This window comes from Cecembia calidifontis (genome assembly GCF_004216715.1).
GTDB classification, from domain to species: Bacteria; Bacteroidota; Bacteroidia; order Cytophagales; family Cyclobacteriaceae; genus Cecembia_A; species Cecembia_A calidifontis.
This window is the reverse complement of record NZ_SGXG01000001.1, coordinates 4,880,858-4,938,528: the sequence shown is the minus strand read 5'-3', so window position 1 is coordinate 4,938,528 and position 57,671 is coordinate 4,880,858. Positions and strand designations below refer to the sequence as shown.

The 57,671-nt window shown below is 41.6% G+C and carries 53 protein-coding genes and 1 pseudogene (2 of these 54 running past the window's edge); 30 read left to right on the top strand and 24 right to left on the bottom strand.

Annotation, left to right across the window (positions count from 1 at the left end; translation table 11 throughout):
• The 14 genes from BC751_RS21350 to BC751_RS21285 all read left to right on the top strand — a co-directional run.
• A protein-coding gene (locus BC751_RS21350) for a PhoH family protein (protein WP_130277375.1) crosses the window boundary here: on the top strand, nt 1-298 show its 3' portion. It extends 704 nt beyond the left edge of the window; 298 of the gene's 1,002 nt are visible here — the last part of the coding sequence; its start codon lies beyond the left edge, outside the window; it ends in the stop codon at nt 296-298.
• Nucleotides 255-692, top strand: coding sequence for a GNAT family N-acetyltransferase (locus tag BC751_RS21345; protein WP_130277374.1), 438 nt, complete (start codon nt 255-257; stop codon nt 690-692). The genes BC751_RS21350 and BC751_RS21345 overlap by 44 nt, the downstream gene beginning before the upstream one ends.
• Nucleotides 693-726: 34 nt before the next feature.
• Nucleotides 727-1,263: a DUF3575 domain-containing protein gene (locus BC751_RS21340; protein ID WP_130277373.1), complete on the top strand. Its 537-nt coding sequence runs from the start codon at nt 727-729 to the stop codon at nt 1,261-1,263.
• A gap of 90 nt (nt 1,264-1,353) precedes the next feature.
• A complete protein-coding gene (locus tag BC751_RS21335; RefSeq protein WP_130277372.1) occupies nt 1,354-3,315 on the top strand; it encodes a ComEC/Rec2 family competence protein in 1,962 nt (653 codons plus the stop codon).
• A gap of 72 nt (nt 3,316-3,387) precedes the next feature.
• Nucleotides 3,388-4,167 (top strand): enoyl-CoA hydratase/isomerase family protein, encoded by a 780-nt coding sequence (locus BC751_RS21330; protein WP_130277371.1) that lies wholly within the window; start codon nt 3,388-3,390, stop codon nt 4,165-4,167.
• Between the two features lie 2 nt (nt 4,168-4,169).
• Nucleotides 4,170-6,080 carry a RecQ family ATP-dependent DNA helicase gene (locus BC751_RS21325; RefSeq protein ID WP_130277370.1) on the top strand — a complete coding sequence of 637 codons (1,911 nt, stop codon included), beginning with the start codon at nt 4,170-4,172 and terminating at the stop codon, nt 6,078-6,080.
• Entirely contained in the window at nt 6,080-6,673 is a 594-nt protein-coding gene (locus BC751_RS21320; RefSeq protein WP_130277369.1) for a hypothetical protein, read from the top strand. Before BC751_RS21325 ends, BC751_RS21320 begins: the two co-directional genes overlap by 1 nt.
• A gap of 1 nt (nt 6,674) precedes the next feature.
• Nucleotides 6,675-7,226, top strand: a complete 552-nt coding sequence (locus BC751_RS21315) for an NUDIX hydrolase (RefSeq protein ID WP_130277368.1) — start codon at nt 6,675-6,677, stop codon at nt 7,224-7,226.
• A gap of 11 nt (nt 7,227-7,237) precedes the next feature.
• Nucleotides 7,238-7,678, top strand: coding sequence for an acyl-CoA thioesterase (locus BC751_RS21310; protein ID WP_130277367.1), 441 nt, complete (start codon nt 7,238-7,240; stop codon nt 7,676-7,678).
• A 178-nt stretch (nt 7,679-7,856) separates the two neighbouring features.
• A complete protein-coding gene (locus tag BC751_RS21305) occupies nt 7,857-8,531 on the top strand; it encodes a tetratricopeptide repeat protein (RefSeq protein ID WP_207226976.1) in 675 nt (224 codons plus the stop codon).
• Nucleotides 8,531-9,508 carry an L-threonylcarbamoyladenylate synthase gene (locus BC751_RS21300; protein WP_130277365.1) on the top strand — a complete coding sequence of 326 codons (978 nt, stop codon included), beginning with the start codon at nt 8,531-8,533 and terminating at the stop codon, nt 9,506-9,508. Before BC751_RS21305 ends, BC751_RS21300 begins: the two co-directional genes overlap by 1 nt.
• Before the next feature lie 72 nt (nt 9,509-9,580).
• Entirely contained in the window at nt 9,581-10,780 is a 1,200-nt protein-coding gene (locus BC751_RS21295; RefSeq protein WP_130277364.1) for a phosphoglycerate kinase, read from the top strand.
• A 206-nt stretch (nt 10,781-10,986) separates the two neighbouring features.
• Entirely contained in the window at nt 10,987-11,319 is a 333-nt protein-coding gene (locus BC751_RS21290) for a hypothetical protein (protein WP_130277363.1), read from the top strand.
• 269 nt (nt 11,320-11,588) lie between these two features.
• The gene (locus tag BC751_RS21285) at nt 11,589-15,038 is read left to right on the top strand and encodes a ThuA domain-containing protein (RefSeq protein WP_130277362.1); all 3,450 of its coding nucleotides are present in this window, start codon (nt 11,589-11,591) and stop codon (nt 15,036-15,038) included.
• Nucleotides 15,039-15,141: 103 nt separating this feature from the next.
• On the opposite strand, the gene BC751_RS21280 is transcribed toward BC751_RS21285, so the two are convergent.
• From BC751_RS21280 to BC751_RS21265, 4 genes are all read right to left on the bottom strand, one after another.
• The gene (locus BC751_RS21280; RefSeq protein WP_130277361.1) at nt 15,142-16,065 is read right to left on the bottom strand and encodes an aspartate carbamoyltransferase catalytic subunit; all 924 of its coding nucleotides are present in this window, start codon (nt 16,063-16,065) and stop codon (nt 15,142-15,144) included.
• Nucleotides 16,066-16,073: 8 nt separating this feature from the next.
• A complete protein-coding gene (gene pyrR, locus BC751_RS21275; protein WP_130277360.1) occupies nt 16,074-16,616 on the bottom strand; it encodes a bifunctional pyr operon transcriptional regulator/uracil phosphoribosyltransferase PyrR in 543 nt (180 codons plus the stop codon).
• A gap of 77 nt (nt 16,617-16,693) precedes the next feature.
• The gene (locus BC751_RS21270; RefSeq protein ID WP_130277359.1) at nt 16,694-18,328 is read right to left on the bottom strand and encodes a transcriptional regulator; all 1,635 of its coding nucleotides are present in this window, start codon (nt 18,326-18,328) and stop codon (nt 16,694-16,696) included.
• On the bottom strand, nt 18,325-18,732 hold the full coding sequence (locus BC751_RS21265) for an EVE domain-containing protein (protein WP_130277358.1): 408 nt from the start codon (nt 18,730-18,732) through the stop codon (nt 18,325-18,327). The genes BC751_RS21270 and BC751_RS21265 overlap by 4 nt, the downstream gene beginning before the upstream one ends.
• Before the next feature lie 65 nt (nt 18,733-18,797).
• On the opposite strand from BC751_RS21265, the gene polX reads away from it, so the two are divergent.
• Genes polX through BC751_RS21250 form a run of 3 tightly spaced genes read left to right on the top strand, consistent with a single transcriptional unit; the run spans nt 18,798 to nt 21,500 of the window.
• Nucleotides 18,798-20,549, top strand: a complete 1,752-nt coding sequence (gene polX / locus BC751_RS21260; protein ID WP_130277357.1) for a DNA polymerase/3'-5' exonuclease PolX — start codon at nt 18,798-18,800, stop codon at nt 20,547-20,549.
• Nucleotides 20,546-20,836, top strand: a complete 291-nt coding sequence (locus BC751_RS21255; protein WP_130277356.1) for a hypothetical protein — start codon at nt 20,546-20,548, stop codon at nt 20,834-20,836. The genes polX and BC751_RS21255 overlap by 4 nt, the downstream gene beginning before the upstream one ends.
• A 22-nt stretch (nt 20,837-20,858) precedes the next feature.
• Complete coding sequence (locus tag BC751_RS21250) at nt 20,859-21,500, top strand: YiiX/YebB-like N1pC/P60 family cysteine hydrolase (protein ID WP_130277355.1); 642 nt, start codon at nt 20,859-20,861, stop codon at nt 21,498-21,500.
• A 24-nt stretch (nt 21,501-21,524) separates the two neighbouring features.
• Here BC751_RS21250 and BC751_RS21245 read toward each other — a convergent pair whose 3' ends face one another.
• Nucleotides 21,525-22,436, bottom strand: coding sequence for a mechanosensitive ion channel family protein (locus BC751_RS21245; RefSeq protein WP_130277354.1), 912 nt, complete (start codon nt 22,434-22,436; stop codon nt 21,525-21,527).
• A 454-nt stretch (nt 22,437-22,890) separates the two neighbouring features.
• On the opposite strand from BC751_RS21245, the gene BC751_RS21240 reads away from it, so the two are divergent.
• Complete coding sequence (locus tag BC751_RS21240) at nt 22,891-23,145, top strand: hypothetical protein (RefSeq protein WP_130277353.1); 255 nt, start codon at nt 22,891-22,893, stop codon at nt 23,143-23,145.
• Between the two features lie 23 nt (nt 23,146-23,168).
• Here BC751_RS21240 and BC751_RS21235 read toward each other — a convergent pair whose 3' ends face one another.
• Together BC751_RS21235 and BC751_RS21230 are read right to left on the bottom strand one after the other, a co-directional pair.
• Nucleotides 23,169-23,678 (bottom strand): hypothetical protein, encoded by a 510-nt coding sequence (locus BC751_RS21235; protein WP_130277352.1) that lies wholly within the window; start codon nt 23,676-23,678, stop codon nt 23,169-23,171.
• A gap of 132 nt (nt 23,679-23,810) precedes the next feature.
• On the bottom strand, nt 23,811-24,092 hold the full coding sequence (locus BC751_RS21230) for a hypothetical protein (RefSeq protein ID WP_130277351.1): 282 nt from the start codon (nt 24,090-24,092) through the stop codon (nt 23,811-23,813).
• A 571-nt stretch (nt 24,093-24,663) separates the two neighbouring features.
• Here BC751_RS21230 and BC751_RS21225 point away from each other — a divergent pair.
• From BC751_RS21225 to BC751_RS21215, 3 genes are all read left to right on the top strand, one after another.
• Nucleotides 24,664-27,612: a DNA polymerase III subunit alpha gene (locus BC751_RS21225; protein ID WP_130277350.1), complete on the top strand. Its 2,949-nt coding sequence runs from the start codon at nt 24,664-24,666 to the stop codon at nt 27,610-27,612.
• Nucleotides 27,613-27,734: 122 nt separating this feature from the next.
• A complete protein-coding gene (locus BC751_RS21220; protein ID WP_130277349.1) occupies nt 27,735-28,199 on the top strand; it encodes an antitoxin Xre-like helix-turn-helix domain-containing protein in 465 nt (154 codons plus the stop codon).
• 5 nt (nt 28,200-28,204) lie between these two features.
• Nucleotides 28,205-28,666: an RES family NAD+ phosphorylase gene (locus tag BC751_RS21215; RefSeq protein ID WP_130277348.1), complete on the top strand. Its 462-nt coding sequence runs from the start codon at nt 28,205-28,207 to the stop codon at nt 28,664-28,666.
• A gap of 57 nt (nt 28,667-28,723) precedes the next feature.
• Here the strand turns inward: BC751_RS21215 and BC751_RS21210 are convergent, their stop codons facing one another.
• Both BC751_RS21210 and BC751_RS21205 read right to left on the bottom strand, forming a co-directional pair.
• Entirely contained in the window at nt 28,724-30,058 is a 1,335-nt protein-coding gene (locus tag BC751_RS21210; protein WP_130277347.1) for a metal-dependent hydrolase family protein, read from the bottom strand.
• Between the two features lie 89 nt (nt 30,059-30,147).
• Entirely contained in the window at nt 30,148-30,999 is an 852-nt protein-coding gene (locus BC751_RS21205; protein WP_242617562.1) for an alpha/beta hydrolase, read from the bottom strand.
• A 130-nt stretch (nt 31,000-31,129) separates the two neighbouring features.
• Here BC751_RS21205 and BC751_RS21200 point away from each other — a divergent pair, with 130 nt between their 5' ends.
• The 4 genes from BC751_RS21200 to BC751_RS21185 all read left to right on the top strand — a co-directional run bounded on the left by BC751_RS21200 (nt 31,130) and on the right by BC751_RS21185 (nt 34,508).
• Complete coding sequence (locus tag BC751_RS21200; protein ID WP_130277345.1) at nt 31,130-31,885, top strand: tryptophan-rich sensory protein; 756 nt, start codon at nt 31,130-31,132, stop codon at nt 31,883-31,885.
• A 139-nt stretch (nt 31,886-32,024) separates the two neighbouring features.
• The gene (locus tag BC751_RS21195) at nt 32,025-32,636 is read left to right on the top strand and encodes an NAD(P)-binding domain-containing protein (protein WP_130277344.1); all 612 of its coding nucleotides are present in this window, start codon (nt 32,025-32,027) and stop codon (nt 32,634-32,636) included.
• A 96-nt stretch (nt 32,637-32,732) separates the two neighbouring features.
• Nucleotides 32,733-33,839 carry a DegT/DnrJ/EryC1/StrS family aminotransferase gene (locus tag BC751_RS21190; RefSeq protein WP_130277343.1) on the top strand — a complete coding sequence of 369 codons (1,107 nt, stop codon included), beginning with the start codon at nt 32,733-32,735 and terminating at the stop codon, nt 33,837-33,839.
• A 72-nt stretch (nt 33,840-33,911) separates the two neighbouring features.
• On the top strand, nt 33,912-34,508 hold the full coding sequence (locus tag BC751_RS21185) for a sugar transferase (RefSeq protein WP_130277342.1): 597 nt from the start codon (nt 33,912-33,914) through the stop codon (nt 34,506-34,508).
• Between the two features lie 3 nt (nt 34,509-34,511).
• On the opposite strand, the gene BC751_RS21180 is transcribed toward BC751_RS21185, so the two are convergent.
• Nucleotides 34,512-34,913 carry a group III truncated hemoglobin gene (locus tag BC751_RS21180; protein WP_130277341.1) on the bottom strand — a complete coding sequence of 134 codons (402 nt, stop codon included), beginning with the start codon at nt 34,911-34,913 and terminating at the stop codon, nt 34,512-34,514.
• Nucleotides 34,913-36,163, bottom strand: a complete 1,251-nt coding sequence (locus BC751_RS21175; protein WP_130277340.1) for an alkaline phosphatase family protein — start codon at nt 36,161-36,163, stop codon at nt 34,913-34,915. Before BC751_RS21175 ends, BC751_RS21180 begins: the two co-directional genes overlap by 1 nt.
• Nucleotides 36,164-36,395: 232 nt before the next feature.
• Here BC751_RS21175 and BC751_RS21170 point away from each other — a divergent pair, with 232 nt between their 5' ends.
• Nucleotides 36,396-38,531: a M3 family metallopeptidase gene (locus tag BC751_RS21170; RefSeq protein ID WP_130277339.1), complete on the top strand. Its 2,136-nt coding sequence runs from the start codon at nt 36,396-36,398 to the stop codon at nt 38,529-38,531.
• Nucleotides 38,532-38,668: 137 nt separating this feature from the next.
• Here the strand turns inward: BC751_RS21170 and BC751_RS21165 are convergent, their stop codons facing one another.
• The 10 genes from BC751_RS21165 to trxA form a co-directional block, all read right to left on the bottom strand.
• Nucleotides 38,669-39,004 (bottom strand): thioredoxin family protein, encoded by a 336-nt coding sequence (locus tag BC751_RS21165; RefSeq protein ID WP_130277338.1) that lies wholly within the window; start codon nt 39,002-39,004, stop codon nt 38,669-38,671.
• Entirely contained in the window at nt 38,995-40,374 is a 1,380-nt protein-coding gene (locus tag BC751_RS21160) for a hypothetical protein (RefSeq protein ID WP_130277337.1), read from the bottom strand. Before BC751_RS21160 ends, BC751_RS21165 begins: the two co-directional genes overlap by 10 nt.
• The gene (locus tag BC751_RS21155) at nt 40,371-41,435 is read right to left on the bottom strand and encodes a c-type cytochrome (protein ID WP_130277336.1); all 1,065 of its coding nucleotides are present in this window, start codon (nt 41,433-41,435) and stop codon (nt 40,371-40,373) included. Before BC751_RS21155 ends, BC751_RS21160 begins: the two co-directional genes overlap by 4 nt.
• 109 nt (nt 41,436-41,544) lie before the next feature.
• Nucleotides 41,545-42,273, bottom strand: coding sequence for an acyl-[acyl-carrier-protein] thioesterase (locus tag BC751_RS21150; RefSeq protein WP_130277335.1), 729 nt, complete (start codon nt 42,271-42,273; stop codon nt 41,545-41,547).
• A complete protein-coding gene (locus BC751_RS21145) occupies nt 42,270-43,424 on the bottom strand; it encodes an MFS transporter (protein ID WP_130277334.1) in 1,155 nt (384 codons plus the stop codon). Before BC751_RS21145 ends, BC751_RS21150 begins: the two co-directional genes overlap by 4 nt.
• A 357-nt stretch (nt 43,425-43,781) precedes the next feature.
• Nucleotides 43,782-44,267 carry a DUF6691 family protein gene (locus BC751_RS21140; protein WP_130277333.1) on the bottom strand — a complete coding sequence of 162 codons (486 nt, stop codon included), beginning with the start codon at nt 44,265-44,267 and terminating at the stop codon, nt 43,782-43,784.
• Nucleotides 44,268-44,279: 12 nt separating this feature from the next.
• Complete coding sequence (locus BC751_RS21135) at nt 44,280-44,861, bottom strand: YeeE/YedE family protein (protein WP_130277332.1); 582 nt, start codon at nt 44,859-44,861, stop codon at nt 44,280-44,282.
• A gap of 41 nt (nt 44,862-44,902) precedes the next feature.
• On the bottom strand, nt 44,903-46,297 hold the full coding sequence (locus BC751_RS21130; RefSeq protein WP_130277331.1) for an OprD family outer membrane porin: 1,395 nt from the start codon (nt 46,295-46,297) through the stop codon (nt 44,903-44,905).
• A gap of 130 nt (nt 46,298-46,427) precedes the next feature.
• Nucleotides 46,428-47,849, bottom strand: a complete 1,422-nt coding sequence (locus BC751_RS21125; RefSeq protein ID WP_130277330.1) for an MBL fold metallo-hydrolase — start codon at nt 47,847-47,849, stop codon at nt 46,428-46,430.
• An 85-nt stretch (nt 47,850-47,934) separates the two neighbouring features.
• Nucleotides 47,935-48,255, bottom strand: a complete 321-nt coding sequence (gene trxA / locus BC751_RS21120) for a thioredoxin (protein ID WP_130277329.1) — start codon at nt 48,253-48,255, stop codon at nt 47,935-47,937.
• 151 nt (nt 48,256-48,406) lie between these two features.
• Between trxA and BC751_RS21115 the strand changes: the two genes are divergently transcribed.
• Nucleotides 48,407-51,388 carry a glycosyltransferase family 117 protein gene (locus BC751_RS21115; protein ID WP_130277328.1) on the top strand — a complete coding sequence of 994 codons (2,982 nt, stop codon included), beginning with the start codon at nt 48,407-48,409 and terminating at the stop codon, nt 51,386-51,388.
• Between the two features lie 207 nt (nt 51,389-51,595).
• On the opposite strand, the gene BC751_RS21110 is transcribed toward BC751_RS21115, so the two are convergent.
• Nucleotides 51,596-52,372: a class I SAM-dependent methyltransferase gene (locus BC751_RS21110; protein ID WP_130277327.1), complete on the bottom strand. Its 777-nt coding sequence runs from the start codon at nt 52,370-52,372 to the stop codon at nt 51,596-51,598.
• 49 nt (nt 52,373-52,421) lie between these two features.
• Here BC751_RS21110 and BC751_RS21105 point away from each other — a divergent pair, with 49 nt between their 5' ends.
• Nucleotides 52,422-53,675 (top strand): GWxTD domain-containing protein, encoded by a 1,254-nt coding sequence (locus tag BC751_RS21105; protein ID WP_130277326.1) that lies wholly within the window; start codon nt 52,422-52,424, stop codon nt 53,673-53,675.
• Entirely contained in the window at nt 53,648-54,421 is a 774-nt protein-coding gene (rlmB, locus tag BC751_RS21100; RefSeq protein WP_130277325.1) for a 23S rRNA (guanosine(2251)-2'-O)-methyltransferase RlmB, read from the top strand. The genes BC751_RS21105 and rlmB overlap by 28 nt, the downstream gene beginning before the upstream one ends.
• A 115-nt stretch (nt 54,422-54,536) precedes the next feature.
• On the opposite strand, the gene BC751_RS21095 is transcribed toward rlmB, so the two are convergent.
• Together BC751_RS21095 and BC751_RS21090 are read right to left on the bottom strand one after the other, a co-directional pair.
• Nucleotides 54,537-55,973 (bottom strand): mechanosensitive ion channel family protein, encoded by a 1,437-nt coding sequence (locus BC751_RS21095; RefSeq protein WP_242617561.1) that lies wholly within the window; start codon nt 55,971-55,973, stop codon nt 54,537-54,539.
• Between the two features lie 186 nt (nt 55,974-56,159).
• Nucleotides 56,160-56,339, bottom strand: a pseudogene (locus tag BC751_RS21090) (IS1595 family transposase); the annotation flags it as partial.
• Between the two features lie 188 nt (nt 56,340-56,527).
• On the opposite strand from BC751_RS21090, the gene BC751_RS21085 reads away from it, so the two are divergent.
• Nucleotides 56,528-57,671: the 5' portion of an IS256 family transposase gene (locus tag BC751_RS21085; protein WP_130274032.1), read on the top strand. The gene runs 62 nt beyond the window's last position; the window shows 1,144 of its 1,206 coding nt (coding positions 1-1,144); the start codon lies at nt 56,528-56,530; its stop codon lies off the right edge, out of view.

Genomic DNA, 57,671 nt, shown 5'->3' with positions numbered 1-57,671 from the left:
CACCAGTGAGCAGATCAAAATGTTCCTTACCAGGATGGGGCCCAATTCCAAAGTGATCATTACCGGTGACCAGACACAGGTGGATTTACCTAAACGTCAAAAATCAGGACTAAGAGAGGCGCTACATGTACTCAAAGATGTAAAAGGAATTGGAATTGTCAACCTAAGCGGAAAAGATGTGATCAGACATAAATTGGTAAAGTCCATCATTGAGGCATACGAAAAAAATGAATCCCAAAAAGTAACTGAAAAAGATGAGCATAAGCGTCCAAAAGGTAAAGACGAAGGAGGAGCTTGATACCGTATTCGATATCAGGGAAAAGGTCTTTGTGATCGAACAGGAAGTGGATCCTGCTGAAGAATATGATGAATTCGAGGAGACTTCTACCCATTTTTTAGCAAAGTTTGATGGTGAAGCAGCTGGGACAGCCAGATGGAGATTTACCGATAAGGGAATCAAACTCGAGAGGTTCGCTGTTTTCAAACCGATGAGAGGAAAGGGGGTTGGGCAAGCATTGGTTAGGGCCGTAGTGGACGATATCGCCAATCATCCAGAATCAAAAGGGAAAAAACTTTATATGCATGCCCAATTGGACGCCATGCCTTTGTACGCCAAGTTTGGTTTTAAGCAAGTTGGAGATATGTTTGAAGAATGTAATATCTTGCACTACAAAATGGAATTATATTTGTGATCCGTATAAACTGTTGTTTTTAAATTTTATGACCATGAAAAAACTATTATTTGTACTGCCAGCTTTATTGTTGATTGGGAATTTAACCTTTGCTCAAGCTTTGGAAGATCCCAAAGGTGAAGTTAGATTGAATTTTCTTAATACCATTCTTATTGGTTCGGTAGAGTTAGGGTATGAACATTTCCTTGCGCCTGACCAATCAATAGGTCTGGAATTCCATATCAATGACAGGTTCAATTACCGCTCTGCAGGAGCAGGAAGAGACTTCAATGCTTCCTCTTTTTTATTGTCTTACAATTTCTATTTTGCAGGCAATGAATCCGGAAAGCTCCATATTTCACCGTTTTTCAAATATAGGTTTGGAGAGTACCGTGAAAGCCTTGACGGACCGGTTACTGTGACAAATCTGAACAGTGGTTTCATCGGTCTGATTGGAGGATATAAGTGGAACTACAACAATTTTGCTTTTGGACCTTTTGTGGCGGTTTCCAGAGGTTTTTCAGGAGAAGTCGCTGATAGGTTCAATGCGATTGAATTGAAAGCCGGATTAAACGTTGGTTACAGGTTTTAATCAACTTATCCGATTAAGTTATACCTGAGGGGGCCTTTAGGGCCCCCTTTTTTGATTTTTATCCGTATTTTCCTTCAAATTTTTAAAGCTATGGTTTTCGCTGATTTTCCATTCCTAAGATACCTGGTTTTTTTCGTGCTGGGGATTCTCTTATACCCTCACTTGGCGCATTTTTCTAAAACTAATTTTGATTATCTGTTATCGGTATTTTTTTTGGTCTATGTAGTGTTGTTGGTAATCAAATCATTTAAAAAACAAAAGCAGTTAAAACACCCGGTTTTTCCGGTTTTGGCTTACTTACAGCTTATTCTTTTAGGAGTACATGTTTCTTTTTACAGTGATTTTCTTCAAAGCAAGGATCATTTGATCTACCACCAAGAACCCATCATGGGGTATTTGGCAGTTGTAAGCGGGCAGGATGAGCTCAAACCCAATTCCATTGCCAATAGGGTTAAGGTCAGGAAAGTCTATTTTAAGGAAGATACCAAAGAACTTAAGGGAGAAGTAATCATCTACCGCAAAGACTCGGTTAAGTGGCTTCCAGGGGATATGGTTTGGATAGAAGGCAGTCCACAATTGATCAAAGGACCTACAAATCCACATGAATTCGATTATCGGAAATTCATGGCACGCCAGCAGGTCACACACCAACACTTTGTGGGTGAAAGATTTCAAAAAATTGCTTGGGTCTATGAATCTCCCATTGAATATTTTTTTGTACAGCTGAGGGGGAGAATTCTGGAGCAAATCGATAGGCACTTTGAGGATATTCAGGCCAATCAAATTGCGAAGGCACTCCTTTTGGGACAAAAGAAATCCCTGGATAGGGAATTAAGTGAAGCCTATGCCACGGCAGGGGCCATGCATGTCCTTGCTGTCTCTGGACTTCATGTAGGTATTATTTATGGTTTTTTCTTTTTGTGGATCAAACCCTACCGGATTTCCGTAAGAAAACGCATCCTCTATCTTACCGGTATTATTTTGTTGATCTGGTCCTATGCCCTGTTGACAGGCATGTCACCTTCTGTAATGCGCGCCGCTACCATGTTTTCACTGATGGGCTTGGCCCAAATGAAATCCAGATCCCCATCTATTTTCAATGCCATTGCCCTTTCGGCTTTGATAATTTTGGTCTTTGACCCGCAATTGATTTATGCAGTTGGTTTTCAGTTGTCTTATCTGGCTTTGTCCGGGATTTTATTGATACAGCCCCTATTGGTAAAACTTTGGCTTCCCGGTAACCGCATTTTGGAATACGTCTGGCAGATCAGTACGGTAGGCATCGCTGCCCAAATAGCCACCTTTCCGATTTCCAGTTTTTATTTCCACATGTTCCCGGTTTATTTCTTATTGTCCAATCTGATTGCCATACCCGGTGCTTTTTTGATTATGTCTTTTGGTGTTCCTTATATGCTTTTGGGACAGGTTAATTTCTTGGGCGATTGGCTCTCGAAAATTACCGAAAGCATTATTCAGTTGGTCAATTTCGGGGTACTTGCTATTCAGGCTTTGCCTTTTTCAAAACTTTCTGGATTGTACCTGAGTCCTGCGGATGTTGTGCTTTATTTCCTTCTCCTTGGTTTCTTATTGATTTTTATCTATCAGCCTGGGAAAAAACTCTTATGGATGATGGCTCTTTTAGTTTTCTTAGGAGGTTCATACCGTCTGATTGACCGTATTTCGGATCTGAAAAAAGAAGAATTATTGGTGTATAATTTGGAAAGGGGATTTGCAATTGATTATTTGTATCAAGGAAAGCTATTTGTATATGATCAAGCAGAAGAGAATGAGTTGACATACAAAGTGAACCCCAATAGGAAAAGGCAATCCTCTGCCGGATTTTTTCCGTTAATTCCTTTTCAAGCGGAAGAGGGAGTGGAATTTCTTTTGCCCAATGGCTATATCTTAATTATGCGAGAAGGGCAGGTTTCCTTTGAGAAGGAAGGACTGGATACGGGGGGGGTTGAAATGGATTCTGGAAATTGGAAGGAAATCTTTGCCAATGACTCCTTGACAAATAGAGATAAAGCGCTAAAAATCGTTTTTCAATGAATGTTTTTGGAAGAGCACTATCGGTAATTTATCTTTCAATTAAATTTATAAACATTACTTGAGCAGAAAAAAATGAGCGAAAGACCCATTATCACCTATAAAAAAGACAGAATAGGCTATTTGGAACTGAATAGGCCTGAGAAAAGGAATGCTCTCAATTCAGAAATGGTAGAGGCTTTGAAAACTGCCATTTCGGAATTTGAAAAAGACAGGGAAGTTAAAGTATTGGTGATCAAGGCGGCTGGTAAAGTTTTTTGCTCCGGGGCGGATTTGGCCTACCTGCAATCTTTGCAGACCAATTCTTATGAAGAAAACCTACTGGATAGCAATAACCTTAAAGAATTGTTTTATCGGATTTATACTTCCCCAAAAGTCATAATTGCCCAAATCCAGGGACATGCTTTGGCAGGAGGCTGTGGTTTGGCTACAGTTTGTGATTTCTCATTCACGGTTCCGGAAGCCAAATTTGGTTATACGGAAGTCAAAATCGGATTTGTACCGGCGATTGTTAAGGTATTTCTTTTGCGGAAAATTGGAGAAGGAAAAGCCAAACAGCTTTTGCTTGATGGTGATTTAATTGATGCGAAGGAAGCCCAATCCCTGGGGTTAATCAATTGGATAGTGGAAGCCGGTGTCTTGGAAGAAAAAGTTTATGAATATGCCCAAAAACTAATTGAACAGAATTCAGAGCAGTCCATGGCCCTTACCAAAGAAATGATTGGAAGGGTACAGGAGAAAAGTCTGGAGGACGGCCTGGATTATGCAGCCGCTATGAATGCAAGGGCAAGAGGATCCGAAGATTGTAAAAAAGGAATCGCTGCATTTTTAAACAAAGAACCTATTTCCTGGTAAGATTGAAAGAAAAGGCATACCATATACTCCAGACTGTTTTCGGTTATAATGAATTTAGACCGGTACAGTTGGATATTGTCCTTGCGGTCCTGGAAGGGAGGGACTGTCTTGCCCTCTTGCCAACCGGAGGAGGTAAGTCCATTTGTTTTCAAGTCCCTGCATTGGCCATGGAAGGAATATGTGTGGTGATCAGTCCTTTGATCGCTCTGATGAAAGATCAGGTGGACAACCTTAGGAAAAGGGGAGTCCTAGCGGCAGCGATCTATTCCGGTATGGGGAAGAGGGAAATAGATACGGTGTTGGATAATTGTATTTATGGGAATTACAAATTTCTCTACGTGTCCCCTGAAAGACTGAAAACTGAGATTTTTATAGAGCGGTTCAAGCGGATGAAGGTCAATCTAATTGCAGTAGACGAAGCGCATTGCATTTCCCAATGGGGGTATGATTTTAGGCCTCCTTATTTGGAAATAGCCAATATAAGGGAGTACCATCCCAATGTTCCCTGCCTTGCTTTGACTGCATCGGCTACCCTTCAGGTGAAGGATGATATCATTGATAAACTGCAACTGAAATCCCCTGCCGTTTATGTACGTTCTTTCACAAGAAAAAACCTGAGCTATGCTGTACGGATGGCGGAAAACAAACTTGAGAAAGCCATTGAAATTCTAAGAAAAGTCCCTGGTACAGCCATTGTATATGTAAGGAACAGGAAGGGAACCAAAGAAATTGCCTCCATTTTAAACCAAATGGGGATTTCTGCCACCTTTTATCATGCAGGTTTGGAGAATGAAGTCCGTGAAAGCAGGCAGAATGAATGGAAAAAGAATCAGATCAGGGTCATGGTGGCGACCAATGCATTTGGAATGGGAATAGACAAGCCGGATGTACGTTCAGTGATTCATTTGGACCTGCCTGAAAACCTGGAGAATTATTACCAAGAGGCTGGCAGGGCAGGGAGGGATGAAAAAAAGGCCTATGCTGTGCTTATCACTCATCAGCAGGATTTGCAGGTGCTGGAAGAAAGAGCAAAAATGGCATATCCTCCCGTGGAATTTTTGAAAAAAGTTTACCAAAGTCTGGCCAACTATTACCGTATGGCTGTAGGTAGCGGCATGATGAGCAGCTTTGATTTCGACCTGGCAACGTTTGCGGGAACTTATAATCTGGAAGTGCTGATGACTTACAATGCCCTGAAAGTCCTGCAGGAAGAGGGGCTTTTGGAACTCAATGAAAGTTTTTTCAGCCCATCATCCCTGAAATTCATGATAGATCAGAGTAAACTCTACGAATTCCAGATTGCCAATGCAAAGTTGGATCCTTTGGTGAAAATTTTACTCAGGACCTATGGAGGCGAGCTGTTTGTCGAATTTCTGAAAATTCAGGAATCCAAATTGGCCAAATCTATGGGGCTAGCCGAAAGGGATCTGATCAAGATGTTGGAATATATGGATCAGGTAGGAGTGATTTCATACAACAAAAGAAAAGACCAACCCCAGATTACCTTCCTGACGGAGCGCTATGATGCGGGTAAGCTTCCCCTCAACCTCAAAAGAATTGAGGAAAGAAGAATGAATGCCATTTCTAAAGCACAGTCAATGATTGCCTATGTCAAAAATGATGGAATTTGTAGGGCAAATCAGATATCCTATTATTTCGGTGAAGTTTCTGATCTATCCTGCGGTATTTGCGATAGCTGTGTTTCAAAAAAAAAGTACTTGGATAAGGGAGAAGAGCAGGTAAGAAAAAAAATCATTCAAACTTTAAGTGAAGGAAAGGAGTTCTCTCTTTATACCATCCAAGAAATTCCCGGATTGAAAAATGATCAAACTACTATTGGGATTTTGCGTGAAATGGAGGATGAGGGGCTGATAATGTCAGAACCAAGTGGTAACTATAAATTAAAGCACTGATGGCGTCATTCATTGATGATGTTTTGGGGAAATTGTTCCCGAAGAGATCCAAACCGTTATCCATAAAGGAAAATTTTAAGCAGTCCGAAATTAACAAAGAGGCGGTAGCGCAATGGATGCTATCAGAGGAAGGAGAGTCCCTGATGGCATTGGTTTCAAAAAATTATTATTTCAAAAAATCAGGAATCAATGCTTCTCCTGAGGTACATATTTTGAATTCACCCTATGCCAATGGGTTTGCTGTTTCTTATGAAGGTCCTCTTGATGAGAAAACTTTTTCTTATCTTTTCTTTGCTTTTGGTAAGCGAGTGTTAGATTTGGGGTATAAACAGGTCAGTCTTGACAGAAAAATAGAAGAAATCAATGATAGTGTGAGGACGACCGAAAAGCAATATTTTAAGCCACCTTTAAGCAGGGCCGATCTTTCGCAAAAAATTGATCAGCTATTTGGAAATGTCAGTATAGAAAAGGTGAGTATCAACGATAAGCCCAGTTTCCTAAAGGTTTTAGTCACCGTTTATTCGGACCGCCTGTATCAGGATGCCAAACCTTTTGACCAGTTCATAGACTTTATCTTTGAAACCAACACATAAAATGGACAGACTTTCCCTACGATCCAATCTTGAAAAATACAGAACACCTTTTGAAGAAGAAAAATCCTTTGTTAAAGACTTTATCCAACTGACTTTTGATGACAATGCATTTGTCAGAGAAAGGCTAGAAGGTCATTTTACAGGTTCTGCCTGGATCGTCAATAAATTGCGTACGCATGCACTATTGACCCATCATAAAAAACTCAATAAATGGCTTCAGCTTGGAGGACATGCCGATGGGAATGAAAATTTATTGGAAGTTGCACTTGAAGAGGCCAGGGAAGAAAGCGGTCTCACTTCGTTAAGAATAGTGGATCCAGGTATTTTTGATATAGACAGGCATGTTATTCCACAAAAAGGTGGAGTTCCGGAGCATTTTCATTATGATGTCCGTTTTTTGATAGAAGCAGAGATGAATGAACCATTGGTGATATCAGAAGAAAGCAATGATTTGGCATGGATTTCTTTTGATGCTATTCAAGATTTGGTGGGTCCAAATCCCTCCATTTTAAGAATGTTGGAAAAAACCAGTAAGTCGGAAATTCTACTTTAATCATCGAAGACATGCAAAAATATACCATAGAGGATGTTAAGTCCTCTTTTTCATTTTCAGTGCCGATACAGATTAGATTCTCTGATATTGATGGCTACATGCATGTCAATAACGGGATTTATTTCAGTTATTTTGAACATGCTAGGGCAGCGTATTTGTACAAGGTTTGTGGTTGGGATATCATGAAGACAGGTACTGTAGTAGCCAATATCAATATCGATTACAAAGTACCGCTTCACATTATGGATCAACCATCGGTCTATATCCGTTGCAGCCATATCGGCAATACCTCTTTTGTATTGGAACAGGTGTTGATGGGGCCAACAGATAAAGGTGATGTGAAGATTTTTGCCCAGGCCTCTGTAACGATGGTCTCTGTGGATATGAAAACCATGAGACCTGTGGCTGTTCCCCAAGAATATGCCTCAAAAATGAGCGAAAAGTCCATTTGAGCCTTATAATTGATTATCTTTGTGCGCTAAATTAAAAGCCTGTAAAATACTGAACAGTGTTTAATTTGCTTTTTGGGGGGGCGGATCATAAACTCTTGAGGCTAATTAGGCGTATCAATCGATTAAATTTAACAAAAAAGACGTGAGAAAATACTTGATTTGGAGTTTGGTCATTTTCATGACCTGGTCGTGCAGTCCTTCAGCGCAGGAGTTGTTTGAGGAGGGGATAAGATTGCTGGAATCTTCCCAGTATCAAAAATCGATTGAATATTTCGACAGGGCTTTGGATAAAAACCCGGAGTTTACTTCTGCGTTGAACGCAAAAGGAGTTGCGCTTTTTCAGCAGGGGAAATATGATGAAGCCATAGAGGCTTTTACCGCATCCATTGAAATTGATCCGGAAAGCTACAAACCCTTTTTTAACAGAGGGAATGCTTATCTCGAAAAAAAGGCCTTCAAGGAGGCCCTTGTGGATTATAATATGGCCAATGGTTTAGACCCAAAGCAAGTGGATATTTATTATAACCGGGGGCTGGCGCTTTTGGGCCTGGAGGAATATGAGGATGCCATTTTCGATTTTGATGTGGTATTACAGGCCAATCCAAACCATGCTTTGGCACAATTTAACAAAGCCAAAGCCCAGCTGGGCAATAATGACCCGGTTGGCGCTATGGAGTCCCTTTCCAATACAGTCAATTTGGACAATAGGAACGGTGCGGCTTATTATCTGTTAGGAGTGACCCAAATGAGTGCCTTTGGACAAAAGGAGGATGGATGTACCAATCTTAAAATGGCACTAAGCTTGGGATTTACTGAGGCCAAGACCTGGATTGATGATTTTTGTGCAGAATAATGGCTGAAATCGGCAAAGATATAGCAAAGGCCAAAGCTTATTTGGAAAAAGGAGACCTGGTGGGTATTCCCACAGAAACCGTCTACGGCTTGGCGGGAAACGCCCTGAATCCAGATGCTGTTGCTAAAATTTTTTCAGTGAAGAACAGGCCAAGTTTTGACCCACTGATTCTTCATACCTATGATTTGGATAGTGTGGGGCATTTTGTAAAGCAAATACCTGCTCCTCTTAGAAGTTTGGCAGAGCGGTTTTGGCCGGGGCCTTTGACCCTTCTTTTACCCAAAAAGGATATTGTGCCGGACCTCGTGACCAGTGGTCTGGATACGGTAGCCGTTAGGGTGCCGGATCATCCTCTTACCCTTGGGTTGCTTGGTGTCCTAGATTTTCCCTTAGCGGCTCCCAGTGCCAATCCATTTGGCTATATCAGTCCCACCAAGGCCTCCCATGTCAATGACCAGCTTGGGGAAAAAATACCCTATATTTTGGATGGAGGAAGTTGCAAGGTTGGTCTGGAAAGTACCATTGTAGGAATGGAAGGAAATCAAGTGACAGTGTACCGCCTGGGAGGATTGGATATCGGTAAGATTGAAAATGTAGTGGGTAAAGTCGAGGTTATGGCCCATTCCAGCAGCAATCCAAAATCACCTGGGATGTTGAAAAGCCATTACGCTCCTACAAAACCCTTTATACTTGGAGACTTGGATGAGCTTATTGCCGAATATAACTTAAAAGGGAGACGATTCGCCATCCTGGCCTTTAGGAGATATTTTCCACAGATATCAGATCATTTGCAAATACAATTGAGCAGGGACGGAGACTTATCCGAAGCTGCAAAAAACTTATTTGCCGCCATGAGAGCTTTGGATAGCTTGGATGTTTCCGTAATTTTATCGGAATTAATGCCGGATGTTGGTTTGGGAAAAGCGATAAATGACAGGCTGAAAAGGGCAGCTGTCCCTGAAGCGGGGAATCATTAGAGTTTTACCCTTTGTGAATGGAAGTTAATGTTTCAATTTGCTGGAAAATCAAACCTTTTAAACAACAACGATATGACAAACAGAATCAAAAGTGTGGACAATCTTGATTTCAAGGGTAAAAAAGCCCTGATCAGGGTGGATTTTAATGTCCCTTTGGATGAACATCAAAATGTAACGGATGATACCAGGATCAGGGCTGCTATTCCAACCATAGAAAAAATCCTCAAAGACGGAGGTTCTGTAATTTTAATGTCGCACTTGGGAAGGCCTAAGGATGGCCCCACCGACAAGTATTCATTGCGACATGTAGTAGGCAATCTTCAGAAACTATTGGGTAGGCCTGTTAAGTTTGCACCGGATTGTATCGGTGAAGAGGCGAAAAATCTTGCTGCCGGCCTTCAGCCGGGTGAAGTATTGTTATTGGAGAATCTGAGATTCTACAAAGAAGAAGAAAAAGGAGATGAGGCTTTTGCCGAGAAATTGTCCAAATTGGGCGATGTTTATGTCAATGATGCATTTGGTACGGCCCATAGGGCACATGCTTCTACTGCGGTAATTGCAAAATTTTTCCCAACCAAAGCCACAGGTTACTTAATGCTTTCAGAGTTGGAAAATGCAGACAAAGTATTGGAACACCCTGAGCGTCCTTACACAGCCATCATGGGAGGTGCAAAAATTTCCGATAAGATCCTTATCATCGAAAGATTATTGGAAAAAGTGGATAACCTTATCATTGGTGGTGGAATGTCCTATACTTTCTCGAAAGCCAAAGGCGGAACCATCGGAGATTCTCTTTGCGAGGAGGATAAATTGGATTATGTGCTGGAATTGATGAAAAAGGCGGAGGAAAAAGGGGTGAAAATAATTCTTCCATTGGATACCGTTATATCAAAAGCCTTTGCCAATGATGCAGAACAGGGGCTGGCCAAGTCCGGTGAAATTCCTGATGGTTGGATGGGCTTGGATATAGGGCCGGAAACGCGCAAATTATTTGCTGATGTCATCAAATCTTCCAAAACCATCCTGTGGAATGGACCTATGGGTGTATTTGAGATGAGCAGCTTTGTGCACGGAACCGTTGCAGTGGCAGAAGCAATTGCTGAAGCTACCCAAAAAGGTGCTTTCTCTCTGATTGGAGGAGGAGATTCTGCAGCCGCTGTCAATAAATTTGGATTCGCAGATAAGGTTTCCTATGTCTCTACTGGAGGCGGAGCTTTGTTGGAACATATGGAAGGAAAAGTGCTCCCCGGCGTGGCAGCGCTGATGCCATGATGTATGGAAAAATAAGATTGAAAAAGGCCAAGCAATTGGCCTTTTTTGTTTCCTTGATTGTTAATTTTTCAAATTTTGGTCAAAATTTCGGAGCTTTATAAAACATTGATATCTTTGGATACCATATTGGTTCTTAGAACGTTTAAACAATAGTTTTTCAGGAAAGCAATCCTGATGACAATACTTAAATACTACTTTTATAAGTTATGAAAAAGGGAATTTTATTGCTCTTTATTTTTGCCGGAGTTTCATCTGCTTGCATGGAAATCGAAGAAATCAGTGGTCCTTGTGAAATCACAATACTTCTGGCAGATGGATCGACACGCTTTTATGAAATATCCGAAGATATCCGAAGGAACAAGAAAACAGGGGTTTTTACCTATCGTGATGAAAATGGAAGGCTTTGGTCCACTACACAGGATGAGCAGGGGAATTGGTTTTCCAAAAGTGCTGAAAATGGGATAAATGAAGTATTGAGCATATCCTGTGGAGATAAAGTCTATTTTCAAAAAGAGGAAGAAGATACTGGCAATGATTGAACAAGACCTTTTCGTCTCATTCATTTTTAATCATCCAAACTGAAAATGATTTAGAAAAAAGGTGAAAATTAAGACTTTCTGTAATTCTAAATAGTTGCTCCAAAATCTTATTGTAAATTTTACATAATGACAAATTTTCAAATGAAAATTATGTAGCTTTGGGATTTGTTGTGGGATACTGACCAATCTTAAAAATAAATCACCACTTGTGGTATTCCTTTGAACATCATTTGATTTATGCCTTTATATTTCCTGAAATTCAATAACCTATGATAACCTACAAGTTCGCGAAAAAGAGTTTATGGTTCGCTTTGATGATTTTGGTTGTTTTTGCTTCCTGTAACAAAAGGAGCGGAAAGCCCAAAGTCTTGGTTTTTAGTAAAACCGCCGGATTTTATCACGAATCCATTCCTGATGGTATTGCAGCCATTCAAAAATTAGGAGTGGAAAATGGCTTTGAGGTAGACACTACCACCAATGCCGAAATGTTCAATGAAGAAAACCTTCAACAGTATGCAGCAGTCATCTGGCTTAGCACTACCGGTGATGTGCTGAACCATTATCAGGAGGCTGATTTTGAAAGATATATTCAAGCGGGGGGTGGCTTTGTCGGCATTCATGCCGCATCTGATACAGAATACCATTGGGGATGGTATAATCGCCTCGTTGGAGGGTATTTTTCTTACCATCCAGGTATAGGTGATCCCCATCCCAATGTGCAGGATGGTAAATTAAATGTCACGGACAGGAAGCATCAGAGCACGCGGTTTTTGCCTGAAATTTGGAATAGAAGGGATGAATGGTATCATTTCAAAAAAATGAATCCTGATGTGAATGTGTTGATGGACATTGATGAAGAAAGTTATCAGCATACCCAGCCTATGGGGTACCACCCGATGGCCTGGTATCATGAATATGATGGAGGCAGGGCCTGGTACACTGCAGGTGGACATACCAAAGAATCTTATTCAGAAGAGCTTTTCCTTCAGCATATTTTGGAGGGTATTAAATATGCTATTGGTGACAACAAAAAACTGAATTACGCCAAAGCCAAAACCAAGAGGGTTCCTGAGGAAAACAGGTTTGAGAAAAAACAATTAGTTATTGGTGAGTTTACAGAACCTACGGAAATGACCATTCTACCGAATCTGGATATTTTGATTGCCCAGAGAAGGGGTGAAATTTTATTGTATAAAAATGGTGATTCCACTGTAAGAGAAGTAGCCAAACTGGATGTTTATTGGAAAACCAATATTCCCGGCGTCAATGCGGAAGAAGGGGTAATGGGCCTTCAAAAAGATCCGAATTTTGAAAAAAATGGTTATGTATTCGTGTTCTATAGCCCAACGGGGGAAAAAGAAATCAACAGACTTTCCAGGTTTACCTTTAAGAATGATACCTGGGATATGGCTTCGGAGAAAATCATTTTAGAATTTTATTCTCAAAGAAATATCTGCTGCCATACAGGTGGTTCCATTGCCTTTGACAAGGATGGTTTGCTCTATTTATCTACAGGGGACAATTCCACGCCATTTGACCAGCCGAATAGTAAATATGTCAATAGAGGCTTTGCACCATTGGATGACAGACCGGGATTTGAGCAATTTGATGCCCGAAGAAGTTCCGGTAATGCCAATGATTTGAGGGGTAAAATCCTAAGGATAAAAGTAAATGAGGATGGAACCTATGATATCCCTGATGGGAACCTTTATCCTAAAGGTATGGAAGGCACCCGGCCAGAGATTTATGTTCAAGGTAATAGGAACCCTTACAGAATTTCAATTGATCAAAAAACAGGTTTTTTATATTGGGGAGAGGTCGGTCCGGATGCCAATGCAGATAGTTTAAGCACCCGGGGACCAAGGGGATATGATGAGGTGAATCAGGCAAGAAAGGCCGGTAATTTTGGTTGGCCTTATTTTGTGGGAGATAATCAGGCTTATGTGGAATACGATTATGCTACCGGCAAGTCAGGGATAACTTTTGATGCCAAAAAGCCTGTAAATAATTCCAGAAACAATACAGGCATAAGGGAATTGCCTCCTGCTGAACCAGCCTTCATTTGGTATCCATATGCTGTTTCTCAAGATTTTCCTCAATTGGGAACAGGAGGAAGAAATGCCATGGCCGGTCCGGTATATTATGGGGACATGTACCCTAAGGAAACCCGTTACCCTGCTTACTATGATGGGAAGTTATTTATTTATGACTGGGTGAGGGGATGGATCAAGGTAGTCACCATGCAGAAAAACGGCGATTTTGACAAAATGGAGCCGTTCATGTCAGGGACTAAATTCAATGCCATCATTGATATGGAAGTTGGTCCTGACGGTAAAATATACATCTTGGAATATGGAAATGGGTGGTTCAGCAAGAATCCCGATTCAGGCCTATCCAGAATAGATTTCAATGCCGGTAATAGAACTCCTGTAGTGAAAGGTGTGAAAGTGGATAAAACCTCCGGTGCCTTGCCCTTTACCGCAACCTTCACTGTGGAAGCGAGCGACCCGGAAAAAGATCCCTTGACTTATGTCTGGGATCTAGGCACAGGTGAAAAAATTACCACCAAAGAACCTACACTCACGCATACTTTTACTCAAGTAGGGGATTATGATGTGCAGGTAGAGGTGAGCGATCCGGGTAAGCTGAGGGCAAAGAGTACCATTATTTCAGTTTATGCAGGTAACATCGCTCCGGAAGTAAGCATCAAGATCAAAGGAAATCAAAGTTTCTATTTTCCCGGACAAAAGGTAAGCTACGAAGTCAGTGTGAATGACCCAGATGACCCCAAAGCAGGTGAGGACCTTTCTACGCTATATGTTTCAGCAGATTATATCACAGGTTTGGATCAGGCAGAAGCATCAAAAGGACATTTGATTATGACTGAAGCCATGATCGGAAAAAGTCTGATCAGTTCTCTGACCTGTAAAACCTGCCATAAAGAGGACGAAGCTTCGATTGGCCCTGCTTACGTGGATGTGGCCAGGAAATACAGACGTAACCCGGATGCTGTTTCTTACCTTGTCAATAAGATTCAGAAAGGTGGAGGAGGCGTATGGGGTGAAACCGTCATGCCTGCCAATCCTGACCTGAAATTTGATGATGCCTCGAAAGTAGTGGCTTATATCCTTTCCTTAGGAAGAAGAACGGAAGAAAAGCTATCATTGCCTGCTTCAGGTTCGGTAGATCCGGTTTTAGGTAAGACCCTGAGCCCAACGGGAGTATTTGTACTTTCAGCCAGCTTCACAGACAGGGGAGGGAACAATATAAAACCACTGACAGGGAATACTTCGGTTACCTTGAGAAACTCAACCATGAGTATGGGACTGGCCAGAAATATGGAAGGGGTTAGCGTTATGAGCTTCAATGGAATGGATCTTCTTATTTTGCCTTCGGCACCGGCCTCTTTTGCTTTCCAGCAAATCGATCTGACCGAGATAGGTTCTGTGGTGTTGACCGGTGGAGGCCAAGAGTTGTCTAAACAGGGCTTTGATGTGGAAATCAAGTTGGGCAGCCCGACAGGGACGAAAATAGGAGAAGGGCAGTTCAAAGTCTCATCTCAAGGACCAGAAGGAAGAATGTTTGGAATTGGTAATATCGATATTTTCCTAAGCAATGCCCAAGCGGGTAAATTACATGATGTGTATTTTGTAACCAAACCAAAATCGGAAGAAGAACCTATGGCTGCCTTAATGTCTGTAGAGTTCAAAAAGAAATAAGATTTCCAAAAGATTCACGCAAAAAGGGCTTTTCTGATTTCAGAAAAGCCCTTTTTGTTTTTTGCTTAAGGTTTTAAGATTTACAGCTGCTTATTTTGGTAAATTATTTGACGCCTGCAAGTAAGTAAAGTACAGCCATCCTTACAGCAACGCCATTCTCTACTTGCTGTAAAATGATGGAATGTTCACTGTCCGCCACATCAGAGTTGAGCTCCACCCCTCTGTTGATCGGGCCTGGATGCATGATGACAATTTCTTTGTCCAGACGGTCCAGCATTTTTTTATTGATTCCAAAATAAAGAGAGTACTCTCTTAAAGAAGGAAAATATTTGATCTGTTGCCTTTCCAATTGGATTCTCAGGACATTGGCCACATCACACCACTTTAAGGCCTTCTCTACGTCATGCTCTACTTTTACTCCAAGGCTTTGGATGTGTTTGGGAATAAGCGTAGTTGGACCACATACCATGATCTCAGCACCTAATTTTTGAAGGCAAAAAATATTGGAAAGTGCTACCCTGGAATGAAGGATATCTCCAATAATGGCCACTTTTTTGCCGGCTACATCTCCCAGTTTTTCCCTGATAGAGAACGCATCCAATAAGGCCTGGGTTGGATGCTCATGAGTTCCGTCACCGGCATTCACAATGTTAGCGGAAATGTTTTTGGCTAAGAAATGCGGAGCTCCCGGGCTACTGTGTCGCATGACTACCATATCCACTTTCATGGATAGGATGTTGTTGACCGTATCAATGAGGGTTTCGCCTTTTTTGACAGAACTGGTGCTGGAGGAAAAATTGACCACATCGGCGGATAATCTTTTTTCTGCGAGTTCGAAGGAAAGGCGGGTTCTGGTAGAATTTTCAAAAAAAATGTTGGCGATGGTAATGTCTCTCAGTGAAGGAACTTTTTTAATGGGGCGGTTGAGTACCTCTTTGAAATTGTCTGCCGTCTCAAATATCAATTGAATATCTTCCGCTGTGATATCTTTGATGCCTAAGAGGTGTCTGGTGCTGAGTTGTGACATATTTTGATTTAAGCTTTTTCTGTAATCCAAATGGCGTCTTTTTCAAAGCCCTTCTCAGTCCATTCTACCGAGACATATTGGCTTTCCAAGGTATTTACCTTTACCCCACAGTAATCTGGCATAATAGGGTAATCACGGGTGTATTTCCTATCCACCAATACCATAAGCTCCACTTTTTGTGGTCTCCCAAAGGCGATCATGGCATCCAGGGCAGCCCTTACTGATCTTCCTTTGTAGAGTACATCATCAATAAGAACCACTTTTTTACCTTCAATCAGGAAATCGATCTTGGTTTCGTTGGCTTTTAATGGAAAATCTCTTCTGCGGAAATCATCTCGGTGAAAGGTAGCATCAAGGTAACCGAAGGGAACTTTTATGCCGCTGATTTCCTGTAAAGTTTTTACAATTTTATCCAAAACAATCGGACCCCTGGGCTGTAGTCCCAAGAGTACGGTATTTTCAAAAGTGTCGTGGTTTTCAATCAACTGATAGCAAAAGCGTTTAAGGATAATGGCGATTTGCTGTTGATCTAGGACAAGTCTTTTTTGCATGGCTGTGCTTTGCCTGCAAATATAAAAATAAATGCCCAAGAAGGAAGAGCGGTAATTGGGGCTTTTTGATTTTTGTTTTAGTCTATGTTGTCCAAGGGGACATAAAGATCTCCATCAACCGCAATCTTAGTCAGAAAAAACACCTCCTTGGTTTCTTCCCTTCCAGCTGAACCGATGTACCTGACTTTTTGCTTGCCGCTCAGCAGGTAATAATTATCATACCACCAAGAAAAATTGAGGCTTAATTCCTGTGTCTCACGAATGCGCTCGTTTTCATTGACCAGTTTGAGTTCAAAAGCTTCATTTTCAAAGATTACCTCGCCGTTTTTCATATAACTCATATAAATTTCAATTCCATCGAGGTAAAGATAGTGCAGCTTATTGCCATCGAAACTCACCTCTCCAAATTTACCGGGAATCTGTGTTATCTTATTGGACAGGTTGAGGGCATTGTCCCATAACACCTGACCTTCTTTTCCAATGTAAATCATGTAGGCAGAAATGAATTTATATTCCCCCTCTGTTTGCCAGGAAAAAGGACTGTACCTCACAGGAGAAAATAATTGGGAGCCGTAAGCTGGACCGTAATTCATGCCGTCAAAATAAAGCCGATTGGGATTGAACCGGTAGGCATCATTGGCATAGGCCCCATCCCTGGGGATATACCTTGGATTGGTGGCGTTGAAATTATCGCTGTATATCAAGTAGCCTTCAGCAGTGGTAATAACCTCCCTGGCTGAAAATACAGGCTTGATTGTAGGTGTTTTACCTTTGTTGAACAGCTTCTCCAATTCCTTCCATCTCCTTGCCCTTTGTTTTTCATTCAGATAATTGAAAAAATTGGGGAAGTCTTCCATGGTGTAATACTTGATTTCATATTCACCAAATTCATTGATTTCAGCAATATAAATCCCTTGATAGGCTTCCCGCTTTCTCTGTCCAAAGGTTCCTATCACAGATTGTTGATAGTCCCGAATGGGAGTAAGCATTCCTTCTATGATTTCAAGGTCTTTGTCATGAAGTTTATCTATAACCACTTCGCGTACTTTCGATCCATTTTCATCGTAAGAAATGATGGAAACTTGTTTGATTTTATATTTGTCACGCTTGCTGATCAGGACATCAATAATTCCCAATTCACTGTCTTTTCTGAGTTGAAGCACCAAAGTTTCTTTTCCATAAATCCCTTGGACAGTATGCACTGTATTTTCTCCAAGATTGAAGATTTGTAGCATGGGCCGCATATCTGCATTGCCTAAAAATACCGCATTCCTATTCAGGACCAAAAACTCTTTCAGGTCCATGGAATAGATGTTTTCCAATGAAAACTCTGATACTTCATCTGTTTCCAGGTTGATTTCCAGTAAGTATTTATCTGAAGTGGCAGCCGAACCTTTCTGCATCAAAGCATAGAAAAAATCGCCCTCTAAATCATAACCAATCAGGTCAAACCCGTCTTTCATCCGGATTTCTTTGATTTCGCTTGCATTGAGCTCATAATCTGTGACAAGATATTGGAACTTTGACCTCAGGTTAAAGCCTTTTTCGGGCTGTGAACGAAAGGCTACCGCACCCCCTGGTTTGTGAATGACCATGAAATCATTTTCCTGAAATTTTGATTCGATTTCAAGTCGGTTCACAAAAGAAAGTTGGGCAAAGGCCATATGACCTGAGCAGATAAAAAATAAAAGAAATGCGGCAAGCTTTTTCATGAAGATAATTTGATAATGTGATCAAATTGGATTTTTTCGATTGGCATAACTGATAGCCTCGATTGTTTGATCAAAGGCATGGTATTAAGCAGGTCATCTGACTTGATCCTTTCTAGATCTATTGGGTTTTTGAGTGCTTTTTTGGGTTTGATTTTGATGGCTACCCAGCCTTTGTTTTCATTGTCTTTTGGATCTGGGAATGCTTCTTCTGAAACTTCTGCTACCCCTACAATTTCTTTGGTTTTACCACTGTGGTAAAACAATACTTGGTCACCGCATTTCATTTCTTTCAGGTAATTTCTTGCCTGGAAGTTCCTGATGCCATCCCATATATCTTCTCGATTTTTACTGAGATCTTCCCAGCTGTATTCACTTGGTTCTGACTTGACTAACCAGTAGTTCATATTTCAACTATTTTCAATCCTTGGCATAAGATAGTTTTTAACATTTTATTTTAAAACAATTATTGATGACATTTGTCCTATTCAGTAACCAAATATTGAAGATTTTGGACCAAAAAAGCATTTTACGCCAGCTTAAGCTCATCATCAAACTCATGGAGCTTCATGATGAAAATTCCTTTAAGATCAGAAGCTATCAGTCGGCAGTCAATACCATTGACAGAGGAGATGTGTCTATAGAGGGTAAAAACCTCGAGGAACTTCAGGCCATCAATGGCATCGGGAAAAGTATTGCCGAAATTATAGTTTCTCTTTACAAGACGGGAACCCATGCTTATTTAGAAGAACTTCTTACCAAGACACCGGCTGGAATTTTGGAAATTCTGGAGATTAAAGGTCTCGGACCAAAGAAAGTAAAAGTGCTTTGGGAGGAGCTGAATATTACTTCAACCCATGAATTGCTTGAGGCCTGTCAGGCAGGTCAGGTGGCCAAAATCAAAGGGTTTGGTGAAAAAACCCAGGAAAGCATTATCCAGGCATTGGAATTTAGAGCTTCCAATAAAGGAAAGTGGCTATTTGCAGATATTGAGCAGCCTATGGAAGTGCTCCATAAGCTTTTGGAAAACATAGGGGAAGTTGAAAAAGCAGTTTCTGTGGGGGAATTTGCCCGTAAAATTGAAATTATTGAGACTGTCGAATGGTTGATTTCAACAAAGGATCCCAGAGTGGTAATAGAAAAACTTTCCAAAATAGAAGGATTGGAAAAAGATCAAAAGCTTTCCAGCCCATTCAAATGGAGGGGTAAGCTTTTAGATCCGGAAGTGAACCTTATTATCCATTTTGCTTCGCCTTCCGTTTTTCTGACAGATAAAATGCTGCGTACAGGCAGCAAGGCACATTTGTTGTATCCTTTGAGGGAAAATAAGACTTTGGTTGAGGTACTCAGACAGGAAGGTCCTTTTGATACAGAAGCAGCTGTTTACTCCCATGTGGGAATTCCATGGATTCCGGAAGAATTGAGAGAGGGATTTGTAGAATATGACCTGGCCAGGGAGAATAAAATTGATCAATTACTTAAAGAAGGGGACCTAAAAGGCATACTGCATAACCATACCACATACAGTGATGGGAAGCATAGCCTAAGACAAATGGCAGAAGCATGTAGGGATTTGGGTTATGAATACCTGGGGATTTCAGATCACAGCAGATCAGCAGGATATGCCGGGGGATTGGATATTGAGCGGGTACAAAAACAGCAGGAAGAAATCGATGCTTTGAACAAAGAACTTGCCCCTTTCAAGATATTCAAAGGAATAGAGAGTGATATCTTGACAGATGGCAGCCTGGATTATCCGGAGGAGGTGCTGGCAAGCTTCGATTTTGTGGTTTCTTCCATCCATTCAGGTTTGAGCATGGATAGGAAAAAGGCTACCGCAAGGTTATTAAAAGCCATTGAAAATCCATATACTACCATATTGGGACACCCCACAGGCAGGTTGTTGTTGAGAAGAGAAGGATATCCAGTGGATCATAAGGCAATTATAGATGCCTGTGCAGCATTTCAGGTGGTGATAGAGATAAATGCAAATCCTTGGAGATTGGACTTGGACTGGAGGTGGGTCAATTATGCCATGGAAAAAGGAGTGATGCTGTCTATCAATCCAGATGCCCATGAGGTGGAAGGTTATGGAGATATGCGGTATGGTGTGATTGTGGGGCGTAAGGGAGGCCTTACCAGGGACATGACATTTAATGCAAAAAGTAAGCAGGAGCTGGAAATATATTTTGAAAAAAGAAAACAAAAAATCAAAAAAGGATGAGTAGCTGGATGGAAAAAGACCCGGGAATGTTGCTTAAGCGCTCATTTCTATTTGGGATGGCTGGAATCATCTTGTGTTTGGCAACAGTCTTCAATAATTATTTTGAAATAATTGCTTTACCTCATGGTCCGATCAATGGAATAGGAATTGCCTTGCAGCTTTTTGGATTGAGTATTGCTGTACTTGTTCTGAGAAGGAGAAAAATTGAAGAAGCGCTTAAGGATAAAGCCAAAAAAATGATACTGGTCTTGTCAGTAGCGTTAATTTATTTTTTTCTGGTCATATAGATTGGGAAGAACTGTGCAATTTTTGAGGCAAAATATTATCATCTATTGTTTAGCTTCCTTGCTTTTAACTTGCCAAGAAAAAGAGGTTTTTTCCTGGAAGGAAGGTGATATCCTATTTCAGGATGGGGATTGCGGTGATTTCTGTGATGCCATCAGGAAGGTAACCCAGGGTTATCAGGGCATGGATTTCTCACATAATGGCTTATTGATCAAAGAAGGGAAAGATTGGATGGTGCTGGAAGCTTTGGGCAAAGGAGTAGTGCTAACCCCTTTGGATGATTTTTTAAACCGGCACAGGGATGCAAGCGGGAGGCCTAAGGTAATGGTGGGGAGAGTAAAGGAAAATTACCAGCGACTGATACCTGAAGCCATCAAGGAAGGCAAAAAACATTTGGGTAAGCCTTATGATCTTTTTTTTGATTTTGAGAATGATGCATTTTACTGTTCTGAACTGATCCATGTAGCATTCAAGGCTGCCAATGATGGGAAGGATGTTTTTTCTCCTCAGCCTATGACTTACAAAGATCCCGAAACGGGCCTACTTTTTCCTATTTGGGAGAAGTATTTTGAGGATTTAGGGGTGGAAGTCCCAGAGGGAAAACCTGGATTGAACCCGGGGGGCATGTCATTAGAGCAAGTCCTTGAGATGCATTCAATTCATTAGATTTTTTGGTAGAGGATGGCAAAGTCACCCGATTGGTTGATTTGTCATACTCTCTTTTTGCATATACACGGAAGTGATCGGATAAACAATTCTGATATCGGTTTCTGTTCTAAAGCGTTCGAGAATGGCTTCCGTAACCTGATGTTCAAATACCCTTCTTTTTCTGGGATGGCAGAGGTAGCGAAGCGAAAGCTGGATTCCCCTTTCATTGATTTTGGTGTAAACTGTAGGGGTATATTGGCCAAAGTGGATAAAGTGTTCTTTATGGGCCTTCATCATGGCCCTTTCAATAGTTTTGAAACCATCCTGCATGAGCTCATACATGATGTCTTTGAGGATTTGCTGGGCTTTCTTGTGATCAGAATCCAGGCTAATGTAAAGCTGTTGCTCGTTCCAGATGTATTCGAAGCCCTGGCTGTAATTGGCCTGGGGGTCTGAAAAGACCTTGCCATTGGGAACGTGTACAATTCTTCCGGTGCTTTGCTCTGCGTCCACCCAGTTGCCTACTTCCAGGAGGGAAAACTGGAACAGCCTGAGGTCCACCACATCTCCTTTGAATTCCCCGATCTGTATCCGGTCACCCACGTCAAAAGGCTTTCTCCAATAGATAAAGATCCATCCGGCGATATTGACAAAGATATCCTTTAAGGCAATTGCGATACCCGCTGACAACAAACCCAAAAAGGTGGTGATGGATTGGAAGTTGCTGATCCAGATGTTTCCAATTAAAAGCAAACCTACAATGGCTAAAGTGTATTGGATGGTCTTACGCCAATGATACACCCGCTTCATGTCATCGGCTGTTCTTATACCGATGAGTTTGTAGGTTCCTTTTTTGATCAGCCAAAGAACCAATAGAATGATGACGGTCTTGTAGATATTCCACCTGACCTCATATTCTACGATATCATTGAGATAGTCTATCCAGTTTTCCATAGCTCAGAAGTAAAGCTAATCGGACTTTAGCTGATTCACAAAGAAAATTAATGTTCTTTAGAGGAAAACTATGAAAGACATCATCGAAAGTAAACAGCTCAAGCGTCCAGTAAGAAATCCTTGAGTTGTCTGGAGTTGCAACTTGATAGACTGTCCCGGGGTAACTCTCCAAAAACTCCTTCTTGCAGATGACCTTTTTACTACTGCAAACCTTGCATAATCCTTCAATCCAAGATCTGCACCATATATTACTGTCGAGGATCTGCTGGAGTAAGCCGATCCCTTTGCCGAGTAGATATTTTAGTGCTTTTTTTTTTTTTTTTTTCTGAGCGTTTCCCTGAAACTGTTTTTACTTTTTCTTGAATAAGTCATATGGGCAATTCTCTGCTCCCTGAATTTAGATCTTGGTCTTTTCACCCCCCCCAGATGGGAACAGAGCCTAAACTGCTGGTTTTTGGACAGTACTTTACCGCATAATACTGTAAGGCCCAGTCTGTGTTTAGCGCTCCAACAATTGCCTGTCACTGGTGTTGAGATAGGCCTTCAGGAACATGAGTGCAAACATGCCCTTGCTGCCAAATCAGCTCAAGGCACCTCTTCCCGGGCGTTCTTCGGGAAGACAGGAAACAAGAACATCCCAAGGGATAGAATCAAATGGGAAGATGCATTTAAAATAATACATCTTCCCATTTTATCGGTTAACTTATAAATTAAATTGGGTCAAAAAATCAGTTATTTTATAGTCTGTTCTTCCTTTTTTTCACATCTTTGGTTATCTCCTGATGGCCAACAAGGAGTACAGGTACATGTTCCACCAAAAACACTTAAATTACATCCGCTGGGACACCCTGTACATGAACATCTTTTTTCCGAAAGCAAAAAACCTCCATTTTCATCCTCTTCAAGAAAATACCCTGTTTCAACCGATCCATCATCACTTATTGCCTTTAAGAAATAAAAGGATTGGTCATTTTCGTTGCTGGAAATGAGTTCAAACATATTAAAATCCAATAAATTATCTTCGAATTGATTATCCTCTAAAAGCAGTTGTTTGAATAAGCTTTTGTCTAAAGGCAATTTAGTACCATCCATAATTAAAGAAATTTGCTCCTTTATATCATTATCAAAAAACACCTTCGAATCATTAAATGATATTTCTTCAGGGAAACCGTCTCTATCTTGGCAAGAGGATATTAAAGCAAAGAAAGAAATAAGAAACGCAATAATTGATTTATTTTTCATGACTTTAATAATTTAAAATCCTCCCCCTTTCGCACCATGCGGGGCGGGATTACCTTCCCCAAAAAGTAAATCTTCCGGAATGTTTTGACTTTTAAACTAAATTTGCACTCCATAGAAATAAAAATCAAGTTTTCACCAATGATTTTTTTCCAAAAAGATTTTAGACTGTATTCCCCAGTCCAAATTGCCAAGTACCACATCAGTGTAAAAGTGGAGCCTTTCCATATCCAAAAGCTGGAGCATGGGATAGCCTGCTGAGTAATCCACTTCAAATTCAGGTATATACTGATTGGGCCCTCTAATAGAAGCAATATTGCCCTTCCTTATATACAAAATCTCGATAAAGTCGCTTAATGGCCCCACCAACACAAATTTGATGCAATCCAAGTTCCCGGAAAATTTTCGCTGGCGCATGGATTCTATGACAATAGGAGGAACTGTCCTTCCCTCAAGCTTTGAGTTCCAAGTGCCGAAAGTGGATAATAAATTCCCATTTTTTTCCCTTCAAGATGTAAAGGATTTGGTGTATCCCTGGCTTCAAAAAAACTAATCAGTAGGATTCATCTTCCTGCAACATCACAGACCCACCGCAACTTATAAATAAAAAGATACAATTGAACTCCAAGAAGAAACCAAAATCGTATATAAAAAGGATTTATAACTTTCATTGATTTTGTAAACCCATTAGGGAAAGCTTTGAAATCCATGAATCGAATTTTTTTAGAATGATCTTCCTAAATTTCCATTGTTTATTTCTTCCTATGTTCCTCTTGGCGATGTTTAGCGGAAAGCTAATTTTTACATTAGGCTCACATCCATCCTAAATTAGACCCTCAGTTTTTCTTGTTTCCACTCTGATATCTTCCTCTTCGGTACTTGGTTTTTAAGAATTGTTTTGTTTAAATTATAAACACATAAATGTTAATTTTTTTAACATTTTAGAATAAGTAAAGTTATCTATTCCCCTTCCTGATCAAGTAACGTCATGCATCTCAACTGCCACTCCTACTACAGCTTCAAATACGGCACCCTTTCCATCGAAGGGCTGGTAGCGCAGGCCAAAAGCCAAAAGCTCGATGCACTAGCGCTGACGGATATCAATTCCGTAGCCGGGGTATTCCCATTTATCCGGGAAGCCCAGAAAAACGGCATCCACCCCGTGGTCGGCATTGATTTCCGCAACGGTGTCAAACAGCAGTATATAGGTCTGGCCAAAAACCAGGAAGGCTTCTATGAACTCAACCGCCACCTTTCCCATCGCCGGATCAAAGGATTGGCTTTTGAGGACAAAGCCCCGACTTTTCAGCACAGTTTTATTGTCTATCCTTTTCGGGAGAAGACATTTCCTTTGCGGGAAAATGAATTTATCGGTATCCATCCTTATCAGTTGAACCGTCTGGTCAAGTCTCCATGGTACCGCTATAAGGATAAACTGGTATTGCTACAGTCTGTCAGTTTTTCTTCCAAACTGGAATTCAATGCCCACCGACTCCTGAGGGCAGTGGACAAAAATACCCTGCTCAGCAAACTCGAACCCGAAGAGCAGGGAGATATTGGCGATCAATTTTATTCCTACGCCGATATGGTGGCCCGTTGCGAGGGACATAGCTACCTGCTGTACAATTCCCAGCGCCTGCTCGAAGCCTGCCAGTTTTCCTTCTACTTCCAAGCGGTGAAAAACAAGCGGGATATCCTGGGCTCGGACTGGGAGGACTTTGACTACCTGAGGCAGGAAACATTCAAAGGTGCTATTCGACGTTATCCTGATCTAACTCCCGAAATCAGTAAGCGCATCGAAAAGGAGCTGGAACTGATCCAGCAAAAAGGCTTTGTCTCCTACTTCCTGATCAATTATGACATTGTAAACTTTGCCCAACAGCGGAACTTCTACCATGTAGGCAGGGGAAGTGGTGCCAACAGTATCGTGGCCTATTGTTTGGGCATCACCGATGTAGATCCCATCGAATTGGATCTGTATTTTGAGCGCTTTATCAACCTTTACCGGGAGAATCCACCTGACTTTGACATCGATTTCAGTTGGACGGATAGAGATGAAGTCGTGAAGTACATTTTCGACAAATACAACAAAGTAGACCAGGAGCATGTGGCCCTGCTGGGTTCCTACAGTACCTTTCAGGCCAATTCCATGTTGCGGGAACTGGGAAAGGTCTTTGGCCTGCCCAAAACCGAGATCGAGTCCCTGATCTACCATGCGGACAAGCCTGATTACGTTCCGGACCAATATGGGAAATTGATTCTGAAATACAGTCAGGTGCTCCACGGGATGCCTTCCCACCTGACCATTCATGCCTGCGGGGTATTGATCTCCCACAAACCCATCCACTACTACACTGCTACCGAAATGCCTCCCAAGGGATTCCCCTTGGCGCATATTGATATGCATACCGCAGAGGATATCGGGCTACATAAGTTTGACATTCTTTCCCAGCGGGGCTTGGGCCATATCAAAAGCAGCCTGGAAATCATCTATAAGAATCAGGGGATAAAGGTGGATATCCGTCAGGTGGAAAAATTCAAGAAGGATCCCAAAATCAAAGAACTGCTAAGAACCGGACATACCATCGGGGCCTTCTATGTGGAATCTCCTGCTATGCGTATGCTGCTGGCCAAGATGAAAGCAGATGAGTACTTGGAGCTGGTTGCTGCCAGTTCCATCATTCGTCCGGGAGTCGCCCGTTCGGGGATGATGCGGGAATATATCCTACGGCATGTGGATCCCGAAAGGCGCAAGCAGGCCCATCCTGTGATGATGGACATCATGCCCGAAACTTACGGCATCATGGTCTATCAGGAAGATGTGATCAAGGTGGCGCATTACTTTGCAGGACTTTCGCTGGCTGAAGCGGATGTGCTCCGGCGCGGCATGAGTGGCAAGTCCCGCTCCAAAGACGAGTTTCAGCGGATAAAGGACCAGTTTTTTATCAATTGCGAGAGATTGGGAAGAGACCCCCAAATCACCAAAGAAGTATGGCATCAAATCGAGAGTTTTGCAGGTTATTCCTTTGCCAAGGGGCATTCGGCTTCCTTTGCTGTGGAGAGTTATCAGAGCCTGTACCTGAAGGCTTACTTTCCGCTGGAGTTTATGGTGGGGGTAATCAACAACTTTGGAGGCTTCTATCATACCGAATTCTACATTCATGAACTACGGATGAATGGAGCCGATATCCAAGCTCCCCATATCAACGAAAGCGAGTACCTGACCAATATCAAAGGTAAGACTGTATATCTAGGCTTTATCCACTTGAAATACCTGGAAAAGGCCACGGCAGAAAAAATTCTGAGCGAGCGTAGGGCCAATGGTCTGTTTGCGGGCCTGTCGGACTTTATTGCCCGGGTGGATATCAGCTTGGAGCAAGCACTCATCCTGATACGTATAGGTTGTTTCCGATTTACAGGTAAGAGCAAGCAGGAACTGCTCTGGGAGGCTCATTTTATCCTGAACAAACGCAAGGCTGTAGCTACCGGCAATGAGCTTTTTCGGCAGGCGGGGTTTCGGGAATTACAGGTTCCTGCGCTTGAGGATGCCGATCTTCGGCAGGAGATTGTGGACCAGATCGATATTTTGGAATTCCCTTTGGACAGTCCCTTCCACCTGGTCAAAGATCAGACCGTGCCCAGCATCAAGGCGAGGAATCTGAAGCAGTATCTGGGCAAGCAGGCGCAGATTATCGGCTACCTTGTCACCATCAAATATACCCGAACGGTGAAGGGAGATGTCATGAACTTCGGCACCTTTATCGACAGGGAAGGAGACTGGATAGATACCGTGCATTTCCCTCCGGTGGTGAAAAAGTACCCCTTCAAAGGCCGCGGCATCTACCTGATCAAAGGCAAGGTGACCCAGGAATTTGATTTTTACAGCATAGAGGTGGAAAGTTGCGAAAGGATGGCCTATTGGAATGCAGCTGATTGAGGGTGGTTGATGGTCCAAGACTAGGCCTTGAACCAAAATCACCAACCAAAAAAAACGAATGAAAACTAAATCATTTTTGGACATTTTTCGTTATCTTAGGAGACAAATTTCCAAGGATCCGCATGTCAAAGAAAGACTCCAAAGTAAGTGAACCCGCAGTGGCATCATCATACGGAAAAGCTGCCTTCTCTGTAGACTCCATTCTTAATATGGAAAAGGGCCACTTTGACGAACCATTAAGCAGAGTAGAGACGTTCCGTGTAGGGCTTGGAAAGGATGCCTTCGAAAGTTTGAAAGCTGTAACCGGTTTGGATTACAATACCCTTGCCGCAGCCTTGGGCATTTCATCCAAGACCATCCAACGAAAGGAAGTATTTGATACTATCCAATCCGAAAAGATGTTTGAGCTGGCAGAGCTTTATGCAATAGGTATCGCCTATTTTGGACTGGAAGGCTTCAGAAGGTGGATGGAACGCCCCCTTTTTTCCATAGGTAACTGTAGGCCACTTGACTTGATCGATGTATCGGAGGGACTGAATATCCTAAAATCAGAGATCATGCGCTTGCAGCACGGAATAGCCATCTAAGTTGCATGAAAGTCTATAGAATAGCCCTTACCCAATGCTGTGATGACAGCGGTGAAGGAGCCAAGCGCTTTGGTGGCCGATGGAACCTGCCAGGTCATCCTGCACTCTATGCTGGGGCAAGCATAGCCTCTTCCTTGCTTGAAAGACTTACCATTGATCCGGAATTGTTTGCCTCTGACAGATACGTCAACTATTCTGTGATGGAAATCAGCTTGCCTGAAGCACATATTTTCACCCCATCAATAGACGAACTTCCTGTTGGATGGAATTTGATACCTGCTACAAAATCTTCGATGAATTATGGCACCGGACTATTGCAGTCTGGCCTACTGTCCTTTGCTGTGCCTTCAGTTGTGGATCCAAGTTCTTTTAACTATGTCATCAATCCTCTCTCTCCAAAATTCAACTTGATCAAATTCAGGGTTTATCCTTTGCCACTGGACAAAAGACTGATCAGAACTGTGTAAAATCATGCAAACTCAGTTTGATTAGCTTAATTCTTACTTTTTCCTGCTTCAAAAAAATTATTCCACCATATTCTTATACACCTTTCCATCTTTCATGATCACCACAAACTTCTCTGCGGGATTGGCAATAAGTGAAAGGTCAGCTAATGGATTCCCATCCACCAAAATCAAATCTGCCAAAGCACCCTCTTCCACCACACCCAATTTGCCGGGATAGGGACTTCTTAGTCCCGAAAGCTGCAGCAATTCGGCATTGTCATGGGTGACCATTTTTAGGATTTCGGCATTGGTAAACCATTGCTGTAATAGGAGAATATAGGCATTCTGCTGTTCGTTGAGCTCAGGTTCGAAAAGGAAATCTGTACCCCAGGCGATCTTGAGTTTCATCTTTTGTACCATAGGCCAGAGTTTGGCCTGACCTTCAATCACCGGTTTTCGTTTTTCAACCCTTTGTGGATCCATATTAGGTGTGCTTTCTCTCAGATTTTGAGTGCTCAGCCAAATACCTTTTCTTTTCATCAACCTCAAGGTCTTTTCATCCAACATCTGTCCATGTTCTACGCATTTGACTCCGGCTTTGATCGCTCTTTGTACAGCTCTTGGCGTGTAGGCATGTACCATGACATAGGTACCCCAATCTTCCGCTGCTTCTACTGCCGCCCGCATTTCATCAAAAGTATATTGGGTTACATCTACTGGATCATACGCAGAAGAGGTTCCCCCGCCTGCCATCAATTTGATCTGACTGGCTCCAAAGCGGAGGTTTTCCCTCACAGCAGTCAAGACCTCGTCCCGTCCATCTGCAATGAAGGTAGCGTTGAACCTTTCAGCCCTAGAGGGCTCTCCGAAAAACCTTCTAGACTGCTCTTCAGGAGTACGGAAATCGCCATGTCCTGCTGTCTGAGAGATAGTAGCTCCTGATGGCCAAATCCTTGGACCTTTTATTTTACCAGAATCAACTCCCATTTTAAGAGGAAAAATTGGTCCACCCGCATCCCTCACAGATGTGAATCCCCGCATTAACATCTTTTCAGCACCTACTCCCACTTTTTCCATAATCACTCCCTCAGAAAGCATGGGAGACATCATTTCCCTCATCGTTAGGGACCCGAAAGCCATGTGTACGTGTACATCGATCAGTCCGGGCATCAGGGTTTTTCCATTACCTTGAATTTTGGTCATCCCACTCGCTGTTGGAATCGGAGCAGTACTGATACTCCTGATTTTATTTCCTTCAATCCAAACATTCACTGGTCCGGATAGGTCCTTGGACTTTCCATCAAAGACCCGGACGTTTTCGAATAGGATGCTTCCGCTTTCTTGGATTTGAGCATAGAGAGGCAGAAAAAGGCATGTAAAAATTAAGATAGCAATAGATCTAAGTGAAAACATAAAAGAAGAAATTTTTCCTTACACAAAATAAGGAAATGAGCTTAATTATCCTATTTTTTCAAAATTCTTCTCATCTATTTGTATCTAAATCATAAAATCTTTTGGGACATAAAAACTAAAATCCAATCATATACCTTATTGCGCGTATAGATAAATTGGACAATCATGGGTTTATGTTTTTTGCCTTTTTGAACATGGAAATCTGGCTCTGGAACGAGTTCCTTGTACTTCTCTAAAAATCTCTCTGTGCTTAACTTGATTCCGGGAAGTGTTTTCTCTCCCATCAAAATCAAAAGAGGGGGATCATTTTCATCTAAAAAGTAAATAGGGGAGGTGTCTTTCCATACCTCAGGACTATCTGTAAATGTTACTAAATATTCTGTCCCAGGTTCATAATTCATCTGCTCCAGAAACCATTTCATGTCTAAGCCTGCCGCATCGATCAATACTGCACCTTTGATAGGATTTTTGAAGTGGAGGGTATCAAAGTATTCTTCCCTGACAGTGATCAAGCTGGCCAGATGCCCTCCTGCAGAATGCCCGGAAACGAATATTTTGCCCGGATTACCTCCATATTTAAAAATGTTTTGGGCGGTCCATTTGACCGCTTGCGCAGAGGCTAGTGCCATATCATGTACCTGATATTCAGGGCTTAGTGGGTAGTCAATGATGACAGTAACTACTCCCTTCCTGGCAAATCTATTCCCTAAAAAATTATAGATTTCCTTTTTTCCCGAGTTCCAACTTCCACCATGGATAAAAATCAAAACCTCATTATCTCCATTAGATTTCTTTGGGGCAAAAACATTGAGTTTCTTTTCGGGAAGCTTTCCCAAAAGTTGGTCTTCGATATAAGTAATATTTCTATAGCGGCTCACTCCCTTAATTGAACAGGAGGTTAATGCCAAAACGATCAAAACAAGAAGGAAGGTATTTTTCACAGATTTCAAGAAGTACCGATGTTTGATTTTTATAAATCCCAAGAGGACAAACAAAGTTTTCAAAAGACGGGTTTTTTTGTTAGATTTTGGAATAAGTACCTGCTTGTTTGCTAATGTAAAACTGTATGACATGAAAAACTTCCTGCTTTTGGCCTTGAATACACTTACTTTTTTTGGGACTCTATTTCTGAATTACTTGTATGGTTCTGGAGCAGGTGGCAGAAAGTCGGTAGGAGAAATCAGCAATCAGTACGACACCTTGATTACGCCCGCAGGATATGCCTTTTCAATATGGGGGGTGATTTACTTGTTGCTTTTGGGATTTATCACTTACCAATGGATAGGTTTCTTTAAGGGAAGAAATAACAGTTCACTTGAACCGACTTCTTTTTGGTTTGCGGTCTCCAATATGCTCAATGGGCTTTGGATAGTGGTTTGGGTCAACGAGATGCTTTTATTGTCTGTACTGATAATTACCGGGCTATTGATTTCCCTGCTTCTTCTAGGTAAAAGTTTAAAGTTGGGATATAGACAGGATCGACGTGAAATCTTTATTGGTATTCCTATCAGTGTGTACTTTGGTTGGATAATTGTTGCTACAGTGGTCAATGTGTCGGTTTGGTTTTACGATTTGGCTTGGTTTAAAGGTCAGGAAGTTTTTATAACTATCCTCATCCTGCTCGTAGCTTCCATGATATATGCTTTTCTTTCAGTCAAAAAAAATCTATCCATACCTTCATTTGTTGGGATTTGGGCTTTTTTGGCCATTGCTTTTAAACAGATCAATTTGAATCCCGGTGTTGCTTATGCAGCAATTTTATTTTCGGTAGGTCTTCTCATAGGCGTTTTTATCACACTGAAAAACAAAAAACTTGCTTTGAATTAGATAAATCCATAATGTTTTGCTTTTATGTAGATTTTATTTAAATTCCCGTGGATTATTTTGGAATTTCTGTTATAATTGACTTGATCGCCCTAGTTAAACTCTTACATACTACAGAAATCCGAAATCCCAATTCAAAATTATGATAGGTATTTTAGGTGGAACCCGATTGGCCCTGACTTTAGGGAAAGCACTTTCTTCCAGAGGAGTGGAAATTGCCTATGGAGTAAGAAAAGGCTTTACCCCCACAGAGATAGAGTGGAAAATTCTCAATATGTCATCCAATAAGGTGAAAAGTTTCAAGGACGTAATTGAGACATCCAATATATTGATGATCTGTGCTGAAAATACCTACTTGGAACTTTTATTCGAGGAGCTTTCAAATATTGACCTGAAAGACAAAATTATCCTTGACTGTACCAATAGTGACGATCATAGGGTTTTTTCCTGTAATACAACCTTTATCCAAAGTATCATAGATTCTCCCAAAATTTTTAAGGCATTCAATAATTTAGGCTTGGATTACCCTAATTCGGATCCCATGGGCTTGGTAAAAGAGACTTATTTCTGTGGACCGGATATACCGGAAAAAAACGTTGTTAAACAAGTGATATCAATGGTTGGTTTTAAGGCTATCGATGCAGGCCAACTTGATAATGCCCCTCTCCTTGAAGCGATCTATCACCTGCGTAAAGAAATCTGCAATACAAACAAAGAAAAGACAGATTTCCACTTTAAGTTGATTTCCGTTTAGATTTTCCCTGAATTTTGTTCAAGAAATAAAAGATTCAAATTTTCAGAAATGAGGTAAGCATATATTTTTACTTTTAAGCTCTTGATGAACATTTTTATGATAAAGTTTTCAGATCTCCAAAGTATCAACAAACGATATGCAGAAGAACTCAAAAGGGCTGCTAATGAAGTCATTGATTCAGGATGGTATCTGTTTGGGGACCGGGTCAGGCAATTTGAGGATTCCTTAGCGGCTTACACTGGGGTGTCTTATGCACTTGGGGTAGGCAATGGTTTGGATGCCCTGAGATTGATCCTTTTGGCATATATCGAAAAGGGGGAGTTTAATAAAGGAGATGAGGTTATAGTTCCTGCAAATACTTACATAGCAACGATCCTGAGTATTTTTCATGCAGGATTGGTCCCCGTTTTAGTGGAACCGTCACTTTCCAGTTACAATTTAGATTTTAAGCAAATAGAACCCAAGATTACCCCAAAGACCAAAGCCATTGTATTGGTTCACCTCTATGGGCGTGTCTGTTGGGATCATCAAATGAAGGAACTGGTCCAAAGATTCGGCCTTAAACTAATTGAAGATAATGCCCAGGCTTTTGGGGCAGAGTGGGAGGGAGTAAAAACCGGGGCTTTGGGAGATGCTGCAGCTTTTAGCTTTTTTCCTACCAAAAATCTTGGGGCACTTGGAGATGCGGGGGCTATTACCACCAATGATAGAGAATTGGCCTCAATGGTCAGGATGTTGTCCAACTATGGCAGTTCGGAAAAATACCAAAATAAAGTAAAGGGCTTCAACAGCCGAATGGATGAAATCCAGGCAGCTTTTCTGCAGGTCAAACTACGATACGTGGATAAAGAGAATCAGTGGAGAAGGCAACTTGCTTCATGTTACCTGGACAATATCCTTCATGAAAATATTATTCTTCCGAAAATCGATCATGTTCTGGACAACAAATCCCATGTTTGGCATCTCTTTGTCATCAGGTCTTCCCAAAGGGATCTTTTGAAGCAATTTCTATCGAGTAAAGGTGTCCAAACCCAAATTCATTATCCAGTACCTCCCCATCTTCAGGAAGCTTGTCCCGAATTTTCGGGCCTTTCTTTCCCTGTAACCGAGCAAATTCACCGGGAAGTCCTGAGTCTTCCTTTGGATCCAGGTCTTTCGGTGGAGGATATCCGGGAGGTTTGTGCAATAATCAATGGTTTTTAGGATTAAAAATGAAAAGAAATAAATTTTTAGGCTTTGGTTTTTTTTATGAATTCAACTAACCTTGATCGATCAATGAAAAGGCTTTTCGATTTTACTGTTTCTTTAGTAGCATTATTGGTGCTTTCCCCCATACTTTTGGTGGTAGGTCTTTTGGTATCGATTAAATTGGGAAGTCCTGTTTTTTTTTCGCAGCAAAGACCTGGAAAACTTGGTAAACCTTTCCGGATTTTAAAGTTTAGGACTATGACCGATGAGCGGAATTCCCAAGGGGAGTTGTTGCCTGAAGAAATTAGATTAACCCCATTTGGTTTATGGCTGAGGTCCACCAGCTTGGATGAGTTGCCTGAACTGATCAATGTCTTGAAAGGAGATATGTCTTTGGTAGGCCCAAGACCTCTATTGATGGAATATCTTCCCCTTTACAACGATGAGCAAAAAACCAGAATGAATGTAAGACCTGGTATTACCGGTTGGGCACAGGTCAATGGTAGGAATGCCATTAGCTGGAATAAAAAATTTGAACTGGATGTCTGGTATGTAAAAAACAGATCTTTTTGGTTAGACCTTAAAATATTATGGCTGACCATTTCCAAAGTCTTTAAAAGAGAAGGTATAGGGCATGAAAACGAAGCGGTTATGCCCAAGTTTACAGGGAATAAAGCGTCCTGATTATTAGGTTTCCATTCTTCCTTCCATAATTTTAAAAAATAGAATATGCGCCATTTTATGGGCATGTTGTTTGGCATATTCCGCCACCTCGCCTTTGAATTGACTGTCAATGGTGTCAAACCATAAAGCAAGCCAGGTATTGAAGTGGGATTCTGAGACCTGATGATCCATTTTGTCGTCCACTTCCCTGTGGACGGGAACAGGGCTGAATTTTCCCGCACCTGGACCGGAATGAAGCAAAACCATCTCCCAAAAATCCGTTAACCTTTCCAGGTGGACTTCCCAATCATGCACAATGGTATTGAATATGGGGCCCAGTGTAGGATTTTTCCTGACTTTGGCATAGAAAGTACGTACCAGTCTGGACACTTCATTTCTGCTTTGTATTTCAATGATAGCTTCCATTAGTTTTTGAGGATAGGTTTTAAAACTTCCAGTTCGCCATCTATTCCTTCCGGAATTTTTAATCCCAAAATCTCACAGATTACAGGATAAACATGGATATTTTGAAAGGTTGGGATCTTTAGACCTTCTTTTATCCTTGGGCCGTTTGCATAAAAAATTCCGTGCATGTCCCGGTACTCCGGACTGTAACCGTGTTCTCCGAACACCTCTGTTTTGAAGAGGGCAGACCGGTTTTGGTAGCCTACCATTCCTACGGTGGTGGCCAGGTAAAAACCCAAATCAGGAAGGATCAGGAGATCTCCCATTCTGTGCCGGTATGTTTCAATATTTTTGTAATATTCCCTTTCACGGACTTTTACGGTTTTGAAAGGGCCTTCTTTGCTGTTGAGTTTCAGATAAACTTCCTCTATCTCAAGAGGATTGTTGAGATAAAGATGGGCAGATGCGCCATTATTTATGACTTTGGCATCTATTCCATCTGTAATATGGTTCAGGTTCAAGAGATTGACCTTTGGGACATTGGTCATCCCGTGATCCGAAACAATGAATACATTGATGTCCAAATCAAAACTTTTTAAGCCTTCAAAAAGTGCTCCAAGCTCTCGATCTAAGCGATGTAGTCTGATGCTCAGTTGCTCATTATTATCAGGTCCATAACGATGGCCGATGTCATCCATGTCAGAAAAGTATAAGGTGATCAATCTGGGTCTTTCCTCTTCCGGCAGTATCAACCACTCAAAAACCTTCGAAATTCTGGTTAGGTTAGGTATATTTCCGTCATAGTTGTAAAAATAAGTTGGCTGTATTCCCTTTACAGGGGCTTCAGTCCCCACAAAGAAATAACTGGCAGTGGTCAGGCCTTGTTGCTCAGCCAAGACCCATAGGGGGGTACCCCCATACCAATAGCCATCCTGTACAATTTCCCTGTTATTGATCACATACACTTGATCCTTGTAGGGGTCATAAAAAGCATTGTCCACCAATCCGTGGTTTTCAGGCTTCATACCGGTGGCAATGGTATAATGATTAGGGAAAGTTTTGCTCGGGAAGGAAGGAATCATCGCCTCTGCCGCAGTTCCACCTTTTATAAATCTATTCAGGTTTTCTGGTTGAAATCGTTCTGTGTAATCGTAGCGGTATCCATCCAAGGAGATAAGTATAACATACTGTTCTTTTTCCTGTGCTTTGCTTGTAAAGGTCAAAGCGAGGAATATCAATAATAATAAGGGGAAATATTGATGACTTTTCATTTCAGATGATAAAGGGATACTGGCAAAGGTATTCTTGCTTTCCTTTGGCCACAAGTTTTTTAAATAAAACCTCGATTGCTTTTGTCATTTTCAATTCTACCTATGAGACTGAACTGAAAGCCAACTCATTTTAGTTCCAGATACAAACGTGCCGTCCCGTCCAAACTAATCATGATTGTTTTGTATTTAGCTACAAATCTTATATTTGCACCCGAACCCAAATAGGACGTTTATGAAAAAATCACTTATCGCTTTAGCCATCGCAGGAGCAGCGTTGTCATCCTGCGGTACAGGCGAGCAACAATCTGAATCTATGAACCCATTCTTTGAAGCGTACAATACGCCTTTTGAAGTACCTCCTTTTGACAAAATCAAAAATGAACATTTCGCCCCTGCTTTGAGGGAAGGAATGCGTTTGCATCAGGAGGAAATTGACGCAATCGTAAACAATCCTGAGGAACCGACTTTTTCCAATACCATCGAAGCGATGGAAAATTCAGGAGAACTTCTGGCAAGGGTAAGTATCGTATTTAGTAACCTGAACTCAGCCAATACCAATGATGAGCTTCAGGCAATAGCCAGAGAAATGGCTCCTGAGCTTTCCAAGCACAGCGATAATATCAACCTAAACGAGAAGTTATTTCAAAGGGTGAAGCATGTTTGGGAAAACAAGGATACCTATGGTCTAAATGCGGAACAGCATAAATTATTGGAGAAAAGTTACAAAGCTTTTGTGCGTAACGGTGCCAATCTGAATGAGTCCGATAAGGAAAAATTAAGAGAAATCAACAGCAAGTTGTCAGTTTTAAGTCTTCAGTTTGGTCAAAATGTACTGGCGGAAACCAATGCTTATAAGCTGTTCATTGACAATGAAGCAGATCTTTCAGGTCTTCCACAAGAATTGAGGGATGTGGCATTCCAGGATGCTGAAACAGCAGGAGAGGAAGATAAATGGTTGTTTACGCTTCAAAACCCAAGCGTGATGCCCTTCCTTCAGTATGCAGACAACAGAGAGCTGAGGAAACAGATATGGGAAGCCTATAAAAACAGAGGTGATCAGGCCAATGATAAGAACAACAATGAAATCCTAATGGAAATGGCCAACCTTAGGCTCCAAAAAGCCAATCTATTGGGATATGCTACGCATGCTGATTATGTCCTGGAAGAAAGTATGGCCAAAAATGCAGATAACGTTTACAAGTTGTTGAATCAGTTATGGACACCTGCTTTGGCCAAAGCCAAGCAGGAAAGGGATGAGATGCAGGCCATGATAGCTGCAGAGGGTAAAGATTTCAAGTTGGAGCCTTGGGACTGGAGGTATTATGAAGAAAAACTGCGCAAGCAGAAATTTGATCTGGATGAACAGGAAGTTAAGCCTTATTTTGCATTGGACAAAGTACAGGACGGGGTGTTCATGGTCGTGAATAAACTGTTTGGCCTGACATTTACTGAAATCAAAAATATACCTACATATCATCCCGAAGCCAAAGCATATGAGGTAAAAGAGGCAGACGGTACGCATGTTGGGGTATTGTATATGGACTTCCATCCGAGAGCTTCCAAAAGGGGAGGGGCCTGGATGACTTCCTACAGACCTCAAAAGACAGTCAATGGTGAAAGAAAGGCCCCGGTGATTTCCATTGTCTGCAACTTCTCCAAACCTACCGGTAATGCACCTGCACTTCTGACCTTTGATGAAGTGACTACTTTCTTCCATGAATTTGGACATGCCCTTCATGGCCTTCTTTCCAATGTGCAGTATAGAAGCTTGGCGGGTACCTCTGTACCGAGAGATTTTGTGGAATTACCATCTCAAATTATGGAGAATTGGGCCACTGAGCCTGAAGTGTTGAAGCAGTATGCCTTTCATTACCAAACCGGTGAAGTTATTCCTGATGCACTGATTGAAAAGCTGAAAAACAGCGGGACTTTCGGCCAGGGATTTGCCACAACAGAATATTTGGCCGCTTCTTTTTTGGACTTGGATTACCATACCCAAACTTCACCCATTCAGGTGGATGCCAGAACTTTTGAAAATGCATCCATGGAAAAAATCGGTTTGATCGGTGAAATCATTCCAAGATACCGAAGCAGCTATTTCCAGCATATCTTCTCCGGTGGCTATTCTTCCGGTTATTACAGTTATATCTGGTCAGGGGTATTGGATACTGATGCCTTCCAGGCATTTAAAGAAACGGAATTGTTCAACCAAGAGAAAGCATTGGCTTTCCGTAAAGAAATCCTGGAAAGAGGTGGCACAGACGAGCCCATGAACATGTATGTTAATTTCCGCGGTGCTGAACCTAAAATTGATGCACTGCTAAGAAAAAGAGGCCTGGATCAGGTAAAAGTAGACAGGACCAAATAAGAATTTCGGATTGTATAATGCGGATTTAGGAATAAAGCCCGCCGAGTTCCCAGAAAACTCGGCGGGCTTTTTTCTATTCATGATGCGTATTAATACCGATTGGAGAAGATTTTTTAACCAAAATGCATGATTCGGGTTTAGCTGAAAAACAGAAGATAAGGCCTTTCTACCTTTCTTTCCAGCTCATGAAGGGTAATCAGCCCATTAGAACGAAAGAACTCCTTTCCGTCAAAATATATTAAGATCCCAGGGACTGCCAGCATGCGCAATTGTGCTGCCAGCTCTTTGTTTTTTTCTGCCTCCAATACGATCAGTTCAATTTGAGGGAATTTGTCTTCTACCAATTCCTTTACTTTTGGGAAAAGGATTTTGCATACGCCGCAGGTTTCCTGATAAAAATAGACCATCACGGCAGGTTTTTGCTGCAGCATCTCTTCAAATTCTTGGACTGAATATTGCAAATCTAGTTCCATTGCAAAGTGTAGTTGACTATAAAGTTTACGTGAACCATATTGACCTTGTTGTAAATCCATTGCGGTTTCATCTCTCCCGATATCAGGTTGAGTTTACTCATCAGGATAAAATGAAAGTCAAGTCCTTTCCCCCAGTCTTTTGGGCTAAATTTTGTTCCAAGGTTAGCCTGAGCATAGGAAGGAAATGCATATTTATTGAGTTCGGCATTGGCAGGGTCAGGAAGGAAATGAAGCCCCGCAAACCCATATAATTGTAATCCTTTTTCTGGGAGATTTCTCTGATAATAGGTAGTAAAGGCATCCACTTGGTTGTACCCTTCATTTCTTTCCCTTGGAATAAAGGTGAAAAAGGGATCCCTTCCCCATTCTCTTGGATTGATGAAGCGGCCTTTACCGTCAATCCTGGTATAGTTGAAGTAAAGGATCGATCTCGGATTTTTGATACCCAACCTTGCACTGATGACCATATTCAGGTCTCCGGGGTTTTTGAAACGTTTTTCTGGTTCAGGATTGCCCCCTTCGCCTACTCCATGTTGCACAATAGCCTGCAAACCTGTGACGAGTTTGTTGGAGCTGTTTTTAAGATCCCAGTCTTTAACTACCTGAGTCAGGTAAGTACTGGAAATATTGTCTACAAGGGTATGGTTGACCTGAAGCTGCAGGTTTTGGTCAAATTTGTGTTGCCAGTCTAACACAGTAAAGAAATCGCTTTTGGTATTTCCCTGATATTTGGAGGGCATTCCAAACTCACTTTGACCAACAGGATAAATTCCGATAGTTTCTCCGATGTCAAACCATCTGGAAGTAGATCTTGGACTCATACGCCCGATGACATCAGCGGAGAAGCTGTTTTTGCTATTGGGTCTATACTTTAATCTTAAGCCTTCCACATAGGTGGGTGAGAGTCTTCCGTCCTGAGGATTTATAAATGGGGTATTGATGTCCATTCTTCCCAAAACAGCGTTGAATTTTTCTGAATCAAACCGGATCTGTAATTCCTCTACTTTTCCGAAAAATCTGTCTGATGGATCCAGTACATCAAAAAGGCCCACTTCATACCGATTGAAGTTTCTTGTAACGGGATCTCTTTCCAAAAGGTCCGAACTCCATACATTTCCAAATACCGTATATCTTCCTACAGCGGAAAAGCCTTTGTAAGATTTGGTTTTCAGTTGAAGATATGCACTTTGTCCCAAGGCATAATCGTCTTTAAAATCCTCCCAATAGCTGGTGGACATCCAAAAAGAACGCAGGCCAATGGTGCCCTGAATGGGACTCTTGGCCTTGCTGTTCTCGGGTTCAGTATCCTTTGCAAAACTCTGCGCGAAGGATAATGAAAATATAGTAAGCGTGATAATCAGTGATTTCATTTTGAAGCTTGCTGTGCCCTGGCCTCAACGATAGGCTTGAAGGGACCGAACTTATGCTGCTCTTCGGTGAATCCGTCAGTGAACGGACCAAATGGGTGATCGATTGGTTTTTTGGATATATCCGGCCAGTCTTTACTCAGGTCTTTGCCCGGTCTTGGCATAGAATTGACATAAGCTGCTACATCCCAGGCTTCTTCATCTGTGAGCATCGGCCTTTCAAAGGTTGCCCCTAAAGGCATGTTGGTTTTGACATAACCTGCAAATCTGGACATCCTGAATAAACCAGCACCTTGATTGTAGCTGTTATCTCCCCATAGCGGTGGATAGGTATAGCCCGTCTTATCAGGTTTCATCATGCCTTGGCCGTCTTCCATATGGCAACTTTGACATTGTTGGGCGTATACTGCTTTTCCTTTGATAGGATCGGCAGCACGGTCAAGGAATGGTAATTCATAGATTCCCGATCCTTTGGGGCTTTCCCCTTTAGAGACATCTTTGCCCAGCCATTCCATATAGGCTACCATGGCTATCATTTCTTTACTGTTACGTTCCAATGGCTTTCCATTCAAACTCCTCTCAAAACAGTCATTGATCCTTTTTGGAATATCTTCCATCTGTCCGGACCTTGCCCGGACTTTGGGATAGGTGGAAGCAACTGCTCCATAATTATTGCCCAAAGGCGCAGTTCCTGCACTGAGATGGCAGTTTTGACAGTTCATGCCATTGGACATCTTTTTTACCTTTCCGTTTGGTCCCAGATAAGTGGATGTATTGGCAATCAATTCCCTTCCATATTTGATGTCTTCTGCATTGGGTTCCTGATCTACCGTGCTCCAATCAGGTGCTTTCCACATGCCTTCTTTAGGCACTACCCCCCTGTATGTTTCAGTTTCTACTGCGGCTAATTGAGGTGTTGCTTGCTCTTGAAGGGAAGGTAGGGACCCTCCACTGAAGACAAATATCACTACACCGATCAGAACTGCTGTAAGTAATGAGATGGTAACCAGTAGGCCTACCATCAAGGTTAATAATTTTACAAATGGCTGGAAGAAGTCTTTCATGGGAGATTACACTCTAAAACATAACAAAGATGGCCCATTTAAAGGGTTTCAAGCTGTGATTTTCATCACATAATCCGAAAGGTAAAATTTACAAAAAAATAGCTGGAAATTAAGATTTTTTGTAGACAGAGGAAGTAAAAACCATTCTTCCATTGCTTATCCCGGAAATGACACATTTGTTGAAATCCTTTTCAAAATTGATTTCAATATTTTCTCCCAAGAGGGCTTCTGATTGATAGTTAATGATCAAGCTCCGGAAGGGGAATTTGTTTTCCATACAAAAATCTTCAATCCAGCGGATGTAGCTCACATTGTTGACATGGTTATTCATGTCCAGGTCTGAGTAGTTGACATGAAAATTTCTTGCAACAATGGAATGATTCGGGGCAGGCACTTTTTCAGGAAGTATTTTTTCATCCAAGTTGGGCTGAAATAGTTCAGAGGGCAAGACCTTTTCAGGTCTTTGTGGCCGTTTTTTATCGATGTCCAATAATAACCATGCAGACATAGCCTTTGCCAATACTTTTTCTTTGTTGCTTACTCTAAATTCTCTTAAAGCAAAAAGTTTATTGATTCCCCTACCGGCAGTTTCGATTTTGATGATGTCCCCCCAAGATGGCATTTCGTTGACCTGAATATCAAAGCGGGACAATACCCACATAAAGCCCTGGTCGAATAGTTTTTGGCCAAAGTCCCTACTATCCGCATGCTTCCAAGCTACTTCTTGGAGCAGATCCGCCAAAGCAGACCAGCGCAACTTCCCCGATGGGTCAATCTGAAAAGAAAGTACTTCGAATTCTTTTTCAAATTGAAAACTGTCCGGATTATTATGGTTCATTGTATCCCTTCTTTTGTAAAAACTTCAAGTCGCACAGATGACAATATAGCAATTCCCAATCCGGTTATAGCAACAAGTGTAAAGGAAGCTTTCAGATTAAACAATTCAGCAATGTATCCTATCAAAGGTGGCCCCAAAAGAAAGCCAAAGAATGAGATGGTGGAGACCATGGCAAGTGCTACGCCCGGAGAGTACAATTTGGACCTACCGGCTGTGCTGTAAGCAATGGGAATAATGGCTGCCACCCCGAAGCCTACCATCAAGAAGCCTAAGGTCGCCGCAACCGGTAAGGGGAACAATACCGACAGGGATAGTCCCAAGAAAATCAAGCTTCCACTGAAGCGGAGCATTTTTATCTTTCCTATTTTATTGATTATCCGGTCAGTGACAAACCTTCCGCTTGCCATAGCCCCCATAAAGGAGACGTAACCTAAAGCAACTAGCCCGGGTTCTATTTCCACCACTTTTTTGAAGTACACCCCACTCCAATCAAACATACAGCCTTCTGCCAACATACCCAGGAAAGCTATAAGCCCTATGCGTAATAGTAAATCATCGGGTTTTTTGAGAACCAATCCACCACCTCCTCCTGCTCTGGACTCATTGATCAAAAAGGATTTGGCCAAAAAGACCGTGCTGGCCACGATAAATGCTATGACCAAATAATGGAACTTGGGTAAAATATCAAAGTAGATCATTCCCGCACCTATTCCTGCCCCTGTAAAGCCTGCCAAGCTCCAAAGTCCATGAAAAGATGCCAGGATACTCCTTCCATAGCTATCCTCCAATGCAAGTGCTTGGGTGTTAAGGGAAATGTTCATCATATTTCCGATCATGCCGAACACCATAATTACGGGAATAAGCATGAATATGGAATCACTAAAACCAATCAGGGGTAAAAAAGTCATATATCCTGCACTGCTGGCCAAAATGACATTTCTGCTCCCAAATCGGTGAACTGCCCATCCTGCCAAAGGTAAAGCCACTAATGAACCTATCGGCAATCCTAATAATAAAGTCCCTAACTGCGCTTCTGATAAGTTGAATTTTACTTGAATGTCCGGAATTCTGGAAGCCCATGATGCAAAACAAAGACCTGCTATGAAAAACAGACTGCCAAGGGCTATCCTCCTTTTTTGGAGTAATGTCATCAATAGGTATAGGTTTAGGTTGGTCCTGCAAAGCTAACTCCATTTCAACAAATTAGGAAAATAAAAATCTGAACAGGAGGCTTGCAATTCATATGAACAAATTTTGAAAAATTGTGTTATTAAAAATAAAAATCATGGAATTTGTTATTGCCGGATCTGTAGTGTTAGTCGCTATCCTCATGATCAGAGCGGTGATCAAAAGAGTTTTCGGAAATTAAAAAAAGAGACTTTATCATCAGTCAATTAAATCCGCTTTGATTTGGCGACTGGAGATTTGATTCCGGTATCTTCCCAAATAAAAAGAGGCTGTCTCAGTAAGTGGACAGCCTCTTGAATTTTTAGTTTACTGATTGATTTTTAATTTGGAAGTTTGTCAGCAAATTTACCATACACCCAAGTGCCCACGATGGCTGATAACAGGGTCACAGTTACTACCGTAAAACCGCTTCCGATCTGGGCAAACAAAGGTCCTGGGCATGCACCCGTTAGGGCCCAGCCCAAACCAAAAATCAATCCTCCAATAATCTGGCCTTTACGGAATTCCTTTTTAGGAATAATGATTGTTTCACCTGAAATAGATTTGATGTTAAATCTTTTGATCAGTTGTACGGAAATTATACCCACCATTACAGCAGAACCGATTACTCCATACATAAAGAAGGACTGTAACCTGAACATTTCCTGAATCCTGAACCAAGATATGATTTCTGCTTTGACAAACACGATTCCGAAAACAATACCAATGACCAGGTATTTCAATAGATTTTCACTCTTTTTATCCTGTAGATTTGGCGCTTCGCATTCTACCGGAGCTACATTTTTATTTTTATCTGCTACTTTCATTTCTCATTAATTTTAGAATCCAACCAGTGACATCAGCGGACCCAAGAAAACATGGGTCATTAAGAAACCTCCAACCATGAAGAAAATGGTTGCCACTACTGAAGGCCACTGAAGGGAACTTATGCCCATAATGGCGTGACCTGATGTACATCCTCCTGCGTACCTTGTGCCAAACCCTACCAAGAAACCACCGATAATGAAAAACAGAAGGCCTTTTCCGGTAAAGAGGTTTTCCCAAGTGAAGATTTCTGCAGGCATAAGGCTTGAATAATCTGTAATGCCCAATGCTGCCAGATCATGCTGGGTAGCTTCTGCCACCACAATGGTGTCCGGGTTGGCCAGGAAGGTAGTAGCTAAAAAGCCTCCGATCAAGACCCCTAACACAAATACCAAGTTCCACATTTCTTTTCTCCAATTGTAGGTGAAGAAAGGAATACCTGCAGGCACACAGGCAGCACAGATGTGTCTTAATGAAGAGGAAATACCAAAGGTTTTATTTCCTAAAATCAATAAGGCAGGTACTGTTAGGCCGATGATAGGTCCTGCTACCCACCAAGGCCATGGTTGTGAGATCCATTCGATAAATTGTTCCATTTTGCTTTGTTTTATTTATTTTATTGGTTTTTCATTTTTTACTAAAATCTGTAATCCATTACCAGGTTGATGTTCCACATCTCTACCCGGTTGATTCTTAGTCTATCTGTCATCATTTCCCTGTTTTGAGGGGCTTTGTTAACAACCAATAGGCTTAAATTGATTCCCTCAAAGTAGTCTTTGAACCGGTAATCCAATAAACCCGAGAAATGATAATAGGATGGAAGTCCGTATTTATTGGTCCTGTAGTCGTTTACTCCTGAAAGGTTGACTTTCCCCGCTCCGAATTGGGCAAATAGTCCTTTTACCGGAGTGCTCAAGTCATATTTTAAAACCAATGCATTCATGTCTCCTGCCCCTTCATACCTTTCTCTGGACAAGCTGGCATAAAGTATTTCCCTCCCCCATTCCCTAGGGAAAAGGAATCTTCCCTTGTCATTAATGCCAAGGAAATTGAAAGAGACGTTATGTCTGCCAGAAAACACACCCAGTTTAGCCCCCAAACCAGATGCTTTTTCATCAGGGTGAATGTAAGTCCTCTGATTATCGGGATTGCCTCCATCATTTACAGGCAATTGATGGAAACCTTGTATTCCTGTATGGATCCTGGTTTTTCCCAAGTTAATAACATAATCGGATTGCAGAAAAGTCATATTGAATACATTTTCTGCAAAATAATTCCAGCCCTGCAAGGTGAGTCCGCTCTTGTAATACTGGACTCCTGTCATGGCAATTCCTTTGGAGGAAATTTTTCCTTTATAATCAGAAGGTTCCCCGTAAAGGTTGCGTCCAAAAGGATATACGCCAATAGACTCTTCTATCGAATACCAATCTACAGTTCCACGTATTGTCACAGAATTGATCCACATGGCAGTAACTTTAGTGCTCATCCCTGAATAAACAGCAGATAAGCCTCCAAAGACGTTGGGTCTCATTCTGTTATCCTGCTCATTGAGCAAGGGGGTGTTCACCTTTTGCCTACCAAAGGTGAATTTGAACCTATTTTTTCTATAAGTTAGATACAATTCCTCCAAGCGGTCAAGCCTATTGGTATTGCTCAGATCGTTCATGTCATAGAGCAGCAATTCATACCTGTTACCGGCCCCAGTTATCGGATCTGCAATCCGAACATTATGTTCAAATACCTGAAATGTAAAGAAACCGTTAAATCTCGCCTGAAAGCCTTTCCACTCAGGAGTGGTATATCCAATGCCTGCACCGGCAGCTAATGTAGCATAATCCAATAGGTCTCCTTTATTAAGGGTGGACATGAAGAAAGATCGGATATGGAAATCAACTTCACCGCTTTTAAGCATTTTCCCCAGGCTTTCTTTTTCTTCCTGCACCTGAGTGGTATCCATTTCATCTAATTGCATTTGCGCAAAGGCATTCAAGCCAAAGGCAAAAAAGATGACAAATATCAGTAAGCGCAGCATATTCAAAATTCACCATTCTTTCCCAAGGAATAAGTGACATTTATCACCTATCTATTCCTTACATGAAAAATGGCAAGACAACATGTCTTGCCATCGTTCAATTTAGGGTAATTTGCGACTTTTTATTCAATTAAAGTAAAGTTGTTGGGCAGACATAATCACTCACTTTGAAAAGACCTGAGTCTTTTATCGCGGTGAAACCTCCCTTGATATCTATCAAGTTGTCATAACCTCGCGCTCTTAGGATAGAGTTGAATGCCATAGACCTATATCCTCCGGCACAATGCACATAGTAGGTTTTATTTTTGTCTATCTTGGTCATACTGTCATTGATATAATCCAAAGGCGCATTGATTGAACCAATTACGTGTTCACTGTAATGCTCACTTGCTTTTCTTACATCAAGGATATTGACTTGGCCTTCTTTTTCTATAATATGAGCCAATTCTTCTGCTGAAATAGAGGTGATGGTGTCAACTTCTCTGCCGTCTGCTTTCCAAGCTTCAAAACCGCCTTTCAGGTATCCGATACAATGGTCATAACCAACCCTTGCCAATCTGGTGATAACTTCTTCTTCTCTTCCTTCTTCAGCTACTACAAGGATCTCTTGTTTAACATCCGGAATCAAAGTACCTACCCATACGGCAAAGCTTCCATCAATTCCGATATTAATAGAGTTAGGAATAAACCCTTTTGCAAAAACCTGTGCATCACGGGTATCTAGTACAACGGCTCCAGTTTCATTGGCAGCAGCTTCAAAAGCAGCTGGGCTCAAAGGATTGAAGCCTCTGTTCAAAACCTCATCAATGGAATCATAGCCTTGAATATTCATCAATACGTTTTGAGGGAAATAGGCCGGAGGTGGTGTCAACCCTGTCAATACCTCTTTGATAAACTGCTCCTTCGTCATGTCCTGAAGGGCATAATTGGTCTTTTTCTGATTCCCCAAGGTATCAGTGGTTTCTTTGCTCATGTTTTTACCGCAAGCACTGCCAGCCCCGTGTGCCGGATACACAATAATATCATCAGGCAAAGGCATAATTTTATTCCTTAAAGAATCATATAGGTAACCAGCCAATTTTTCCTGGGTCAAGTCTTTGACAACTTTTTGAGCCAGGTCAGGACGGCCTACGTCGCCAATAAATAAGGTGTCTCCTGTAAATAAAGCTTCTTCTTTTCCTTCTTCATTGATCAATAGGAAGCAGGAGCTTTCCATGGTATGACCTGGTGTATGAATAACTTTAATTTTAACTTTTCCGATTTCAAATATTTGACCATCTTCTGCAATGATTGCATCAAATCCCATTTTCATACCGGTAGGACCGAATACGATAGGAGCCCCTGTTTTTTCAGACAGATCTTTGTGACCTGACACAAAGTCTGCATGAAAGTGGGTTTCAAACACATACTTGATTTTTGCTCCATCTTTTTTAGCTTTTTCGATGTATGGCTGAACTTCTCTCAATGGATCAATGATTGCAGCTTCTCCTTCTGATTCGATGTAATAGGCTCCTTGAGCCAAACATCCGGTATAAATTTGTTCGATTTTCATATTATAATGCTGTTTTTCAGGTTATTGATAATGTAAATTTATTGAGTTCACTTCTCCAATAAAATGACTTTTGTCACAATTTGAACTATACTTTCTCAGATAGTAGGCTTTCTATGACTTTCACCAATTGGTGTGCAGGAACCACTCCTGATTGTCTCCAAATGACTTGTCCTTTATGGAAAAGGATAAGGGTAGGCACACCGCGAACTTGAAATTTGCTGGCAGCCAAGGGGTTTTTATCCACGTCTACTTTGACGATTTTAATTTTTTCACCCAACTGACGTGCTGTATCTTCCAGGATAGGCTGCATCATCTGACAGGGGCCACACCAAGTGGCAAAAAAGTCCACCAATACAGGTTGCTCTCCTGAAATCAATTCACTGAATGTTTTTGGTTGTGTGCTCATGATTGTTAGCGTTATTTTGAACAGTACAAAATTACATTCCCGACCTGCTCTTGTACAGTAATTTTTATCACAAATCCTTAAATGCTGTTAATTTGGCTTTCCGTAAAGATTAATTGATTATTTTCGCCCATCACAACTATTTAACTGAACAATGCTTGATTATAAAAAGGTCAATAATCTCACCGGATGGTTGGTATTTGTAGTTTCCACGCTGGTCTATGTCTTTACAGTTGAACAAACTGCCAGCTTTTGGGATCCCGGGGAGTTTATTGCGGTTGCTTACAAACTTCAGGTGCCGCATCCTCCGGGAGCGCCGTTTTTCCTTTTGATATACAGAATGTTCGCTTTTTTTGCTTTTGGCGATGTTTTACAGGTAGCCTATTGGATGAATATAGCCAGTGCCGTTTTTTCGGGATTGACCATTCTGTTTTTGTTCTGGTCCATCACCCTCTTCGGAAGAAAGCTATTCCAGATAAAGAAAGGTGAAGAGAGCAAAGGACAGACGATTTCATTAATGGGGGCCGGCCTTATCGGTTCTTTGGCGTATACTTTTACAGATAGCTTTTGGTTTTCTGCCGTGGAGGCTGAAGTTTACGCCATGTCTTCCTTCTTCACAGCCATTGTAATTTGGGCATTTTTAAAATGGGATACTATTGAAGACCCCAAAGAAGAAAACAGGTGGATGTTGTTTATTGCCTATTTGGTAGGACTTTCTATCGGGGTTCACTTGCTTAACTTGGTGACTCTGCCGGCATTGGCATTGATATACTATTTTAAAAAATATCCTCAACCTAATTTAAAGGGAGGAATCATTGCAATAGGTCTCGGTGGCCTGGTCCTTGTCGTCATCAACAGTTTTATTATTCCCGGTCTGCCAAGTATGGCAGGTTCCATTGAAATCTTCTTTGTGAACAGCATTGGATTGCCTTTTGGTAGTGGGATTGTGGTTTTTTCAGCTTTGTTTTTAGGGGCATTAATCTATGGGATCCTTTATTCCATCAAACACCAAAGAGCAGGTCTGAATACCATTCTGCTTTCCCTGACCTTTATTTTGATCGGATATGCTTCTTATGCTCTGATTATTATCCGTGCCAATCAAAATCCTGTCATCAATGAAAATGCTCCAAAAGATATCATTAGCTACATTTCCTATCTCAAAAGGGAGCAATATGGTTATAGACCGCTATTGCACGGTCAGTATTTTGATGCGGAGCTGAAAGATCAAAAGGAAGGGGCTCCTATTTATCTGAAAGGCAAGGATAAATATGAGATAGTTGACTATTCTACTGTGAATGTATATGATCCTGAGAGGACTACGATTCTGCCAAGGATATATTCTACCCAAGAAAGGCATAAACAGATCTACCGTTCTAAGCTGGGTCTTAGGGAAGGACAAAAGCCCACTTTTGGAGACAACCTGTATTTTATGTTCTCCCATCAATTGGGGCATATGTACTGGCGTTATTTCATGTGGAATTTTTCCGGACGTGAAAGTGACTTTTCGGATGCGCCTTGGTTGGGTATCACGGATTTTTTCTCAGATAAATTTCCTGATTACATCAAGGAAAACAAAGCCCATAACAATTATCTGATGCTTCCGTTGATTTTGGGAATCATTGGTTTACTGTTTCAGGCTAAAGTGGATCCCCGTTCATTTTATGTGAATGCCATGCTATTCCTGATGATGGGGGTAGTACTGGTACTGTATCTCAATTCTCCACCGGTAGAACCCAGAGAGCGGGATTATATCTATGTGGGATCATTTTATGCATTTGCCATTTGGATAGGGTTGGGGGTACTTGCCCTGACCCATTGGATAGCCAAGCTCAACAAAAATATGGCTGTGGCAGGAATAATTGCCACTTTGGTTACCTTTCCCATCCCTGTGTTGATGGCGGGACAAAACTGGGATGACCATAACCGTCAGGGCAGGTATTTCTCAGTAGATTCAGCAAGGAATTTCTTGGCTTCCTGTGCACCCAATGCTATTTTGTTTACAGGAGGGGATAATGATACCTTCCCGCTTTGGTATGTGCAGGAGGTGGAAGGCTTTAGAACAGATGTGAGGGTGGTGGTATTGAGTTATTTTGATACAGATTGGTACGTTGAACAAATGACAAGGCCTGTCAATGAATCAGCGCCTCTTCCTTTTTCTTTGGAATATCGGAATTACAGGAAAGGAACCAATGACGTACTTTATGTGATGGACAGGCAAAACCTGGAAGCTATTTCAGCCACAGAGTATCTGCGTTTGTTGAAAAATGAAAGCGATCTTTTAAAATTGACCTCAGGTGGAAGATCTACCTTCAATATGGTGCCTTCCAGAAACCTTATTCTTGATGTAGATATTGAAAAAGTCTACAATCAAGGACTGATACCAGAAGGCATGGAAGACCTTATGGTGGACCAAATGAACCTGAGAATTAAAGGTAACTACCTTACCAAAGGTAATATGATGCTCATTGACCTCATCGCCACCAACAACTGGGAAAGGCCCATCTATTTCAACAATACTTCTTTGGCCACCATTACTTTGGATATCGAGGATTATGTAGTGATGGAAGGGCTTACTTATAGGTTATTACCGGTAAGAAAACCTCAAGGAATGAGAAATGAGCTGGTCAACACAGATATTGCCTACCAAAACGTAATGGAAAAATTTGCTTTCAGGGGAATGGACAATCCTGACAATTATTTTGATGATGAGTTCAGGAGGTTTACTTCCAATCACCGCTCCGCCATCAATTCCATTGCCATCGCCCTTTTGGACGAAGATGATATGGATAGGGCAGCTGAGATTCTCAAATACAGCATCCAGGTGATGCCTCATGAGGCAGTGCCTTATGACCTGGCAAGCGGGCAAATGGTACCGCTTTTCTTTGAGGTGGGAGAGGACGATATGGCGTTGGACATCGTCGAAAAACTCTCGCATAAATCTGTGCAGATGCTGGATTTTTATACCAGAGAAGATCGGGTTTTTGACCGGGAAGCCATGATTTCCATAGAAATGCTCAAGTTCTTTATCCCGCTTCTTGAAGAGCGGGGTTACACTGAACTCTCTTCGCAGATCAAAAAGGACTTTGAAAGGGTGATGGGGCCAATTTCCGGTGGATCGCTTTTGGATAGAAGGTAGGGGGCGGTTATACCAAGTACCAAGAGGAGAGAAGCGAGGGACTAGAAACAAGAGGGAAGAATTTCGGAAGCTGGATTTCGGAAATTGACCATCAAGCTCTTCGGGATTTGCAATTCCGAAGAGCGATGCCATGGATTTGAAATCCATTTTCCCCCTCTCGAAATTGCAAATTTCGAGAAGCGGGACCTTTGACCTTTTTCCTTTTTCCTATCCCTTCCTCAGCACAAAAAATAAATCCAGACCCTTTTCAGGATTATCTTCCAGAATATAATCTTCATGGGAGAGGTCTGTGACAGCATTGCCCTGTTGCTTGTGGAGTTTTTTGCGGTTAAACCTGTTCAAAATCTCATAAGGCCAGCGCAAAACAGCAGCAGGTAGCTTGTACTGTAAGTTAAAAATATCAAATCGCATGATCTTGTTGACCGATTTCCTGTTGGCTTCATGGTAAGTCCATACCTTTTCATTGCCTCCAATGCCCATAGCCTGAACATTGTCAAAAATGCTTTCACACAAATCCTTCAATTGCTTTGCCGTATATTCCCTGATATGCCATGGATTTCTGGATAAAGTATGTTGGATATTGGGCGTAGAGATAATGGCCTTTCCACCAGGTTTGAGGACCCTTTTTATTTCTTCTAAAAACAGCCGGTCATTTTTGATATGTTCAATTACCTGAAAACTGACCACTGTATCAAAACTGTTGTCATCAAGGTCCGAGAAAGGAGGAATAATGGCTTGTTGAAATTTTGCTTGGGGGTATTTTCCTGACAAAACATCAATTACCTCCTGAATCTTGTCTATACCGAGATAGGAATCCACATTTTCCATCAAAACTTCCACGCCTCTCCCTTCTCCACATCCCACCTCCAAAAGCTTACCGCTGACCAAGGGTTTTGCTGCAATATATGCTTTTAGCAGACGTTGATGGATAGGGTTATCACTGACCAACTTATCAGATGCAATCTCAGTAGTGTAGGTAGCCATTTAAAATTTCATTAATTTGGGCAAAATTACGTTTAATTTTTAAAAACAGATGACCAAAAAGAGAATCCATACAGCGGCCCTCAGTTTAGCCTTTGTTGTCTTCACATTATTTGCTTTCCCAATTTACATGATGGCCCAGCAACAGACTTTGGAGAGTATCAATCAGGCATTGAGGTATTCGCGATACTCCCGCTTGGCCTTAAAAATCATTCCTGTCCGGGAAAATGACAGGACTTTTGTCCTACAAATGCCCATCGAGAAGATTGAAGAGAATATCGATTTTGATACTTACGAGTTTGCTTATGCGTTGCTTTCCGGTTTTCAGGATCCCATTGGACCTCAAAATTTAATTACCTTGTCCAAAGAAGACCTAATAGCAGACACTGATTTCCATTATTTTTTCGAAAAAAGGGTAGAAATTCCTGAAGACCAAGAGGTTGCCATTGCGTTTCTGCAGGCCACTGATACCAGACAAGGGGATGTTTATTATTACCATGTTGACCTTATTAGCGCTTTTGTTTTTGGTCATCCTAATTTTTGGGCCTATTATGCGGATAGGGTGCCCTTTGATCAGACTTTTGTATTGAAAAATGAAGCTTTGGAATTCAAAGGAAGAAGCGGGGTCAACCTGCATGCATTTCATTACCCAACACTCTTTGATGCACCACTTCCTCCTATGGAAATCAGACCTGCGAATGTGCCCAAGGAGGTAACAGTCAATTATGAGGGTGAATTTTTCCTCAATACTCCCAAATCTTTTGACAAAGAAGGTTATTATTTCATTCAGTCAGATACCAACTCCACTAGCGGCATGTTGGTGAAAACTGTCCATGAGGCTTTCCCTAAAGTCAAAACTTATGAGGAGATGGTGGAGATGGTAGTATACATTTCCACAAGGAGGGAGCATGAAATGCTAAAAGAAGCAAATGATAAGAAACTGGCGCTCGACCAGTATTGGATTAATATGCTCAAAGATGAAGAGACTGCAAAAAAAGTCATCAGGGAATATTTTAAGCAGATAGAGTTTGCCAATATTCTGTTTACAGATTTCAAAGAAGGTTGGAAGACAGACAGGGGGATGGTGTATACCGTGATGGGACCTCCCAATGAAGTTTTTTTCAGACCGAATGGGGAAGTTTGGTCTTATTTCAGTGCTGATTCCAATTCAAAAATTACCTTTACCTTTGCACGGGTAAAAAATATCCTCACACCAAACTATTACATACTTAACCGTTCAAGGGCCCTTCAGCCTGAATGGTTCAAAAGCATTACATCATGGAGAAACGGACAGATGGTTTTCTGATCAATAAAGGAGAGCACGACAAAGATTTTATTTTTGGTACCAGGGCAGTCATGGAGGCTATCCATGCCCAAAAAGAAATAGATAAAATCCTCATTGACAAGGATGTCAATAATGATTTGGTCAAGCAACTCTTGTCTCTGGCCAAAGAAGAAAGGATTCCGGTTGTACGGGTTCCTGAAGCGAAACTCAACCGGATTACCAGGAAAAACCATCAGGGGGTCATTGCACATATGTCCGCCATCCAATATGCTTCCTTGGACAATGTCATAGAAGAATGCTTCTCAAAAGGAGTTTCTCCTTTGATTTTGGTCTTGGACAGAATCACCGATGTTAGGAATTTTGGGGCCATTGCCCGCACGGCAGAATGTGCTGGCGTACATGCCATTGTCATCCCTGAAAAAGGGAGTGCCCAAATTAATTCCGATGCAGTCAAAACTTCCGCAGGGGCTTTGAACCATCTCCCCATCGTTAGGGTGAAGAATCTCTATTATACTGTAAAAGACCTGAAGAAAATGGGCTTGCAGGTGGTGGCAGTAACCGAAAAAACGGAACAATTGATTTATGACGCAGATTTTACGATCCCGACAGCCCTGATTTTGGGTTCTGAGGAAGACGGTATTTCGGATGAATTGATGGGGCAATCTGACGCCAAGGTGAAAATCCCAATGGCGGGAAACATTGAAAGTCTCAATGTATCTGTATCGGCTGGAGTTGTGATTTATGAAGCCATTAGGCAGAGAAATTAGACTCAAACTTTAGAACCAAAAATCAAGATGAAAAAAATGAGCTGTCCCGCATTTCCGAATGCGGGATTTTTTGTTGTTTTTGGAAGACTGATTTCTTAAAGGTTTATACTGGGATCTATTCTTCATTGGGTTTGGATAATGTTTCTTTGATGAGACCCGGGAAGCTCTTTACATGCAAATCCCGTTGTGGAAAAGGGATTTCCACTCCATGTTCTTTGAAGGATTTGAAAATTCCCCGCATCACTTTGTCCCGTATGGTTACCCATACATCAACATCTTCTACCCAAAAAAGTACCCTGAAATTAACGGAACTATCAGCAAAGGTCTGAAGAAATACCCTTGAAGGTGGATACTTGAGTATGCCTTGTATATCCAGCTGTTCTTGTATAAGATTGGTGACCAGGTCCATGTCCGAATCATAAGCTACCCCAATGATCAACTCCACCCTTCTCTGCTTATCTGAAAGGGTCCAATTGGTCAAGTGTTGGGCCAATAAGTCGCCATTTGGTATGATTACCTCTGCCCCGTCCCAGTTTTTAATTTTGCTGGCCCTGATCCCGATGTCTCTCACCACTCCTTCGATATTGCCTACCTGTACGGTATCCCCAATTTGAATGGGCTTTTCAAATGCCAGGATAATTCCGGAAACGAGATTGTTGACGATGGTCTGCAATCCAAAACTGATTCCTAATGAAAAGGCTCCCAACACAATGGTTATCTTATCCATAGAAATTCCTGATGCCGCTGCTGCTAGCAAAAAACCGACTATCAATAGGGTCAGCCTGATCAAAAGTATGGAGGATCCTAATTTTTTTGACCGGGTATTACTGCTTTGCTGATCTTTGATCTCCGCTAAATAAGCTGCCGTATTGGCTATAAAGTTGGCCGAATAGAGAATGAGAATGAAAATGGCAATCTGTGCAAAAGTGAAAGATGCGTTGAGTATGCTTCTCGGCTTGGACAAGAAATTCTTAGCCGTAAGAATAATAGAGTCAAAAATTCCCAAGCTTTCTGCAAAGAAATAAGCCCAAATCAAAATGGCCAAGAAGGAAGCCACCCGGTTGACTCGCTTTTGGATATCATAAAAATCAATGGATGAAGTGAAATCATTTTCTCTTTTTTGGCTGATCTCTATCTGCAGGTAAATGACTTCTTTGATTACGGCAACAAAAATAATGAGGGGGATGGCATGCATCAAACTTAAGGTTGCTGTGATGCCTGTCATCTTACTCAAAGAGAACCTCCCCAGGATATTGGCCAAAATAGATATCCCGCAAAATGTCATGTAGACTTTAGCTACCAAAGGTATGTAGGAAGGCAAGAATTCTTCTGCTTCTTTCTGAAGCTGGATCAACTTCCAGCCTATGTAAATACCGAACAGGCTAAAAAACAATAAATGCCATCTTTCCTGATAGGCCACTTCCCAATAAAGGTTGCTGGTTATGCTGATCAGGAATAGCGCATACATCATCCACCAAACTTTGAAAGAATCTGCCCCAATTCTTTTTCTGAGTAAAATTCCGGATATACTTACGGTAATTACCAGTATCAATGAGAATAAGGGGACTGGGGGGTTGGGAAAAAAGAAGGGAGCCAGGGACAAAACGACCAAAACAGCAGCTAATAAGGGGTATGTTGTAATATATTTCAGCCTACCGAGAATCAGTCCGGAAAATTCTTTAAAGGATTCTGTTTTTTTGAGGTTTTTTTTGGTCCAATGATAAAAAAGGTAATATGATTATCCGCTTGTATACAAGTAGGGGCAAATGCTCGCAATAACAAGTCTATCAAAGAGTTTTTTACCAAAGTATCTTCGGTTTAGTTTATAACAGAATTCATTGAGATAGTTTTGAAGCATCTTTTCTGAAACCATATGGTACTTCTGTAAATCCCTTTTAAGGTTGCTTATTGCTATATGTGCCCTTTGAGGGGACTATGACACAAACTGTGTAAGTTGGTTTCACTACTTACGAAGTTAAAGTTAAACCTCGAAATTCTCTGTGTGATTTAGAAGAAATCGCACAGGGAATTTGAGGAACCCGCGGTAGGCGCCCCCCGGTCTGTGTGTGGACAATTTCTTACCTTTATAACACACAGATTACAAAAATGAAAAAAGAAGATCTCCTAAATGATGACTTCCTCAAGCAGTTCAGGACTGCCGGGGAGCTTAATTCCTTCCTTCAACAGCTTCAGAAAAGAGCCGTTGAGAAAATGCTTGAAGGCGAGCTGGATGCCCATCTTGGCTATGAAAAGCATCAGAATTCCGATAATCCCAATTCAAGGAACGGCTATTCCACCAAAACAATAAAAAACACATTTGGGGAAGCTGAAATCAGAGTCCCAAGAGACAGGGACGGCAGCTTTGAGCCTGCCCTTGTGCCCAAACGCAGAAGCATGGCGGAGGGCGTTGAAAACGTGATCATTTCCATGTATGCCAAGGGAATGTCAAACCAGGACATCGAAGAACAGATCCGGGAGCTTTATGACATCAATGTTTCCTCCTCCACCATCTCAAGGGTTACCGGTGCCGTAGCGGAGGATATTGTTGCATGGAGAAACAGGCCGCTTGACCCTGTATACCTGATCGTTTGGATGGATGGTATATCCTTCAAAGTCAGGGAGAACTCCAAAGTGGTCAACAAGACCGTTTATATTGCCGTTGGCCTCAGAACTAACGGCCTTAAAGAGATCCTAGGCCTTTGGCTTGGCAAGAATGAATCTTCGGCTTTCTGGATGGGGGTACTCACCGACCTGAAAGCCAGAGGGGTTGAAGATATTCTCATAACGGCAACTGACAACCTGAACGGGTTTACTGATACGATAAAAGCTTCATTCCCCCAATCAGTCACTCAGATATGTGTCGTCCACCAGATCAGAAACGCATGTAGATATGTCGCATGGAAAGACCGCAGGGCGTTTACAAGGGATATGAAGGAAATTTATACCGCCCCTACAAAAGATGCTGCTTGGGCTGCCCTGAACGATTTTGCCAAAAAATGGGAATCCAAATACGCTTATGCCATCAAAAGCTGGAGGGACAACTGGGATGAACTCACCGTTTTCTTCGATTACCCGGCTGAAATCCGTAAAATCATCTATACCACCAACCTGATTGAAAATCTCAATGGAAAGATCAGAAAATACACCAAAAACAAGCTCTCTTTCCCGACAGATGATGCCGTAATGAAGTCTGTTTTCCTGGCTGCAAGAGAAGCATCGAAAAAATGGACTATGCCTATCAGAGACTGGG

Excerpts from the sequence above, each read along its gene's own strand:
- BC751_RS21345 (WP_130277374.1), top strand. The coding sequence starts at position 255 with ATGAGCATAAGCGTCCAAAAGGTAAAGACGAAGGAGGAGCTTGATACC.
- BC751_RS21340 (WP_130277373.1), top strand. The coding sequence starts at position 727 with ATGAAAAAACTATTATTTGTACTGCCAGCTTTATTGTTGATTGGGAAT.
- BC751_RS21335 (WP_130277372.1), top strand. The coding sequence starts at position 1,354 with ATGGTTTTCGCTGATTTTCCATTCCTAAGATACCTGGTTTTTTTCGTG.
- BC751_RS21330 (WP_130277371.1), top strand. The coding sequence starts at position 3,388 with ATGAGCGAAAGACCCATTATCACCTATAAAAAAGACAGAATAGGCTAT.
- BC751_RS21320 (WP_130277369.1), top strand. The coding sequence starts at position 6,080 with ATGGCGTCATTCATTGATGATGTTTTGGGGAAATTGTTCCCGAAGAGA.
- BC751_RS21315 (WP_130277368.1), top strand. The coding sequence starts at position 6,675 with ATGGACAGACTTTCCCTACGATCCAATCTTGAAAAATACAGAACACCT.
- BC751_RS21310 (WP_130277367.1), top strand. The coding sequence starts at position 7,238 with ATGCAAAAATATACCATAGAGGATGTTAAGTCCTCTTTTTCATTTTCA.
- BC751_RS21305 (WP_207226976.1), top strand. The coding sequence starts at position 7,857 with ATGACCTGGTCGTGCAGTCCTTCAGCGCAGGAGTTGTTTGAGGAGGGG.
- BC751_RS21300 (WP_130277365.1), top strand. The coding sequence starts at position 8,531 with ATGGCTGAAATCGGCAAAGATATAGCAAAGGCCAAAGCTTATTTGGAA.
- BC751_RS21295 (WP_130277364.1), top strand. The coding sequence starts at position 9,581 with ATGACAAACAGAATCAAAAGTGTGGACAATCTTGATTTCAAGGGTAAA.
- BC751_RS21290 (WP_130277363.1), top strand. The coding sequence starts at position 10,987 with ATGAAAAAGGGAATTTTATTGCTCTTTATTTTTGCCGGAGTTTCATCT.
- BC751_RS21285 (WP_130277362.1), top strand. The coding sequence starts at position 11,589 with ATGATAACCTACAAGTTCGCGAAAAAGAGTTTATGGTTCGCTTTGATG.
- BC751_RS21280 (WP_130277361.1), bottom strand. The coding sequence starts at position 16,065 with ATGTCACAACTCAGCACCAGACACCTCTTAGGCATCAAAGATATCACA.
- pyrR (WP_130277360.1), bottom strand. The coding sequence starts at position 16,616 with ATGCAAAAAAGACTTGTCCTAGATCAACAGCAAATCGCCATTATCCTT.
- BC751_RS21270 (WP_130277359.1), bottom strand. The coding sequence starts at position 18,328 with ATGAAAAAGCTTGCCGCATTTCTTTTATTTTTTATCTGCTCAGGTCAT.
- BC751_RS21265 (WP_130277358.1), bottom strand. The coding sequence starts at position 18,732 with ATGAACTACTGGTTAGTCAAGTCAGAACCAAGTGAATACAGCTGGGAA.
- polX (WP_130277357.1), top strand. The coding sequence starts at position 18,798 with ATGACATTTGTCCTATTCAGTAACCAAATATTGAAGATTTTGGACCAA.
- BC751_RS21255 (WP_130277356.1), top strand. The coding sequence starts at position 20,546 with ATGAGTAGCTGGATGGAAAAAGACCCGGGAATGTTGCTTAAGCGCTCA.
- BC751_RS21245 (WP_130277354.1), bottom strand. The coding sequence starts at position 22,436 with ATGGAAAACTGGATAGACTATCTCAATGATATCGTAGAATATGAGGTC.
- BC751_RS21235 (WP_130277352.1), bottom strand. The coding sequence starts at position 23,678 with ATGAAAAATAAATCAATTATTGCGTTTCTTATTTCTTTCTTTGCTTTA.
- BC751_RS21230 (WP_130277351.1), bottom strand. The coding sequence starts at position 24,092 with ATGCGCCAGCGAAAATTTTCCGGGAACTTGGATTGCATCAAATTTGTG.
- BC751_RS21225 (WP_130277350.1), top strand. The coding sequence starts at position 24,664 with ATGCATCTCAACTGCCACTCCTACTACAGCTTCAAATACGGCACCCTT.
- BC751_RS21220 (WP_130277349.1), top strand. The coding sequence starts at position 27,735 with ATGTCAAAGAAAGACTCCAAAGTAAGTGAACCCGCAGTGGCATCATCA.
- BC751_RS21215 (WP_130277348.1), top strand. The coding sequence starts at position 28,205 with ATGAAAGTCTATAGAATAGCCCTTACCCAATGCTGTGATGACAGCGGT.
- BC751_RS21210 (WP_130277347.1), bottom strand. The coding sequence starts at position 30,058 with ATGTTTTCACTTAGATCTATTGCTATCTTAATTTTTACATGCCTTTTT.
- BC751_RS21200 (WP_130277345.1), top strand. The coding sequence starts at position 31,130 with ATGAAAAACTTCCTGCTTTTGGCCTTGAATACACTTACTTTTTTTGGG.
- BC751_RS21195 (WP_130277344.1), top strand. The coding sequence starts at position 32,025 with ATGATAGGTATTTTAGGTGGAACCCGATTGGCCCTGACTTTAGGGAAA.
- BC751_RS21190 (WP_130277343.1), top strand. The coding sequence starts at position 32,733 with ATGATAAAGTTTTCAGATCTCCAAAGTATCAACAAACGATATGCAGAA.
- BC751_RS21185 (WP_130277342.1), top strand. The coding sequence starts at position 33,912 with ATGAAAAGGCTTTTCGATTTTACTGTTTCTTTAGTAGCATTATTGGTG.
- BC751_RS21180 (WP_130277341.1), bottom strand. The coding sequence starts at position 34,913 with ATGGAAGCTATCATTGAAATACAAAGCAGAAATGAAGTGTCCAGACTG.
- BC751_RS21175 (WP_130277340.1), bottom strand. The coding sequence starts at position 36,163 with ATGAAAAGTCATCAATATTTCCCCTTATTATTATTGATATTCCTCGCT.
- BC751_RS21170 (WP_130277339.1), top strand. The coding sequence starts at position 36,396 with ATGAAAAAATCACTTATCGCTTTAGCCATCGCAGGAGCAGCGTTGTCA.
- BC751_RS21165 (WP_130277338.1), bottom strand. The coding sequence starts at position 39,004 with ATGGAACTAGATTTGCAATATTCAGTCCAAGAATTTGAAGAGATGCTG.
- BC751_RS21160 (WP_130277337.1), bottom strand. The coding sequence starts at position 40,374 with ATGAAATCACTGATTATCACGCTTACTATATTTTCATTATCCTTCGCG.
- BC751_RS21155 (WP_130277336.1), bottom strand. The coding sequence starts at position 41,435 with ATGAAAGACTTCTTCCAGCCATTTGTAAAATTATTAACCTTGATGGTA.
- BC751_RS21150 (WP_130277335.1), bottom strand. The coding sequence starts at position 42,273 with ATGAACCATAATAATCCGGACAGTTTTCAATTTGAAAAAGAATTCGAA.
- BC751_RS21145 (WP_130277334.1), bottom strand. The coding sequence starts at position 43,424 with ATGACATTACTCCAAAAAAGGAGGATAGCCCTTGGCAGTCTGTTTTTC.
- BC751_RS21140 (WP_130277333.1), bottom strand. The coding sequence starts at position 44,267 with ATGAAAGTAGCAGATAAAAATAAAAATGTAGCTCCGGTAGAATGCGAA.
- BC751_RS21135 (WP_130277332.1), bottom strand. The coding sequence starts at position 44,861 with ATGGAACAATTTATCGAATGGATCTCACAACCATGGCCTTGGTGGGTA.
- BC751_RS21130 (WP_130277331.1), bottom strand. The coding sequence starts at position 46,297 with ATGCTGCGCTTACTGATATTTGTCATCTTTTTTGCCTTTGGCTTGAAT.
- BC751_RS21125 (WP_130277330.1), bottom strand. The coding sequence starts at position 47,849 with ATGAAAATCGAACAAATTTATACCGGATGTTTGGCTCAAGGAGCCTAT.
- trxA (WP_130277329.1), bottom strand. The coding sequence starts at position 48,255 with ATGAGCACACAACCAAAAACATTCAGTGAATTGATTTCAGGAGAGCAA.
- BC751_RS21115 (WP_130277328.1), top strand. The coding sequence starts at position 48,407 with ATGCTTGATTATAAAAAGGTCAATAATCTCACCGGATGGTTGGTATTT.
- BC751_RS21110 (WP_130277327.1), bottom strand. The coding sequence starts at position 52,372 with ATGGCTACCTACACTACTGAGATTGCATCTGATAAGTTGGTCAGTGAT.
- BC751_RS21105 (WP_130277326.1), top strand. The coding sequence starts at position 52,422 with ATGACCAAAAAGAGAATCCATACAGCGGCCCTCAGTTTAGCCTTTGTT.
- rlmB (WP_130277325.1), top strand. The coding sequence starts at position 53,648 with ATGGAGAAACGGACAGATGGTTTTCTGATCAATAAAGGAGAGCACGAC.